The organism is Sphingobacterium sp. JUb20 (genome assembly GCF_004342035.1).
GTDB classification, from domain to species: Bacteria; Bacteroidota; Bacteroidia; order Sphingobacteriales; family Sphingobacteriaceae; genus Sphingobacterium; species Sphingobacterium anhuiense.
Window position 1 is genome coordinate 529,135 of the sequence record NZ_SLYV01000002.1, and the last position, 57,671, is coordinate 586,805.

General features: G+C 35.9%; 42 protein-coding genes and 1 tRNA gene (1 of these 43 running past the window's edge). 29 read left to right on the top strand and 14 right to left on the bottom strand.

The window, feature by feature from the left end; genetic code table 11:
* The first annotated feature begins 111 nt into the window (after positions 1-111).
* The 9 genes from EDF66_RS05405 (at position 112) to EDF66_RS05445 (ending at position 16,776) form a co-directional block, all read left to right on the top strand.
* Positions 112-184, top strand: a tRNA-Met gene (locus EDF66_RS05405).
* A 376-nt stretch (positions 185-560) separates the two neighbouring features.
* Positions 561-3,662 (top strand): SusC/RagA family TonB-linked outer membrane protein, encoded by a 3,102-nt coding sequence (locus tag EDF66_RS05410; RefSeq protein WP_132841108.1) that lies wholly within the window; start codon positions 561-563, stop codon positions 3,660-3,662.
* 17 nt (positions 3,663-3,679) lie between these two features.
* Entirely contained in the window at positions 3,680-5,314 is a 1,635-nt protein-coding gene (locus tag EDF66_RS05415) for a RagB/SusD family nutrient uptake outer membrane protein (RefSeq protein WP_132841109.1), read from the top strand.
* Positions 5,315-5,604: 290 nt separating this feature from the next.
* A complete protein-coding gene (locus EDF66_RS05420) occupies positions 5,605-8,679 on the top strand; it encodes a SusC/RagA family TonB-linked outer membrane protein (protein WP_132841111.1) in 3,075 nt (1,024 codons plus the stop codon).
* Between the two features lie 20 nt (positions 8,680-8,699).
* Positions 8,700-10,433, top strand: a complete 1,734-nt coding sequence (locus tag EDF66_RS05425) for a RagB/SusD family nutrient uptake outer membrane protein (RefSeq protein ID WP_132841112.1) — start codon at positions 8,700-8,702, stop codon at positions 10,431-10,433.
* Positions 10,434-10,670: 237 nt separating this feature from the next.
* Entirely contained in the window at positions 10,671-12,758 is a 2,088-nt protein-coding gene (locus EDF66_RS05430) for a beta-N-acetylhexosaminidase family protein (protein WP_165902373.1), read from the top strand.
* 313 nt (positions 12,759-13,071) lie between these two features.
* Positions 13,072-14,373 carry a ribosome biogenesis GTPase Der gene (gene der / locus EDF66_RS05435; RefSeq protein WP_132841116.1) on the top strand — a complete coding sequence of 434 codons (1,302 nt, stop codon included), beginning with the start codon at positions 13,072-13,074 and terminating at the stop codon, positions 14,371-14,373.
* A gap of 19 nt (positions 14,374-14,392) precedes the next feature.
* Positions 14,393-15,859: a cysteine--tRNA ligase gene (gene cysS / locus EDF66_RS05440; RefSeq protein ID WP_132841117.1), complete on the top strand. Its 1,467-nt coding sequence runs from the start codon at positions 14,393-14,395 to the stop codon at positions 15,857-15,859.
* A gap of 32 nt (positions 15,860-15,891) precedes the next feature.
* A complete protein-coding gene (locus EDF66_RS05445; RefSeq protein WP_132841119.1) occupies positions 15,892-16,776 on the top strand; it encodes a DUF4440 domain-containing protein in 885 nt (294 codons plus the stop codon).
* 81 nt (positions 16,777-16,857) lie between these two features.
* Here the strand turns inward: EDF66_RS05445 and EDF66_RS05450 are convergent, their stop codons facing one another.
* Positions 16,858-18,207 carry a peptidylprolyl isomerase gene (locus EDF66_RS05450; RefSeq protein WP_132841121.1) on the bottom strand — a complete coding sequence of 450 codons (1,350 nt, stop codon included), beginning with the start codon at positions 18,205-18,207 and terminating at the stop codon, positions 16,858-16,860.
* A 360-nt stretch (positions 18,208-18,567) separates the two neighbouring features.
* Here EDF66_RS05450 and EDF66_RS05455 point away from each other — a divergent pair, with 360 nt between their 5' ends.
* The gene (locus EDF66_RS05455) at positions 18,568-19,662 is read left to right on the top strand and encodes a lactonase family protein (RefSeq protein WP_132841123.1); all 1,095 of its coding nucleotides are present in this window, start codon (positions 18,568-18,570) and stop codon (positions 19,660-19,662) included.
* Here EDF66_RS05455 and mnhG read toward each other — a convergent pair.
* From mnhG to mbhE, 7 genes are read right to left on the bottom strand one after another with little or no spacing between them, the layout of a single operon-like run.
* The gene (gene mnhG / locus EDF66_RS05460; RefSeq protein WP_132841125.1) at positions 19,652-20,044 is read right to left on the bottom strand and encodes a monovalent cation/H(+) antiporter subunit G; all 393 of its coding nucleotides are present in this window, start codon (positions 20,042-20,044) and stop codon (positions 19,652-19,654) included. The two genes, EDF66_RS05455 and mnhG, sit on opposite strands and share 11 nt — an antisense overlap.
* Positions 20,037-20,312, bottom strand: coding sequence for a cation:proton antiporter (locus tag EDF66_RS05465; protein WP_021191305.1), 276 nt, complete (start codon positions 20,310-20,312; stop codon positions 20,037-20,039). Before EDF66_RS05465 ends, mnhG begins: the two co-directional genes overlap by 8 nt.
* Entirely contained in the window at positions 20,309-20,785 is a 477-nt protein-coding gene (locus EDF66_RS05470; RefSeq protein ID WP_021191306.1) for a Na+/H+ antiporter subunit E, read from the bottom strand. Before EDF66_RS05470 ends, EDF66_RS05465 begins: the two co-directional genes overlap by 4 nt.
* 8 nt (positions 20,786-20,793) lie before the next feature.
* A complete protein-coding gene (locus EDF66_RS05475; protein ID WP_132841127.1) occupies positions 20,794-22,296 on the bottom strand; it encodes a proton-conducting transporter membrane subunit in 1,503 nt (500 codons plus the stop codon).
* Complete coding sequence (locus EDF66_RS05480) at positions 22,293-22,649, bottom strand: Na+/H+ antiporter subunit C (protein WP_021190426.1); 357 nt, start codon at positions 22,647-22,649, stop codon at positions 22,293-22,295. The genes EDF66_RS05475 and EDF66_RS05480 overlap by 4 nt, the downstream gene beginning before the upstream one ends.
* Before the next feature lies 1 nt (position 22,650).
* Positions 22,651-23,064, bottom strand: coding sequence for a Na+/H+ antiporter subunit B (locus tag EDF66_RS05485; protein WP_021190427.1), 414 nt, complete (start codon positions 23,062-23,064; stop codon positions 22,651-22,653).
* 1 nt (position 23,065) lies between these two features.
* On the bottom strand, positions 23,066-25,375 hold the full coding sequence (gene mbhE, locus EDF66_RS05490) for a hydrogen gas-evolving membrane-bound hydrogenase subunit E (protein ID WP_132841129.1): 2,310 nt from the start codon (positions 25,373-25,375) through the stop codon (positions 23,066-23,068).
* 213 nt (positions 25,376-25,588) lie between these two features.
* Between mbhE and EDF66_RS05495 the strand changes: the two genes are divergently transcribed.
* The 12 genes from EDF66_RS05495 (at position 25,589) to EDF66_RS05550 (ending at position 39,636) form a co-directional block, all read left to right on the top strand.
* A complete protein-coding gene (locus tag EDF66_RS05495; RefSeq protein ID WP_132841131.1) occupies positions 25,589-26,122 on the top strand; it encodes an RNA polymerase sigma factor in 534 nt (177 codons plus the stop codon).
* A 232-nt stretch (positions 26,123-26,354) separates the two neighbouring features.
* Entirely contained in the window at positions 26,355-27,521 is a 1,167-nt protein-coding gene (locus EDF66_RS05500) for a FecR family protein (RefSeq protein WP_132841132.1), read from the top strand.
* Between the two features lie 130 nt (positions 27,522-27,651).
* On the top strand, positions 27,652-31,335 hold the full coding sequence (locus EDF66_RS05505) for a SusC/RagA family TonB-linked outer membrane protein (RefSeq protein ID WP_207898475.1): 3,684 nt from the start codon (positions 27,652-27,654) through the stop codon (positions 31,333-31,335).
* Positions 31,336-31,359: 24 nt separating this feature from the next.
* Positions 31,360-32,955, top strand: coding sequence for a RagB/SusD family nutrient uptake outer membrane protein (locus EDF66_RS05510; protein WP_243655997.1), 1,596 nt, complete (start codon positions 31,360-31,362; stop codon positions 32,953-32,955).
* A 2-nt stretch (positions 32,956-32,957) separates the two neighbouring features.
* Complete coding sequence (locus tag EDF66_RS05515) at positions 32,958-33,845, top strand: putative zinc-binding metallopeptidase (protein WP_132841135.1); 888 nt, start codon at positions 32,958-32,960, stop codon at positions 33,843-33,845.
* Between the two features lie 6 nt (positions 33,846-33,851).
* On the top strand, positions 33,852-35,159 hold the full coding sequence (locus EDF66_RS05520; RefSeq protein ID WP_132841137.1) for a DUF4302 domain-containing protein: 1,308 nt from the start codon (positions 33,852-33,854) through the stop codon (positions 35,157-35,159).
* Positions 35,160-35,420: 261 nt separating this feature from the next.
* On the top strand, positions 35,421-36,266 hold the full coding sequence (locus EDF66_RS05525) for a hypothetical protein (protein WP_132841138.1): 846 nt from the start codon (positions 35,421-35,423) through the stop codon (positions 36,264-36,266).
* A complete protein-coding gene (locus tag EDF66_RS05530; RefSeq protein ID WP_132841140.1) occupies positions 36,256-36,789 on the top strand; it encodes an SdpA family antimicrobial peptide system protein in 534 nt (177 codons plus the stop codon). The genes EDF66_RS05525 and EDF66_RS05530 overlap by 11 nt, the downstream gene beginning before the upstream one ends.
* Entirely contained in the window at positions 36,779-37,675 is an 897-nt protein-coding gene (locus EDF66_RS05535) for a sporulation-delaying protein SdpB family protein (protein ID WP_132841142.1), read from the top strand. The genes EDF66_RS05530 and EDF66_RS05535 overlap by 11 nt, the downstream gene beginning before the upstream one ends.
* Positions 37,672-38,127, top strand: coding sequence for a hypothetical protein (locus tag EDF66_RS05540; protein ID WP_132841143.1), 456 nt, complete (start codon positions 37,672-37,674; stop codon positions 38,125-38,127). The genes EDF66_RS05535 and EDF66_RS05540 overlap by 4 nt, the downstream gene beginning before the upstream one ends.
* 282 nt (positions 38,128-38,409) lie before the next feature.
* Positions 38,410-38,715: a hypothetical protein gene (locus EDF66_RS05545; RefSeq protein WP_132841145.1), complete on the top strand. Its 306-nt coding sequence runs from the start codon at positions 38,410-38,412 to the stop codon at positions 38,713-38,715.
* 51 nt (positions 38,716-38,766) lie between these two features.
* On the top strand, positions 38,767-39,636 hold the full coding sequence (locus tag EDF66_RS05550) for a nucleotidyltransferase domain-containing protein (RefSeq protein WP_132841147.1): 870 nt from the start codon (positions 38,767-38,769) through the stop codon (positions 39,634-39,636).
* Here the strand turns inward: EDF66_RS05550 and EDF66_RS05555 are convergent, their stop codons facing one another.
* Complete coding sequence (locus EDF66_RS05555) at positions 39,637-39,882, bottom strand: helix-turn-helix domain-containing protein (protein WP_132841148.1); 246 nt, start codon at positions 39,880-39,882, stop codon at positions 39,637-39,639.
* A gap of 764 nt (positions 39,883-40,646) precedes the next feature.
* Here EDF66_RS05555 and EDF66_RS05560 point away from each other — a divergent pair.
* The 3 genes from EDF66_RS05560 to EDF66_RS05570 are packed head-to-tail and all read left to right on the top strand — an operon-like array spanning position 40,647 to position 46,968.
* A complete protein-coding gene (locus tag EDF66_RS05560) occupies positions 40,647-42,347 on the top strand; it encodes a peroxiredoxin family protein (protein WP_132841150.1) in 1,701 nt (566 codons plus the stop codon).
* Positions 42,347-45,532: a SusC/RagA family TonB-linked outer membrane protein gene (locus EDF66_RS05565; RefSeq protein WP_132841151.1), complete on the top strand. Its 3,186-nt coding sequence runs from the start codon at positions 42,347-42,349 to the stop codon at positions 45,530-45,532. The genes EDF66_RS05560 and EDF66_RS05565 overlap by 1 nt, the downstream gene beginning before the upstream one ends.
* A 17-nt stretch (positions 45,533-45,549) precedes the next feature.
* Positions 45,550-46,968, top strand: a complete 1,419-nt coding sequence (locus EDF66_RS05570; RefSeq protein ID WP_132841153.1) for a RagB/SusD family nutrient uptake outer membrane protein — start codon at positions 45,550-45,552, stop codon at positions 46,966-46,968.
* A gap of 67 nt (positions 46,969-47,035) precedes the next feature.
* Here EDF66_RS05570 and EDF66_RS05575 read toward each other — a convergent pair whose 3' ends face one another.
* Positions 47,036-47,404: a hypothetical protein gene (locus EDF66_RS05575; RefSeq protein WP_132841154.1), complete on the bottom strand. Its 369-nt coding sequence runs from the start codon at positions 47,402-47,404 to the stop codon at positions 47,036-47,038.
* Between the two features lie 847 nt (positions 47,405-48,251).
* Between EDF66_RS05575 and EDF66_RS05580 the strand changes: the two genes are divergently transcribed.
* Positions 48,252-49,184 carry a hypothetical protein gene (locus tag EDF66_RS05580; protein WP_132841156.1) on the top strand — a complete coding sequence of 311 codons (933 nt, stop codon included), beginning with the start codon at positions 48,252-48,254 and terminating at the stop codon, positions 49,182-49,184.
* 54 nt (positions 49,185-49,238) lie between these two features.
* Here the strand turns inward: EDF66_RS05580 and acs are convergent, their stop codons facing one another.
* A complete protein-coding gene (gene acs, locus EDF66_RS05585) occupies positions 49,239-51,155 on the bottom strand; it encodes an acetate--CoA ligase (RefSeq protein WP_132769128.1) in 1,917 nt (638 codons plus the stop codon).
* A 198-nt stretch (positions 51,156-51,353) separates the two neighbouring features.
* Here acs and EDF66_RS05590 point away from each other — a divergent pair, with 198 nt between their 5' ends.
* Positions 51,354-52,205, top strand: a complete 852-nt coding sequence (locus EDF66_RS05590) for a hypothetical protein (RefSeq protein WP_243655998.1) — start codon at positions 51,354-51,356, stop codon at positions 52,203-52,205.
* Between the two features lie 16 nt (positions 52,206-52,221).
* Here EDF66_RS05590 and EDF66_RS05595 read toward each other — a convergent pair whose 3' ends face one another.
* The 3 genes from EDF66_RS05595 to rsmA all read right to left on the bottom strand — a co-directional run bounded on the left by EDF66_RS05595 (position 52,222) and on the right by rsmA (position 55,190).
* Entirely contained in the window at positions 52,222-53,154 is a 933-nt protein-coding gene (locus tag EDF66_RS05595; RefSeq protein ID WP_132841159.1) for an NAD(P)-dependent oxidoreductase, read from the bottom strand.
* A gap of 99 nt (positions 53,155-53,253) precedes the next feature.
* Positions 53,254-54,402: an FAD-dependent monooxygenase gene (locus EDF66_RS05600; protein WP_132841160.1), complete on the bottom strand. Its 1,149-nt coding sequence runs from the start codon at positions 54,400-54,402 to the stop codon at positions 53,254-53,256.
* Positions 54,403-54,413: 11 nt separating this feature from the next.
* Complete coding sequence (gene rsmA, locus EDF66_RS05605; RefSeq protein WP_132841162.1) at positions 54,414-55,190, bottom strand: 16S rRNA (adenine(1518)-N(6)/adenine(1519)-N(6))-dimethyltransferase RsmA; 777 nt, start codon at positions 55,188-55,190, stop codon at positions 54,414-54,416.
* 183 nt (positions 55,191-55,373) lie between these two features.
* Between rsmA and pdxA the strand changes: the two genes are divergently transcribed.
* Together pdxA and EDF66_RS05615 are read left to right on the top strand one after the other, a co-directional pair.
* Positions 55,374-56,429, top strand: coding sequence for a 4-hydroxythreonine-4-phosphate dehydrogenase PdxA (pdxA, locus tag EDF66_RS05610; RefSeq protein ID WP_132841163.1), 1,056 nt, complete (start codon positions 55,374-55,376; stop codon positions 56,427-56,429).
* Positions 56,430-56,546: 117 nt separating this feature from the next.
* Positions 56,547-57,671, top strand: partial view of a CCA tRNA nucleotidyltransferase gene (locus EDF66_RS05615; RefSeq protein ID WP_132841165.1) — the 5' portion only. It continues 309 nt past the right edge of the window; the window shows 1,125 of its 1,434 coding nt (coding positions 1-1,125); its start codon is at positions 56,547-56,549; the stop codon falls past the right edge of the window.

Consider the following 57,671-nt stretch of genomic DNA (forward strand, 5'->3'; position numbering starts at 1 on the left):
GCAGTTGGTAGCTCGTCGGGCTCATAACCCGAAGGTCATCAGTTCGAGTCTGATTCCCGCTACTAAAAGAGTCTGTTGAAAGACACAGACTCCAAGACATTAAAAATACATTGCGGGATGGAGCAGTTGGTAGCTCGTCGGGCTCATAACCCGAAGGTCATCAGTTCGAGTCTGATTCCCGCTACTTGGTAACCCTTTAGTCAAAAGCTAAAGGGTTTATTTTTGTCTTTTATTTTTTCCACCTCCTTCCCGATCCCATTCATTTAATCCTCTAATTGTTACAAAGATTCTTTTTTTAATGAAAGGGATTCATTTTTCTTTATTTGAATATTATATTCAACCTAAAGAGTTTGATAATTAGTGTTTTACTGATTATTAATCAATTTATATGTAGTATTTATTGTTTTTTTAATAAAGTTGTCTAGGCAATATATGCAATCGATTGTTCGGTTTTTGCTCTTTTTTTTTCGATAATATAGATTTAATATTGTGTTTACAAATAGTAAACAACTGACTTAAATACAATATAAAATCATTATTTACAATTATTAAATTAACCTATGAAAAGAAGAGCTACCATACTTTCTTGTGCTTTGTCTTTAGTTATGAGTGCAACTTTTGCACAAAAAATTAAAGTTAAGGGTAATGTTACAGATGATAAGGGAAATCAGTTGTCGGGTGTAACTATTACTGAGAAAGGTACAAGTAATGCTACGGCAACTAATGCTGCGGGAGGATTTGAATTAAATGCAGAAACAGGTAAAATACTTATTTTTAATATTGTGGGATACGAACCCAAGGAGGTGGTTTATACCGGTGGAAATCTGAATATTTCATTAACATCTTCAAATACGGCATTAGATGAAGTTGTTATCGTAGCTTTTGGTACCCAAAAGAAAGCAAATTTAACAGGTTCTGTAGCAACAATTACCCCTAAGCAATTGGCAGATAGACCTGTAACTTCATTGCAGAATGCTTTACAAGGTATATCACCAGGCGTGACAGTCTTGAGTAGACCAGGTGAGGTAGGAAAATCTTCTAGTACGGGCGCGTCAAGTAATTCTGGAGGAATAACTGTACGTGGTAGAACTAATTTAGGTTCACCTTCCCCGATGTTTATTATTGATGGAATTCCAGCAACTAGTGCAGAATTTTCCGCATTGAGTCCAAATGATATCAATAGTATGTCCGTTTTGAAAGATGCTGCTTCAGCATCACTATATGGCTCTCGGGCAGCTAATGGTGTTATTTTAGTAACGACTAAGCGTGGTGGCGGTGACCGAGCTGTCGTCGGTTTTAATGCAAACTACGGGTTTCAAAGTGCAACTTATTTACCAGAATATGCTGATGCTGTAGGTTATGCCGAACTGCATAATAAGGCTATGGTAAATGCGGGAAAAGCTCCTACATTTAAGCAAGAGGTGATCGATAAATTTAAAAATCAAACCGATCCTGATTATTATCCTAATAATGATTGGTATAAAGAGGTTTTGAGAGGTTCTGCTCCTCAGCGTGATTTTGGATTGAATGTAAATGCTCCTGGAAAAATTACAAACTACTATCTTGGCTTAAACTATTTTGATCAAGAATCTTTAGTACCTGGCCGAAAACAGGATCGTATTAACATGAAATTGAATACCAATACGACCGTTATCAAGGATTTGTTAACATTTAACACAAATGTTTCTTTTTTAAAGCAAGATTATGATCGTAATGGTAGTGCTATAAGCTGGGTTGAGATGGGTAGAGCGCTGCCTTTTACCTCAATACGTCAATCAGATGGTTCTTGGGGGTCAATCTCAAATGGAGCTGCTAACGCGACAATCGCAAAAAACAATCAATTGCGCGCCATTACTGAAGGTGGAAGGGGTAATAATAGAGATAATTATTTACAAATGGCTGCCAACGCATCTTTAACTCCGCTTAAAGGTTTGTCAATTGATGGTGCTATATCTTTGAAATATACCAATACAAATTCTTTTGATTTTATAAATCGTACAGATCCTGTTATAAATTTCATTACGAAACAACCCATGGCCTCTACTGTAAATGCAATCAATGAGCTAAAGGAATTTTGGGGTAAACGTCAGGAGTTGATGTTGCAAGGAACAATTAATTATGAGCGTCGATTTGGAGATCATTATGCGAAAGCGACTGTTGGTGCTTCTGAGGAGTCAAATGTATACAGGGAAGCATTTTTAGGTAGACAAAATTTTGTTAACAACGATGCATCAACGATTATTAACGGTAGTTCAGGCGAAATTAGTAAAGATGATAAAGGTCTTGCTAACCGCACAACTCAAGATGAGTGGGCATTGCGTTCTTTTTTTGGCCGATTTAATTATTCGTACCAAGATAAGTATCTCTTTGAAGCAAACATGAGAATGGATTACTCCTCTCGATTTGCTCCGGAAGTTCGTAGAGCAATTTTCCCATCTTTCTCTGCCGGTTGGAATATCAATAAGGAATCTTTTATGCAGGATGTGGAGTGGATTGATTTATTAAAGTTAAGAGGATCTTATGGGACATTGGGCAATCAAGATGCAGTTGCGATAGGTAATTATTATAATCTTTTGGATCGTTATTCTGCTTACAGCTTTGATGGATTAGCAGTTGATGGATTAGAGCAGCAATATGGAGCTAATAGACTTGCGCTCTGGGAAAAAGTTACGATGTCGAATATTGGATTGGACGCTACTTTTTTAGGGGGTAAGTTTAATTTAGTAGCTGATTATTTTGTTAAAAAATCGGAGGATGTACTATTACGACCCGCAACTTTGTCTACATCGGGCTTTGATAAAGATCACACACCATATTATAATCAAGGGACTACGCAAAATAAAGGAATTGAGATTGCATTGACTTACAATGGTAAAGTAGGTGATGAATTTACATATTCGGTATCGGGAAATATCTCGAAGATTAAAAATACCATACTTTCTTTAGGTGATGTAAATGAAATCACCGACGGTTACTACATCAATCGTGTAGGCGGATCTGTTGGTGACTATTATGGTTATAAATCTGATGGATTGTTTACCAATGCGGAAGAGCTAAAGAATGTCAATTATGAAGCAATGGGAGGTACACCAAAATTAGGAGATATCCGATATGTAGATATCAATGGTGATCATAAAATTGATGCAGAGGATCGTACAATCTTAGGTAATGATGTTCCTTGGTTCAATTATGGGTTTAATTTCAGAGCTGCCTATAAAAATTTCGATATTGATGTGTTGACTTATGGAGTTGGTGGAGTTAAAACTTATTTGGATAATGAGGCTTCCTTTCCTTTCTTCAATGGTGCTAACATTAAGAAGAGCTGGTCAAACGGTTGGTCTGAAGAAAATAATGTATCAGATGCTCCATTTCCGAGAATCACATTGACAGGTGATGCTCCTCATAATTATAAAACATCAGATTTTTGGTTGTTTAGTGGTAACTATTTCAGAATTCGTGCGATTACGGTCGGATATACATTTCCTAAAGAAATGTTGAGTAATATCAAGATGTCGCAATTACGCTTCTTTGCTTCATCTAATAACCCATTCACTATTATGGCGGATAAACGTCTTGGTGATTTTGATCCGGAAACTGGTTCGGGAAGAGCAAGTTATCCGGGTGTGAAAACAATTTCTGTTGGTTTAACCGCTAAATTTTAATTTTTAATAGAAAAGCAATGAAAAGACATATATTATATCCCTTATTAGCAACTACACTGTTATTTGGAGCCTGTTCAAAAGATTTTTTAGACCGTACGCCTGTTAACAAGGTTCCTGAGGAAGAATTTTGGCGCACCGAAAATGATGTGAAATTAGCGGTAAACGCTATTTATGGAAAACTATCTGATGGTATGTATGATGATGGAGCTTCAGATTTGGTTCATGCTCAATACCCATGGGAGAGTGCTTCAACAGCAATATCATCAGGTTCACTAGGTGCAGACATCGATGCAGGTTGGAGTTATATTCCAATCCGAACATGTAATTATTTTTTAGAAAATGTAGATAAAGCTGTCATGGATGAAACGCTTAAAGAGCGTTATAAAGCTGAAGTTCGTTTTATTCGTGCTTATCTATATATCCCTATGGTAGAGAAATTTGGTGACATTCCTTTGGTGACTAAGGTTTTGACTAAAGAAGAATCTAATGTTCCTCGCGTTGCGAAGAAGGAAGTACTTGATTTCTTGTTTAAGGAATTACAAGAAGTTTCAGCAAAATTGCCTGCATCATACTCTTCTGAAAAGGGAAGGATTACGAAAGGTGCTGCTTTAGCTTTACAATCGCGATTATATTTGATGGAGAATAATTGGGAGCAGGCAGCACGTACAGCCAAGGAAGTAATGGGCTTAGGGTATGCATTGTTTCAGGCTGGTGCTGAATCAGAATTAAATAAAAAAGATAATTATGCGCAATTTGTTGATTTTGAAAATGCTGATGATGAGAAAAAGTTTCGATTAGGGCTTAGAAGTTATGAAGGTATCTTTCAGGTTGAAAATGAAGGTAACAGTGAAGTGATTTTGGATAGACAATATATTCGTGTCGCTCAATCTCAATTGAATAATACCTTACTAGGAGAAGGTGCTGTAGGTGGCTGGAGTTCTTTAACACCAACACAGAATTTAGTTGATCTTTATGTTAATTTTAAGACGGGAGAATCCATCAAGCCTGTGAGTGCTGAAGTGAGAGCTGCTAATTATGCAAAAGCGGATAAGGCTGATTTTGTAAAGGAGTTTAAAAATCGTGATCCACGTTTTTATGCCTCTATATTATTTGAGACAGCGCCTTGGAATGCTTTAACAAAAGAAGGAGGATATAAGTTTACTTGGAGCAGTGGTAAATCTAATATGTCAATAACAGGATATAATTTTAGAAAATTAGTAGATCCAACATCTAATAGAGATCAGATTGATTCTTATGCTAATGTTATTTTAATTCGTTATGCTGAAGTTTTACTTAACTACGCAGAAGCTCAAAATGAAAAATCTGGACCAGATGCAACAGTTTTTGATGCTTTGGACCAACTTCGTGTTCGTGCAGGTTTGCCTAAAGTCGATCGCGGAGCATATGGAAGTCAAAGTAAGTTAAGGGAATTAATTCGTAATGAGAGAGCTGTTGAATTGGTGTTAGAAGGTGTGCGCTATTATGATATCCGTCGTTGGAAAACCGCTCCTGATGTCATGAAAAATATTTACGATGTAAAAAATGGGCTAGCTCAAGAGCGAATTTGGAATGATAGATTATATCTAATGCCTGTTCCGCAAAGCCAAATTGATTTATCTTATGGAGTTCTGAAACAGAACACAGGTTATTAATTTATTTTAACCCGATTAATAAAAGCAGGTATCTCCACAGGTACCTGCTTTTATTGTTTATTGTGAGACAATAACCGAGCTGTTATTTCATTATGAAGAAGTTTGTATAAGTAGTTTATTTCGGTAGTTTCTGAGGTAACTATATTTTAGTTTTCATAACAATCGTTTGCGTGAATTTATGCAATCGATTTCGTTACGTATTAAATTTATATTAAGTAATCTTTACGCTATTTTGCACTGTATAAATTATGATAATTAACTAATATACTGATTATCTTGAAATTAAGTTTATGAATAAAAGATTTACAAAACCTTTTTTTACGACTAAATTTTACCCGATTACATCTGCCTTAATGTTTGCTCTTGTAGCTCCAAATATGGTGATGGCCAATGATTATGGTAATTTGATTAGCGTAACAAGTAATAGTATGCAGCAGAAAGTTTCTGGTACTGTTACATCAAGTACAGGCCCATTAAGTGGAGTGACTATTTCTGTGAAAGAAAAACCTACTCTTGCGACTTCAACTGATGCCAATGGACGCTATTCTCTTCAAGTTGAAGTTGGTCAAACTTTGATTTTTTCAGCCATTGGATTTAACAAAACTGAAAAACTGGTGGAAGGTGCATTTTTAAATGTGCAGTTACAAGAGTCCAATCAAGCACTTGAAGAAGTTGTAGTTGTAGGTTATGGCACTCAAAAGAAAGAGAGTCTAACAGGAGCGCTACAAGTTGTAAAGGGTGATCAATTGAGAGGTACAACTTCTCCGAATGTGGAGAATATGTTAAATGGAAAAGCTGCTGGTGTTTATGTTGCCCCCGGATCGGGTCAGCCAGGTGCAAAAGGAGGAGTCGTGATTCGTGGTCAAGCTACTTTAAGTGGCACAACTAGTCCGCTCTGGGTCGTAGATGGTGTGATTCTTGGATCTAGTGCTGGAGATTTAAATCCAGATGATATCGCAACATTAACAATTTTGAAAGATGCAGCTTCCACTGCTATTTACGGTTCCCAAGGCGCAAATGGTGTCGTTGTAGTAACGACTAAGAATCCATCTGCAAGCGGCACTTCAATCAATTTTTCTACAAAAATTGGATTCAATCAGCTTACCAATGGTAATATGAAAATGATGAACGGTGCAGAATTGTATGATTATTATGCTTCTTTTGCAAACCAAAGTGCAATCAAATTTCCGCGTTGGAATGCAGATTTAAGAGATAGCAATTTTGACTGGTGGAAAGTAGCTACTCAGCAAGGATTTACGCAAAATCATAATGTTTCGATTCAAAGTGGTACGGAGAAGTTGCAGTCTTACTTGTCATTAGGTTATTATAATGAAGTAGGTGCTGTAAAAGGTTATGAATACGATCGTTATAACTTCCGTATGAATACAGTTTATAAACCTACCACATGGTTGACTGTTAAGCCAACTTTGGTAGGGGCACGTCGTGGAGTGGAAGATAGACAGTATTCTACAACTGCTATGTATTCAAACTTCCCATGGGATAATCCATATGATGCTAATGGTAATTTGGTTGGTCATCGTTCAAGTAGCTGGGTGAATAATGCGACTACCAATTATTTATATGACCTACAATGGGATCATAGTGCCAACACAAATTATGAGTTCAGTGGTAATATGGACTTCGATATCAAATTCACGAATTGGCTAACATTTTCATCCGTTAATAACTATCGTTATAATACGTATAGTGCTGCTGGCTATACTGATCCACGCTCTAATGGTGGAGAAAGTGTAAAAGGTCGTTTAACCGATTATCGTTCGGAATATGCCCGTCGTTATACCAGTCAAATATTAAGATTCAATAAATCATGGGGTAAGCATGCTGTAAATGCTTTAGCTGCCTATGAATTTAATGACTATTGGGATAAAACATTAGATGTGTATGGAACAGGTTTCATTCCTGGTTTTGAAGTTTTAAACGTAGTTTCTAAACCAGAGAGAACTAAAGGAGCAATCAATGAATGGGCGGTTCAATCCATGCTATCGAATGCAAATTATGCTTACGATGGAAAGTATTTAGGACAGCTTTCGTTCCGTCGTGACGGCGCCTCTAATTTTGGTGACAATGCGAAATACGGAAACTTCTTCTCTGTTAGTGGAGGCTGGAACATGAATCGCGAGAGTTGGTTCAATGCATCATGGGTTGATAATTTAAAACTCCGTGCATCTTATGGTTCTGTGGGTAACCGTCCAAGTGAATTATATCCGCAATACAGCTTATATTCTGTATCCTCATCATCGGGCTATAATGAAAACTCTGGAGCTTTAATTTATCGTATTGGAAATAAGAATTTGACTTGGGAGCGGACGTTTACAACAGGTGTTGGATTTGATGCTACGATGTTCAATAATCGAGCTCGTGTAAGTTTTGATTACTACGATAAAAAGACCGATAATATCTTATACAATGTGCCAATTAGTGGATTAACTGGTGTTACTTCTGTGTATAAGAATATTGGAAAGATGCAGAATAGAGGGGTGGAGCTTACTTTAGGAGGTGATATCATTCGTAAAAACGACTTGACATGGAGTTTAGATATTAATATTGGTCACAATAAAAATAAACTGACGCAATTGATCAAGAGTAAAGATGCTAGTGGAAACTATGTCGTTAGACCGCTTATCATTGGTGATGGTTTAGGAATTGCTGGTTCTGCAAGTCGAGTTTTAGAGCCTGGATTACCAGTTGACACTTATTATATGCCGATATGGGCAGGAGTCAATGTAGAAACCGGCGCACCTGAATGGTACAAAGTTGAAACCGATCAAAATGGTAATCAGACACAGGTAAAAACGTCTAAATATGCGGAAGCTACTCTGCAAAAGGCAGGGAAAGCATCTCCAGATCTATTTGGAGGATTCAATACTTCAATAACTTACAAACAATTTGATTTGAATGCTTCGTTTGGCTATTCAATTGGTGGTAAAATCTATAATTATTCTCGTCAAGAATACGATTCTGATGGAACATATACGGATAGAAATCAAATGAAGTTGCAAGATGGTTGGTCTCGTTGGGAAAAACCTGGCGATATAGCAACACATCCGATAGCGAAATATAATAATAACGACAAAGGAAATTCTACTTCTACTCGTTATTTAGAAGATAGTGATTTTTTAAGGTTACGTTCTTTAACCTTGGGATATAATTTGAAATTGCAACAATATCACTTGAAAAATGTACGTGTATTCTTTACGGGTGAAAACTTGTTCACCATTACAAATTATTCAGGTGTAGACCCTGAAATGTCTGTGAATGATTCAGGTGCTGTTTTGGGTTCTGCAGGTCCTGCAATTTATCCCGCAACGCGTAAATTTATGTTTGGTCTTAATGTGACATTTTAGTTAAAAAGTAAGAAAATTTTATGAAAAAGATACTATTTGTTCTCTTGACGGCAGTTACTGTAACTTCATGTAATATCGACCGCTTCCCTTATAGTTCGATGGATTCGGATGTTATTGCAAATAATCCAGATGCGATGATCAATGGTGCTTATGCACAACTGAAAGCATGGTCAGACCCTATGCATCGTGCAGGGGAATATGCAGGAGATAATATGATGATTAGGGGTGCATCAACGGATGCATTTTATGAGTTTATTTCTTATGCGCGTACTCCTAATAATGGACGTTTGTCTAGTTTTTGGGATGCAGGTTATAAAGCGATTGCGCAGACTTCTAATGTGATGAAAATTATTAAAGAGGGAGAAAGTGCTGAAAAAGACAATCAATTGGGAGAGTGTTACTATATCCGTGGGATGATGTATTTCTATTTGGTTCGTGCATATGGACGTCCTTATTATCAAAATCCGGAAACAAATTTAGGCTTGCCCATTGTAAATGGGACACCGGATGACGTATTTGATAATTTACATTTACCAGACCGTTCAACAGTTAAAGAAACTTATGCGCAAGCGATAAGTGATCTGAAGAAAGCGGAGTCTTTGTTGACAATTAATAAAGGTAATATTTATGCATCTAAGGGATCAGCACAAGCGATGTTATCACGTGTGTATTTATATATGAGTGGAACATATCAATCACCTAATGCAGAATATGCAAGATTGTCTGTCGAGTATGCGGATAAGGTAATCAATTCTGGATCTTATTCATTGTTGGAAAGAGAGCGCTTTATGAAATATAATACGTTTACTCCAGAGAATAATAATGAAACTATTTTTGCAATTAAAAGAGTTGCTTCTGAATTCTCAGGTGATGATCATTATTATGGTATAGGTGGAATGTATTCCAATATTGGTGGAATGGGCTGGGGTGAAATGTATGCAAGTGCAAAGTATATCGATTTATTGAATGAAACCGGTCGTAACGATTGGCGTCCAGATAATTACCGGATTGTTGATGCTCGTGCTTCTTTTATAGAGCCTACTTATGCAAAAGATGAAAAAACAGGTAAGTATTCTGAAGTATTTCGTTTTGTAAAAGAAGATGGAGTGAGTACTTTAAACTATGCTCAATTTGTTATTGAGCGAGTTGGAAATACAATCAATGCTGTAGAAGTAATCCCAGAAACAAAAACGGAAAAGGAGAAAAGAACATCTTATGCATTAACTGTAATTGATGTAAGTCAGGGAATTTATAGCTTGACATATAAAGATGGTAAAACCTATAAAGGCGTGCTGGATTACTATATTTCATTAAACCGTGTATATCCACAATTTTATATCACGAAATGTTCTAAAGAGGGCGAAAACTCTCAATTGCATTCTCCTGTAATCAGCCGTTTGGGTGAGATCTATTTAAATAGAGCAGAAGCGCAAGCAAAACTTGGTAATTACAGTGCAGCTTTAGCGGATTTAAATAAAATAAGAACGCGTTCAATTGCGAATGGAGCTTATTCTTCTTTGAATGCATCAAATGCAAATAAATTAATCGATAAAGAGCGTGAATTGGAATTAGCCTTTCAAGCAGAACGCAGTTATGATGTATTCCGTAATGGTGAGGCCTTGACACGTCAATATCCAGGACCGCACAATCAGTCCGAGGTTATTGCTCCGACAGACTTTCGCGTAGTATATTATATTCCACAAAGTGCGATCAATTCTTACCCTGGAGTTTTAACACAAAATCCAACTCAATAGTTTAAGTTTTGATGAATAAAGTAATGGCTTTGCAGTTTTGCAAAGCCATTTTTGTATGCATCTTAGATTATTCCATAATGTTTTCACGCAAACGATTTCATATCGATGCTATTTGCGACATTCGTTTGATAGCGTTATACTTGTTATTACTTTAACCTGATCTCAATTTCTAGAATAACTATGATCTCAAGATTTTTAATTTTATTCGGTATAATGCTTACATTTTGTACAAATGGTATGGCACAGCAAATTTATCCCTTACCACAACAAATAGTCTTGAAAGAAGGGAAATTGCCTTATAACGGTATCCGTTTGCAAGGGAAATTGATTAAACATATTTCATCTCAACTCATTCCATATGTTGATAAGTCTGGTATTCCTGTACGATTTAATAGGTCAAAAAAAGTTGGTTTGGAAGGATATGAACTGTCTATCGATTCAAAAGGAATTCAAGTAAACTATTTGAGCGATCGAGGTGCTTTTTATGCAACACAAACTTTGAGACAGCTTTTGGACCAAGCTAAAAAAACCTCTTTACTGCAGAAGCAGATAATTTATGATTTTCCTGATGTGGCATTTCGTGGTACAGTGGAAGGATTTTATGGTGAGCCATGGAGTTTTCAAGATCGGGTTTCACAGTTGGAATTTTATGGGAAATGGAAAATGAATACCTATCTATATGGCCCCAAAGATGATCCTTATCATTCCTCTCCTAATTGGCGTGAACCTTATCCGCAGGATGAAGCGAAGCGTTTAAGAGATTTAGTGCGCATTGCAAATGAAAATGAAGTTGATTTTTACTGGGCCATTCATCCAGGGAAGGATATTAAATGGAATAAAGAGGATAGCTTGGCTGTCTTGCGTAAGTTCGATTTAATGTATGAGATGGGAGTGCGTCATTTTGCTGTATTTTTTGATGATATCTCCGGTGAAGGAACAAAGGCTGAAAAGCAAGCCGGATTATTGAATTATCTTCAAAAAGAGTTTGTAGAAAAAAAACACGATGTAGGTGCATTGATCATGTGTCCGACAGAGTATAATAAATTATGGTCAAATCTTGAACCGAATTCCTATTTGGATATTCTGGGTGATCAACTGAACAAAAAAGTGGAGATCATGTGGACTGGTAATTCAGTTATTCATGATATTACAAAAGAAGGTCAGGTCTGGGTCAATAATCGTATTAAACGGTCATCATTCGTTTGGTGGAATTTTCCAGTAAGCGATTATGTTCGTAATCATTTATTATTAGGGCCGGTTTATGGATTAGATAAAGATATTAAAAGTGATATGTCGGGTTTTGTTACTAATCCGATGGATAAAGCTGAGACTTCTAAAGTCGCTATTTTTTCAGTTGCTGATTATTCTTGGAATATCCGTTCCTTTGACTCAAATACTTCTTGGATACGTGCTATACATGAAATATTACCTGAAATAGAAATGTCATACGCATTGTTTTCAAAGCATAATACAGATCCAGGACCGAGTTATCATCAATATCGACGTATTGAATCTGACGGTATAAGTGGGGCGATTGATAGTTTATTAGTTGTAACGCCACAATTAACTGCTTTCCCAATAGTTTCATCGGGGGTGGATATCGCATTATTAAAAGCTGAGTTTTCTAAATTTGCGCCTGCTGTAAAGGAGATTTTGGATAATTCCAGCAATCAAAAATTAGTGACAGAAATAAAACCTTGGTTATTACATTTTTCAAGCTTAGGCAAAGCAAGTTTATCATTATTAGATATACTAAATTCGAAGGATGATCAGGAGGCTTACACGCATTTTCTGAAATTGCAAATAGAGCGTAATAATATGGTCGATATTGACAGAAATAATAATCGGAATCCGTATCAACCAGGTATTGTTACAGGAAGTCGACATATTTTACCTTGGGTGGAGAAATCATATTTTCATTTTGCACAATTATTCCGAAATAAAGGTTTTTCAGTACCGCAAGCTGTTGATCAAGCTAGTGGTAAAGTAATTGCAAGTTTAGCTCCCTTAAAAGCTTTACCTGTATTGAATGATGTGATCACAGGTAATAAGCCACAACAGTTACTGAAATTAAGTCCAATCTTGGAGGTTATTAAATTGAATCCTAAGGATGTTATAGGAATGGAGATTGTTTCTTCACAATTTATAAAAGAGGTACATTATGAAGTAATCCCGAAACAAGAATTTCTGAAATTAGAATTTAGTGAAGACGGAGAGAATTGGTCAATATCTAAATCGGCTAAATCTAAATTAGCACGACTTATTAACTTGACAGATCATGTTATTGACATTAAGATTCAAAAATTTGAATTGGTATTGCAGTAATTTCATTTAAAAGAAGTTTTGATACAGACCTCTGTTATTTAGCTGGGGCTTTTCTGTTGAAACCCTATGCCAGATATAGTATAATAACGCTAGAGGATAAACGGAATTTCTACTCTAAAATTTTGTAATGGATCACAAGTCTGTTTAACCATAATACCGGATCGTTGTTGTTAGTTTGAAAAAATAGTAGAGATTACGATAAGATTAGATTGATTTTCAAAAATACCAGGTATATTGTGTAACTTTGCCCACTGAGTTAAATTGTATTTAAATAAGTTGCCGTGAGGTAACGAGAATAATATATAGTAAAAATATGGCAAATATTGTTGCAATTGTAGGTCGTCCAAATGTTGGGAAATCCACGCTTTTTAATCGTCTGACGGAGAGTAGAAAAGCTATTGTTGATGACTTTAGTGGAGTGACGCGCGACCGTCACTATGAAACGGCAGAATGGATTGGGAAAAAGTTTACAGTAATTGATACTGGTGGGTTTGTACATGGATCGGATGATGTTTTTGAAGAAGCAATTCGTGACCAGGTTCATATCGCAATAGAAGAAGCATCCGCGATCATTTTTATGGTTGATGTAACAACAGGTATTACGGATTTAGATGATGAGATCGCAGATCTTTTGAGAAGAAGCTCTAAACCGGTATATGTTGCTGCAAACAAAGTTGACCACGCTAAATTACACCATGACTCTGTCGAGTTTTATGCTTTTGGTTTAGGTGAAATTTATAATATTTCTTCTGCTACGGGGTCTGGAACAGGAGAATTATTGGATGCTGTAGTTTCAACTTTTGAAGACGAAGAGGAAGATGATACCACATTACCGAAATATACAATCGTAGGTCGTCCGAACGTAGGTAAATCTTCTTTAACAAATGCTTTGTTAGGTGTTGATCGTAATATTGTAACACCTGTTGCAGGTACGACACGCGATTCGATTCGTATTCATTATAAGCAATTTGGACATGAATTCTTATTGATTGATACAGCAGGTTTGAGACGTAAATCTAAGGTAAACGAAGATATTGAGTTTTACTCTGTGATGCGTACAATTAAAGCATTAGAGGATTCGGATGTTGTCCTTTTAATGTTAGATGCAAATGATGGAATTGAAGCACAGGATATCAATATTTTCCATTTGGCAGAAAAAAATAGAAAAGGTATTGTGATCATTGTCAATAAATGGGATACCATTGATAAAGACAATAAAACGATGAAAGAGTTTGAAGCTCGAATCAAAGAAAAAATTGCTCCTTTTACAGATATACCTATTGTCTTTACTTCGGTTACTGAAAAACAACGTATTTTCAAGGCGCTAGAAGTAGCAGCAAAAGTTTATGAGAATAAAACGAAAAAAATACCTACTTCAAAATTAAACGAAGTGATGCTGCAGGTGATTGAAAATTATCCGCCACCAGCTTTAAAGGGTAAATATATCAAGGTAAAATACGTAACGCAATTACCAGGACGTACACCTATGTTTGCATTCTTCTGTAACTTACCACAGTATGTAAAAGATCCGTACAAACGTTATATCGAAAATAAATTACGTGAGCACTTCGATTTTGAAGGTGTTCCAATTCAAATATATTTTAGACAAAAATAGAAACAGCTATTTTCTAGACATGGAAAACAATCTTCATTTATACAATACGTTAACACGTAAGAAAGAAAAATTCCAACCATTACATCCCTCTTTAGTAGGGATGTATGTTTGTGGGCCTACCGTATACAGTGATGTTCACTTAGGAAATTGTCGGACTTTTGTGTCATTTGATTTGATATTTCGTTATTTAAAACATCTCGGATTTAAAGTCCGTTATGTCCGTAATATTACCGATGCAGGCCATTTGGAAGGGGATAATGATGAAGGTGATGATAAGTTTGCTAAAAAGGCAAAATTGGAGCAATTGGAACCGATGGAGATTGTTCAAAAATATACTCTTGGTTTCCACGATGTGCTTCGTCTTTTTAATACTTTACCTCCAAGTATAGAACCGACCGCTACAGGACATATTTCTGAGCAGATTGAAATGGTCCAAAAGATCATTGCTAATGGCTATGCTTATGAGGTAGATGGGACTGTATATTTTGATGTAGAGAAATATGTGAAAGATTATGATTATACTATTCTGACTAATCGTAAGCTGGAAGATATGTTGAATAATACACGTGAGCTTGGTGGCCAAGATGAAAAACATGGCCGTCTGGATTTTGCATTATGGATCAAAGCTAAGCCGGAACATATTATGCGCTGGCCTTCACCTTGGAGTGTGGGATTTCCAGGTTGGCATATTGAATGTTCGGCGATGAGCCGTAAATATTTAGGCGATCAGTTTGATATTCATGGTGGAGGTATGGATTTAGCCGCAACACATCATACCAACGAAATAGCCCAGTCTGAAGCATGTAATCATACTGCACCTGCCAAATACTGGATGCATACAAATATGTTGACGGTAAATGGAGCACGTATGTCTAAATCTTCAGGAAATGGCTTTTTACCTCATCAGCTGTTTACCGGTGATCACCCTCTGTTAGAACGTGGATATTCACCTATGGCTGTTCGTTTCTTTATGTTACAAGCACATTATAGAAGCACATTGGATTTCTCGAATGAGGCACTTGATGCTGCAGATAAAGGGTTCAAACGTCTTATGACAGCCGTTAATCTATTGGATAAGCTGAAACCTTCAAAAGGTAAGTCTGCTGTTGATGTAGCTGATTTACGGGCGAAATGTTATGCTGCTATGGATGATGATTTCAATAGCCCTATCTTAATTGCAGAATTGTTTGAAGTCGTTCGTTCGATAAATTCTATTTACGATGGAAAAGCCACTATCAGCACTGCTGATCTAGAAGAGTTAAGAGCATTTGTACAACATTTTGTTTTTGATATTCTAGGCTTACAAGATGATCAATTATCGAGCAATGATAATGTGGATGAAATTATGGCTATTGTGATCAAATTACGTGACGGAGCTAAGCAAAATAAAGATTTTGCTACATCTGATCGTATTCGTGAGGAACTTAATGCTATCGGTATTCAACTAAAAGATAGCAAAGATGGAACGCTTTGGAATAAGATTTGATAGTTAGTGTCCAATTAAAATAAAGACATTACATGAATATATGGAATAAAATGTCGGCAATAGTTTTCATGAGTGCCTTTTCAGCACAAGTGTATGCACAGATTCCCGATAAAGTAGGTAGTTTAATCAATGCCGACAAAGAGGCTGCATTGATTTCTAAGACAACTACTCCGCATCAGGCTTTTCTGTCGATTGTCGATAAAGAGTCTAAATTTTTTGTTCCTTCCGAGGTCAATGCTTTAGATTATCTTAATAACAGGCCGAATATACCCGATGTACTAACTTGGGAACCAGCGCTAGCTATGGTTTCGAAAAGTCAAGAATTTGGCGTTACTACTGGTCCTATGGAATTTCAGAAAGTAGGAGCGAGAAAGCGTTTTGGACAGTACTTAACGGTTTGGAAAAGAAATAAAAAAGGTAAGTGGCTGGTGGATATTCGTGCTGAAGTCGAAAATTTTGGCAATAAGGAAAATTCTGAACTGGAGTTTTATGAACCTAGTGAAGCTTGGTATTTGAAGCACCGTTCTCAGGTACGTTTAGATCAACGTAAAGAGATTGTTTTTGAAACCGATAAGCTTTTGTCAACGGTTCTTAAGGCTGATAATCAGGCGGGTTATAAAGAGTTTTTGAATGAAGATGCAAGATTTCTTTTTCCTTGGATACAACCGATAGAGGGTAAAAAAGAAATATTAGCATATTTAAAGAAATCCCGTATTAATATTCTAACTACTCCTGAAAAAGTAGGTAGAGCATATAGCGGTGAATATGCATATTCATTCGGTACTGCAACTGTCAATATTAAGGATAAGGTCGTTAAATACAATTATATCCGTATTTGGAAGTTGAGTGAACTCGCTAAGGATGATGTATCGAAAGCAAATTGGAATATACTTGTAGAAATGATGTTTGAAAGATAATATTTTTTCACATTATTTATAAAATAGAAAGGGCTTCAAAATTAATTTTGAAGCCCTTTCTATTTTATCTTATCCGATCAACTATTTTTTAGAGATCCAAACTTTAAGTTCATTACAGTCTTTAAAGTCATCGGCAATATTGATATATGTGTTCTCTCTCTTAGATTCAAACCAGGTATTCAATTTGCGGTTTACTTTATCTTGACGTGCAGCTTCTTTGATTTTTACAAAATCCTCATCTAAGTTTGCTTTATGAGGAGCAATACGTGATTTTAAATAATTGAATCGTAGACCAATTTCACCTGTACGATCTGTAAATTGTGCCGGTTTAGAATATTCTCCAGGTTTTAATGGATCTATAGCTTGAAATACAGAAGCTTCTAATTTATCTACAGGTATTAATGTTGAACGGCTTTCCCCTTCTTGGTTAAGGACCATTCCCCCATTGAATTTAGATTCTTCACTGTCAGAGTTAGTTGTTGCTGCATGATAAAAATCCAATTTCCCTGTTGTCACTAAGTTGTAAATGCTATCCATCTTTGCTTGGGTACGCTCAATACTAGCAGCTGTTGGTTTAAATTTAATCAAAATATGCCTAACATGCACTTCTTCTCCACGTCTTTCTAATACTTGTAAAAAGTGGAAGCCATACTTTGTTTCAAAAACAGGAGAAACATCACCCGCTTTTAATTTAAAAGCCATTGCAGCAAATTCCTTAACCCAGTTATCTCGTGTATTAAAACCTAAATCACCACCGTAAGGAGCAGATCCATCTTCAGAATATAAACGTGCAACTGTACCAAAATCAGAACCATCTGTAACCTGTTTGCGAAGTCCCTCTGCTTTTGCTTTAAACTCAGCTTTCTCGTCAACAGTTAGTTTGGGGAACATAACAATTTCACCAATTTCTACTTCTGTATTAAAATAAGGTAGACTATCGGTATTTAATCCTTCAAAATAGCGTTTTACCTCTATAGGTGTAACGTCCACTTTTTGAACAATATTCTGACGCATTTTATTTGCTTTCAATTGCTCATATATACTAGGACGCATATCTTCTTTGTATTGCAACAGAGATCTGTTTAAGAATTTTTCTAATCTTTCTTGACCACCTGCTTGTTGAGACATATAGCGTAGTCGGCTGTTTAGGTTATCATCAACTTCAGTTTCGCCCACTTCGATGGAGTCAATTACCGCTTGTTGAGAAAGTAATTTCTGTGTTAACAACTGTTGCAGCATTTCACATTTGAAATCTGCATTTGGTTTATTACCCCCTGAAAGATATTGTGCATACTGCATATCAACATCTGATTGTAAAATAATACCAGATCCTACTGTCGCAACTACTCGATCGATTACTTGTTTTTGAGCAAATACTGTTTGTGCTGTCACAAATACCAATAATAGCAACGTATATAAGTTTTTTTTCATTAGAATAATATGTCTTTTAATGGTGATGAAGCTATCATGAGCTGGTTACTACTCGCGGTTTGTAAGCTATTGTAAGCCCATGATGGTTTCATTCGTGGAATGTAATTTAAATGCTTTTTAAAAATATAACTGTTCAAACTTAAAGTTCTGAAAGCTTGCACAAAATTATTAGAATATATTAATTATTCTTAATTTTATTTGAATATTATTTCCGAGGTCTTATCCCGTTTATATGCTTATTATGAATAATAACATATTGAACGGCTCTGGAACAGCTAAAATAAGTATTTACAAGGTAGTAAAAGTAGTTTTAACCAAATTTAACACTACATTTTCCCACAAAATTTTAATTTTGAAATCATGAAAAAAATTATACTTTTTATTTTGACCTGTTTTCCTTTTTTTGGTTGGTCGCAAAACATTTCCATGTTTGTAGGTACTTATACCTCTAACACCGAAAGTAAAGGAATCTATGCATTTGATTTTAATGTAAAAACGGGTGAAATAGCGCTAGTATCGACCACTCCATTAGTGGATCCCTCTTTTCTAGCTCGAAAGGATAATATTTTATATGCCGTTAGTGAGCAGGGAAATAATAAAGGAAGTTTAACTGCCTATTCTTATAACAAAGGTAAATTTACAATCTTAAATACAGTTCCTACAAAAGGAGATGCACCATGTCATGTTTCTGTAAGTCCTTATAAAAACCTGATCACAGCTTCTAATTATAGTGGTGGCTCTTTTGTACTTTACGGATTAGAACCCAATGGTGTTATCGGTAATCTAAAAGATTTTGTTCAACATGAAGGTAAAGGCGTTGACAAAGCTAGACAAGAAGGTCCTCATGTACATTCTGCGTTCTTCTCAAAAAAAGGCAATGAACTTTTTGTACAAGATTTAGGTCTAGATCAAATTTCGATCTATAAATTAATTGATCCAAAATCAAAGGATGTTAAATTAGGTACAGATCCTGCAGAAGTATTCTCTTCAGCAGGTGGTGGTCCTCGACATATTGCCTTTGATAAGAAAGAAAAGCATATGTATGTCGTACTCGAAATGACAGCAGACATTGCTGTATACAAACGGGATGGACAAGATTGGTTATTTGATCAATCTGTTAATATTAATCCTGATGGGTTTACAGGGAAAAATGGTGCCGCTGATATCAAAGTCTCTCCGGACGGAAAATTTCTGTATGCATCAAACAGAGGTGATGCTAATACCATTGGAATTTTCGCTATTGCTAAAGACGGAAAATTGACTAAAATAGCAAATCAGGGTACATCCGGAAAAGGACCGCGCAATTTTAATTTTAGCCCTGACGGTAAATTCCTATTAGTAGCCAATCAAACAAGTAACCAAATTATAACTTTTAGCAGGGATGAAAAAACAGGACTTCTAAAAGAGACTGGAAAACCACTTCGTGTTCCTGCTCCAGTTTGTATTATTTTTTAGTGGTATCATCTGTTGATGAAGAGTCGTCAGGATTACTTTTTAATTCATGTGTCTCTTCATCATACATACCTTCCAACTCATCTGTAATTGTTCCTTTCCACAATTTAATACCCGTTATATAGGCAACCCTTCCAATCATATGTGCCGCAACTGGAGCTGTTAGTACTAAAAAGAACGCGATCGCTATCGTTTTAGTTGTTACAGAAACGTCTGGAAAGACAATTGCGGCACAAAGCAAAAGCAAACCAACACCAAGAGTTGCAGCTTTAACCGTAACAGAAAGTCGTAAATAAAAGTCAGGCATTCTTAGGATGCCAATGGAAGCAAAAAGAATCGCTAAGGCGCCGATGGTACTCAGCACTGCAATAATAATATCAGTCATTATAGTCTTGTTTTTCTAAATAATAGGCAAAAGCAATTGTTCCTAAAAAGGCAATCAGGGCAAGTATCATGGCCACGTCAAGAAAAATTTCTTGAGATGTGGTGATACTATAGACCGTAATAATCCCAATACCTGTGGTAATGATTAGATCTAGAGCAATAACCCTATCGGCCACATCGGGTCCTTTGAAAAGACGTATAAATGTAATTACTGTAGACAAAATTAATATGGGCAGAATCACATAATCTAAATATTCAGTTAAGCTCATCTCAAAATTTCTAAAAGTTTGCGTTCAACATTGTTTTTCAACTCTGTCATGAATTTTTGTTTATCATGTAGGTACATGACATGGATATATAAAATCTTTTTGTCTTCGCTGATATCCAGGATTAATGTTCCCGGTGTTAGTGAAATAAAGGTAGAAAGTAAGTTAATCTCAAAATCAGACTTAGCATCCATCTTGTATTTTACAATTCCAGGTTTAAAAAAATACTTAGGTGTGATCACGTCGTAAGCCACTTGCAGATTAGCTATAATCATTTGATACAAAAAGAAAAATAGAAAGCTAATCGTTTTTGGGACACGATAAAAATAACGCTGATCAACTTCATTTCGGTTCATGACCCATAGAATGAAGAAACCAAGTAAGAAGCCAAAAAGAAAATTCGTATAATACATCGAACCTGTTAATGCTACCCAGATAAAAGAAAGCAGCAGGTTCATTAAAAACTGTTTGATCATATTTTACTTTATTTACCTAATACTGCTTGAATATAAGGTTTGGTGTTTAACATTTCTGATGATATGCGGTCCGCTACCTGAATAATACTTTCTGCATTGAGTCCGATATATAAGGAGCTAGCTGCAAGTATACAGATAGGTAAAATCAATGCGACCTTTCGAATACCTATCAGGTCTTTAAATTTGTCCTCAATTGCATCGGGGTCTTGTGGTTTTTTCCAAAACACTTCCGACCAAAATTTTGCGAGTACAAATAAAGTCATGAAGCTACCTAGTATAAGGGCTCCTGCATAAAAGTAATGTTCTGTTTGAAAAGCGCCCTGCAATAGATATATTTTCGGCCAAAATCCGGACAAGGGTGGTATACCTGCCAGTGAAAACAGTACTATGGCAATCAGCAATGAAATTTTTGGATATTCAGCGTACAATCCACCCAATTTTTTCATATCCATAGATCCTCTCATTTGACGGATCAATCCGGCGATTAAGAAGATGTTTGTTTTAACCATGATATCATGAATTAAATAAAATACAGCCCCGAGAATTGCCAACTTGCTATAAATACCTAATCCCCCTATCATAAATCCGATATGACATACGATGAGGTAAGAAAATAGCCGTCTTATATTGGTCTTGATCAATACACCGAATGCACCTGTTAAAATGGTCAAAATTGCCAATACTACCAACAGATTCCGAATAAATTCATTCGGAATAAAAATTAAGGTAAAGACACGGAATAAGGCATATATACCTACCTTAGTGAGTAGCCCACCAAATATAGCTGCTACAGCAGAAGGAGGTGTGTGATAGGATGATGGCAACCAGAAGTAAAGCGGGAAAATCGCAGACTTGATGCCAAATCCAATTAAAAAGAAAGTAGCAGTAATATCAACTATTGCACGGTTTTCAATCTTGGGAACTATAAGTGCTAGATCGGCCATATTTAAAGATCCCGATATACCATAAAGAATACCGATTCCAGTTAAGAAGAAAGTAGAAGCGAGTATATTCATCGCCATATACTTTACAGCGCCCTCTAATTGTGCTTTCCGACCTCCCAGGGTCATTAATACAAAGGATGAAATAATAATAACTTCAAAAAATACGTAAAGATTGAAAATATCTCCGGTTAAAAATGCGCCATTTAATCCCATCACTAAAAAGTGGAAGATAGGGAAGTAACCGTAGAGTATGCGTTGCCGGCCGATACCTGTTGCAGAGAAAATAGATACTGCTAAAGTCGCTATCGCTGTGAGCAGAACTAAAGTGGAGCTTAATAAATCTGCTACAAATACAATTCCGAAAGGAGCCTCCCAATTGGCCGCATGCATAATGAGTATGTCTCCATTAAATACTTTAGCAAATAATTTGATGGCAAAAATTAAACTTATGAAACTGCCGCCAATGCTGAGGATACGTTGTGGACCTGTTTTTCTCCAAAAACCTAACTGTATGATTGCAGTAAATAAATGTACAAGTACTGTTGCTATAATTTGATTATCAATCATATATCTTCGTCTTCGGGTGTGTTTAAGTTGTCTAGATCGTCCGTGTTAATTAGTGCATATACACGTTTTAAGAGTACAATAGCAAAGGAAGTTAAGCCGAAGCTAATGACAATGGCGGTTAAAATTAATGCCTGAGGTATTGGATCTGCATATATATCTTGAAAGACTTTCAATCCATCTCTAATGATCGGCGGTTTTCCTTTGGTGATATTACCCAAGAGAAATATCAAAATATTGGTGCCGTTTCCAAGTAGCATGATTCCTAGAAGTAGCTTAACCATACTTCTTCTTAAAATAAGATATATGCCTGTCGCATATAATACGCCTATGAGTAAAATAAGTAGTATTTCCATGCTAATCTGAACTGAGTGAAATGGTGAATAAAATGGTTAAAACAACGCCGATGACCACAAGGTAAATACCAAGGTCGAAGAGTAGTGCTGTACCAATCATACCAATAACTGGGATTGGATGTTCCAGCCATAATCCAGTCATTACAGGCAGTCCGAAAAGTGCTGGCATAAACATACTGAATGCAGATATTCCTAATCCGATAGGAAGTAAGGATAAGGGTTTATAACGCAATATCTTCATTGTTTCTTCAGTACCATGAGCGAAACTGTGTAAGACAAAAGCGATGGATGCAACCAAACCTCCGACAAAACCACCTCCAGGGTAATAATGTCCTCTTAATAAAAGAAAGAAGGAAAATAAAAGAAGTATGGGCAACAAATATTTTGAAGCTGTTTGTAAAATAGTACTTTTCATATTATTCTTTCTCCGATGATTTTAAACGTAATTTTAATAAGCTGTACACACCTAATGCAGCGATCGACAATACAACAACTTCAAACATGGTATCAAAACCCCTGAAGTCAACAAGCAGTACATTTACGACATTTCTACCTTTCGCTAATAGATATGCATTTTTACCATAGAAGTCACTGATAGCAATATTCGTCGGAACATGTAGTACGCGAATGGCGACCATAGCTAAGATTATCCCAAATATGATGGCAACCACCGCATCCCTTATCAGTACTCTTTTATTGGCAAGATTTAGAAATGGAGGTAATTTAAAGAGGACAAGAACAAATAGAACTACTGTTAGCGTGTCTATTGTAAATTGTGTCATAGCCAAATCCGGAGCACTGTAGAATACGAAAAGTAAACAGATTCCGTATCCAATGACACTAGTTGAAACTACGGCGGTTAGTCTTGAAGAAGTGCTCAAGGTGAGAGCGACAGCTCCAAATACGATCAGAATAGTAACCACTTCGTATACGCTTACTGCTGATAGTAGTTCCCAGTTGATATGTAGTGGACCACCAAGGTAAAGTTGATAAGCTAAAAGAACCTCTGCAAATATGATGATCTTCAATAGGTAAGAGCGAAGATATCCGTTATGGAAATAATGCGAATAACTCGTCGAGAAATTGTAGATGGTCTGATAGCATTTTTGAAAAATGGTAATCGGTGCTATGAAATTTAATTGTTCTATCCATTTTAATTTACGTTCACTAGGTTTATTGATAAAATAGATAACTGTGCCCAGTACTATAGTTATGGCACTTAATAGTAAAATAGTATTAAATCCATGCCATATCTTGAGTTGAAAATCACTTTTAACGGACATGATACTATTTACGGTGGGTTGTGCGATCAGGTCGCCAATAAAAGTTGGGAAACAACCAAATACGACTCCTAAGAGTGCAAGTATAAATGGAGGTACCCAGAGCGATTTTGCAGGAAGTTTTATTTTCTCAAAATTTTCAGGAAGTTTCCCGAAAAACGGTTTGATACCGGCCATGAAACCTGCTGAGACTAATAAAATATTTGTTATCACTGCCGCAGCAGTCAGGTAAATAGCTAAATGTTTTTCACTGTGTAATGTTGCTTCATATATTAAATCTTTCCCAATAAATCCAAATGTTAAAGGTATTCCGGCACTGGATATTGCGGCTAAAAACCCAGCAATTGCCACAGGTAATAAAACCTTTCTCAAGCCTTGCAGTACAGATAGGTCCCTTGTATGTGTGGCGTGATCAATAATGCCTGTAATTAAAAATAATGTTGCTTTATATAGTGCATGCACAACAATAAAAACAGAAGCGGCGATTATGGCATCTTGGGTGCCAAGACCTAATAAAAAAACTAAAATACCCAATGCCGATATAGTTGAATAAGCGAGTACGCCCTTCATATCAGTTCTAAAAAGAGAATGAAAAGCTCCATATAGCATTGTGATTCCACCAATAATCATGAGACTATACGTCCACGCGGTATTATTGCCTAAAATGGGATAAAAACGTGCAAGTAGGTAGATGCCCGCTTTTACCATAGTTGCTGAGTGCAGGTAGGCAGATACTGGTGTAGGCGCTTTCATAGCACCAGGTAACCAAAAATGAAATGGAAATTGTGCAGATTTGGTCATAGCACCTAAGATGATCAAACCTAAGATATAAGGAAATAGCTGATGCTGCTGAATAAGTTGAGCCTTACTTACGAGCTCGGAGATGGAATAGGTATTGGCAATATTGCCGATTAAAACAAGACCTGCCAATAAAAAGAAGCCTCCTAGTCCAGTTACGCTTAATGCTGTCAGGGCACTTTTTCTTGATTCTATTTTTTCATTATTAAAACCAATCAAGAAGAACGAGCTGATGCTGGTCAGTTCCCAGAAGGTAAATAATAGAAAAATATTGTCAGACAGTACAAGGCCGAGCATAGCTGACATGAACATACATAAGTATCCAAAAAAACGATCGATATATGGATCATCTTTTAAATATGATTTAGCATAAAAAAATATACAGGTTCCGATTCCTGTTATTAATAAAGAAAAAAGGAGTGATAATCCATCTAGTCTAAAATCAAAATTTATACCTAGTGAGGGTATCCAGTCAATATGCTGTACATATGATTTATCCCAATTTATTAATGGTAGATATTGGAGATAATAAAGAAATAAAAGTAGCGGTATGAATGCGAGAATAATTCCCCATTTAGTTTTTACGAATTTGCCAAATGGAACAATAAGGCTCGATGTTATTAGTCCTATTAGAACAGTAAATAGCATTTAGTCTTTGTTTTTAATATTTGTGAAAGGCTACAATATAAGAAAAATTGACGATTTTTTAGTCTTGAAATCTAAACTTTGACAAAAAATAATTTAAAAAGACTCTAGTATTTAACAAAATTTAACATTAACTTCGTTTTATAGTAACATGCTAATCCGTTTGCCGACAACTTAAATATTACTTTCTTACTTCACTAGATTTTGTGTTTTTAAATGAACAGTAACGTCCATAAACAATTATTTGAAGAACATTATAGAAGCCTATGCCATTTTGCATGGAAGCTATGTGGGGACGCTACAGAAGCTGAAGATCTGGCACAGGATGCATTCATTTCTTATTATAACCATGAAGATCATATTTCTACACATCAGGGTGCTATAAAGAATTATCTTTATACTTCTGTACGGTATGCATTTTTAAATAGCAAGCGGAAAGAAAGGGTTGTTGAGAAGTATTGGTTAAATTCTCCATTTAACGAGTGCAGTCACGATTCTTTAGAATTAAGTATTATTCATTCGGAAGTTATTGCAGAAGTGTATAAAATAGTGGAAAGCATGCCGGTTGGTTGTCAGGTCGTATTTAAGATGGGTTATTTCGAAGGATTAAGCAATCAGGAGATATCTAAAGAATTAAATATAAGTATCAACACGGTAAAAACGCAGAAACAACGTGGGTTAAAAACAATTATGAAGAAAATGAATCCTGAATTGTTACCGTTAGCATTGATTTTCTATAGCATGCTCTGATAAATGGTTCTCGGTCTTTTATACAGATCCTCCTCAAATTGATTTTTTCATCCCGGTATTTTATTAGTAAAAAGCAAGTTATTTTGCTGATATCATATCTTTTATGAATCACCAATATACATTTATATTAATGGTGCTATAATCCTATTTTATTTTATTATTTCAAGAAATTTATTTTTTTTTCAAATTGTTGTCACCCATTAGGGCGGGCAAAGTTTCTTTATTATATATTATGAAGAGTAAACCTTTTATTATTGCTGAAATCATCAAAAAGTCTTTAGTCGGGGAACTGTCTAATGAAGAAAAAACTGTGCTTGAAAATTGGATAAACTTAACGGATGAAAACAAAAAATTGTACAATAGTTTTAAGCAATCCCATAAAGTTAAAGATGATTTAGAGTTTTTAAGATCAATTGATGTTAATCAAGCTTGGAATAATTTAGAAAAAAAGCAAAATAGCACGCAAAAAGTTGGAAATAATTTTAATCTTAAAATTTGGATCCCACTTATTGCCTCATGTTTTATTTTATGTTTTTATATTTTTTATTTTAAAGAGAGTTCAATACAGCCTGATACCAAGATTATAGCCATTCAATCAAACATTCATAAGAATGATGTAAATCCTGCATCCAACGAAGCGGTTTTAGTTCTAGACGATGGAAATACACTAGATTTAACGACCGTTCATACGGATTCCATTGGAACAAATATCAAACTTAAAAATGATCAGTTGGAATATGTAAAAGGAATGACTTCGGAAGTGGCCTTGAAGTATAATACCCTCATTGTACCCAAAGGAGGATACTATAAAATTGAACTTTCAGATGGTAGTAAAGTTTGGCTAAATGCAATGTCAAAATTAAAATTTCCAGAATTGTTTTCTAGTGGAGAGCGACGTGTTGACTTAGAAGGAGAAGCTTATTTTGAAATTTCAAAAGATGCCAATCGTCCTTTTATAGTGCATACTGAAGGAACTGATGTAAAAGTTTTAGGAACTCATTTTAATGTCGATGCATATGGAAGTGTCGTGAGAACAACCTTGAAAGAAGGAAGAGTAGAAGTTGCAAGTGCAAGTAGAACGATGATATTAAAGCCTGGAGAATTTTGCGAATCCTCGGATGGTTATCTGAAAAAAGGTTTTGCTGATCTTGATCGGGACTTAGCCTGGTATAATAACGAATTTTATTTCAAGAAGGATAATCTCCAGTCTATCCTCAACCAATTATCTAATTGGTATAATGTGGAAGTGCAATTTAATAAGGCCGTTAACAAGAATAAAATGATAACAGGCTCTATAAGCCGTGATGTAAAACTCTCTCAGGTATTGGAGATGATAGAATATGTAAGTGATATTAAGTTTAAAATAGACGGGAATAAATTAATCGTAAACAATAAATAATGAATATGGAGAACTGATACTAGAATCAAAAAGTCAATAAAAGAGTACAGAGATGTTGCAGCATCCCTGTACCTATTCTTAATTAAGAAGCTAACCAGATAAAATTAACTCTTTAACCAAATGTAAATGTATGAATAACTTACCATTTGGCAAAAAACGACCTTGGGATTCTCAAGACTCGTTATTTTGCAAACCTATACGTATTATGAAAATTAGTACCTTTTTAATGTTTGCTTTTGTTACCGGTGTTCAGGCTAATGGTATCGCACAAAAGGTCAATCTTAACCTTAAAAATGTTAAGATTGAGGATGCGTTGTCTGCTATCGGCAAACAAACAAAGCATCGCTTCCTTTACAGCAATGATGTCACAAAAGGGGCAAAACTTATTAATTTAAACTTGAAAAATGTGAGTCTAGAAGACGCACTTGAGCAAGTTTTAAATGAAAACAATTACTCGTATAAGATTATTGCCAATACGATTTCTGTAAATACTGCGAGTATAAAGAATAGTGGTAATAATGAACTTCAACAATCTGTATCGGGTACCGTTCGTGATCAAGATGGAAAAGCTTTGGCAGGTGCTACTGTATCAGTAAAAGGAAGTAATATCAATACGCAAACAGCAAATGATGGTAGTTTTAGAATAAATGCATCGGCCGATGCTACTTTACTCATTCGCTATGTTGGATATGAAACTATTGAAATAGGTATTAAAGGTCGAAGTGTTGTTCCTGTTGTTTTGGCTTCAAATGAGAAACAAATCGAAGAGGTTGTTGTGACGGGTATGGGACAACGTGTTGACAAACGCTTATTTACCGGTGCTACTTCTCAGATATCTGGAGAAGCCGCGCAAATTGGTGGACAGATTGATCCAAGCCGTGGACTCGAAGGTCGGGTTGCTGGGGTATCAGTGCAAAATGTGACAGGAACATTTGGTACCGCACCAAAAATTCGCGTTCGTGGGGCAACATCAATCTATGGTAGTTCAAAACCGCTTTGGGTTGTCGATGGTGTAATTATTGAAGATGTTGCCGATGTAAATTCAGATGAGCTATCATCTGGTGATGCGTTGACGCTGATTAGCTCCGCTGTTGCTGGTTTGAATGCACATGATATTGAATCGTTTCAAATTTTGAAAGATGGTTCGGCTACATCTATTTATGGTGCTCGTGCCATGGCTGGTGTGATTGTTATTACAACGAAAAAAGGTACGGCAGGTCGTAGTTCACTCAACTATACAGGAGAATACACCATGCGTGCTACGCCGCTATATTCAGAATTTAATATCATGAATTCTCAGGAACAGATGTCTGTTTATGATGACATGTATAATAAAGGATATCTCGGTTTTGGAGCCGTTCCTGTAGCTAGTAATAGTGGTGTGTATGGAGATTTATATAAACGTATACAGACAGGAGAAATTCCGAACGATCTATTTACCAATAGGCATAATGTAAATGAATTTCTGCGTACTGCAGAGTATCGCAATACGGATTGGTTTGGCGAGTTATTTCAACCTAGCTTACAACAGAATCACTCTGTGAGTATGTCATCTGGAACAGAAAAATCACAGTATTATTCCTCTATCAGTGCTTTAGTTGATCCAGGATGGACAAAACGTAGTAAGGTAAATAGATATACTGGAAATCTGAATGCGAACTATAATATTTCTGATCGACTTAAACTCAATATTATAACCAATGGATCTTATCGTAAGCAGCAGGCACCTGGTACATTGGGACAATCTAAAGATGAAGTATTTGGTCAAGTAAAGCGCGATTTTGATATCAACCCTTATGCTTATGCAATGAATTCATCGCGTACTTTGGATCCAAATGCATTTTATACGCGTAACTATGCCCCATTCAATATTCTACATGAATTGGAGAATAATTACATGGATATCGATGTAGCAGATTTACGTTTTCAAGGTGACTTGAAATGGAAAGTAATTCCAGGTCTGGAATTAGGGGCCTTTGGTTCTGTGCGATATCAATCTACGTCACAGCACCATTACATTAAGGATCGTTCAAACCAGGCAATGGCATATCGAGCTGGAATTTCGGAACCTGAAAATACTACAATTAGGGACAAGAATCCATTTCTATACAAAGATCCAGATAATCCATATGCTCGACCAATTTCTGTATTGCCAGAAGGTGGAATTTATAATCGAACAGATTATACGATGTTCGAACAGTTATTCCGTTTTACTGCTCAATATAATAAAACCTTTAATCAAAATAATATCCTGAATGTCTTTGCTGGTTCAGAACTTACATCATCGACACGTAATAATACGTGGTTTAGAGGATGGGGGCTTCAATATGACTTAGGAGAGAGTCCTTTTACGGATTATAGGGTTTTTAAACGTGGACAGGAAGAAAACTCTCCATATTTCTCAGTTAATCGGAATAGTAAAAATGATCCTACAAATACACGGTATAGACAAGCTGCCTTTTTTAGTAATGTAACATACTCTTATGCTGGTAAATATACAGTGAATGGTACAGTTAGATATGAAGGCGCAAATAAATTAGGAGAAGCGACCTCTGCAAGATGGATGCCTAGCTGGAATCTTTCTGGAGCTTGGAATGCGCATGAAGAAGATTTCTTTGAAAATTTAAGACCTGCTTTTTCACATTTTACCTTAAAGGGATCCTATAGTTTAACAGGAGATCGCGGTCCTTCAAATGTAACAAATTCATATGCAGTTTATCGTTCTTATACACCCTGGAGACCTACGGCTGGAGATGGTGAGTCTGGACTTGAAATAGCTGACTTAGCTAACAATGGATTGACTTATGAGAAAAAACATGAGCTAAATATTGGGACGTCCATGGGATTTCTAGATAATAGAATCAACTTAGAATTTGACTGGTTTAAAAGGAATAATTTTGATTTGATCGGAGTCGTCAACACACAAGGTTTAGGTGGACAAATTTCGAAATTCGGAAATGTGGCAGATATGAAATCGCATGGAGCCGAATTAAGTTTGACCGGTCATATCTTACGAGATGGAAATTTTAAATGGACATCGAATTTTATCTATTCCAATGTGAAAACTAAAGTGACACGCTTGGATACGCGAAGTAAAGTGATGGATTTGATTACAGGAACTGGTTTTGCTCTTGAGGGAGGTCCTGTACGAGGATTGTATTCTATTCCTTTTATTCGTTTGAATGACGAGGGTTTACCAGTATTTTTAAATGAAAAAAATCAGGAAACGGTTACAGCTATTAATTTTCAAGAGCGCGATAAAGTTTCTTACTTAAAATATGAAGGACCAACTGACCCAATTCATACCGGTAGTTTTGGTAATATGTTTAATTATAAAAATTTTGGGTTGAACGTATTTATGACTTATTCTTTCGGAAATGTTGTACGCCTGAATCCAGTATTCTCTAATGAATACTCTGATCTTACCGCGTCGACAAAAGAATTTGCTGACCGTTGGATGGTGAGCGGTGATGAGGATTTTACAGATGTTCCGATTATTGCCACTACTGGACAAAACCGAGCTTATGGGAATGATTTAAAATATGGGTATAGTGCTTATAACTATTCATCTATACGTACAGCGAAAGGTGATTTTATCCGTATGAAAGATGTTTCTTTAACCTATGATTTACCTAAAAGTTGGGTTCAAGCATGGAAAATAAACTCTTTAGGATTGCGATTTAATGCAACCAATCTGTTCTTGATTTATGCTGATAAAAAATTGAATGGACAAGATCCTGAGTTTGTCAATGCTGGAGGTGTGGCTGCACCGATCGCTAGACAATATACGTTGACTTTACGCTTGGGGCTCTAATCGAAAATTTAATATTATAGCAAAATGAAAAAAATTAACAAAAAATATATAACGATTGCGCTGATATGTGGAGTAAGTCTATCTTCTTGTAATAAGTTTTTGGATGAAATGCCCGATAATCGTGCAAAACTCGATAATGAAGCAAAAATTGATAAGCTTTTGGTTTCTGCTTACCCTGAAGTTGCTTATTTAGTCACTGCAGAGCTTTCTTCTGATAATGTCGATAATTATGGGCCGACTAATCCTAACAGTGAACGTTTTATGGAGGAATTATTTAACTGGAAGGATGTGACGGATAATCAGGATGAGGGTCCTAAAGATGTTTGGGAAGCTTCTTATAAAGCGATTGCAAGTGCGAATGCCTCTTTAGAAGCCATTGAGGAAATGGGAAATCCAGCAAGTTTGAATCCGCAGAGAGGAGAAGCTTTAGCGGTAAGAGCATATAATCATTTTATTTTGGTTAACCTATTTGGTCAGCACTACAATAAAAGTCAGGCAAACACTGATCTTGGTGTTACCTATATGATGAAACCTGAGATTGAGCTAAATGTCAAATATCAGCGTAATACTGTACAGGAAGTCTATGACTATATCGTTAGTGATTTAGAAGAGGCAATTCCTTTGATTGATGATTCATCTTATGGCTCTACTCCAAAATATCATATGAATTCTCGAGCCGCTAACGCATTCAGAGCAAGGGTTGCCTTATATATGCAAGACTGGGAGAAAGCTGTTAGTTTTGCCAATGCGTCAATCGGTGCAAATCCGACAAGTCTTTTAAGGAATTACGTGAGAATTGCTAATGATGCAGTTGGCTCTAGTGGTTTTGGTAATGGCGCAATCTCATACAATAAGAGTGAGGAAAAAGCCAATTTGATGGTTGCGACAGCGGCGACACAGCACGGCGTTATCTTTGGTCCCTATAGTTTTGGGTCGAGATATTCTCATGGCGCTATGTTAAGTAATAATGAAACCTCCTTAGCGGCCGGTCCGTATGGAAAATTAGCTTCCAATGGTTATAAGCTCCGTGCCTTTGTCTATGCAGGTACAAATTTAGATAAGGTGTTGTTTCCTCGTGTTTCTTACATGTTTGAATATACGGATCCTGTTGCAGGTATTGGATATGCTCGGGGAGCATATGCACCATTTACGACTGAGGAGACTATGTTGGTACGTGCTGAAGCTCTTATTCACTTAAAACGCTATGATGAGGCCTTAGTTGATATGAAGCGATGGATTGGTAATACCTTGGTACGACAACCAGCAACTTTTACAGTTGAAAGTATTAATAATTGGGCTAATGGAATAGCATATTCTACTGCTTTACAATCAACGACTAAGAAAAAGCTTGACCCAAAGATGATCCCTTTTGAGATAGGTACACAAGAGAATATGCTCCAAGCTTTACTTTATATCCGTCGTGTCGAGACTTTACAAATGGGCTTACGTTGGTTCGATGTCAAGCGATATGGCATTGAGATCGAAAGACGAGTGCTGAGTTCAGGAACTACAGTAGCTTCCGTAGAAACAGCAACAAAATTAATTGCACGTGATAAGAGAGCAGCCCTACAACTGCCTGCTGAAGTTATTAGTGCTGGTTTAACTCCTAATCCAAGATAATTATGAAAATATTTAATAAGATTAGTCTACTACTATTTTTTCCGGTTTTATTGTTTTCTTGTTCTGAAGATAAACTGGACCAAGAAAGTATCTTTGTTGATAAAAAAGTAGAACAAAATGAATTAGATAAGTATATCGAGAAAACTTATACCAACGATTACAATATTGCGATCCTATATAAATTTGTAGAAAAAGAGTCTGATTTGGATTATAATTTGAGTCCTGCAAGTTATGAGAGTTCAGTTCGAATGACCAAATTATTGTTTCATCTTGGTATTGATCCCTACAATAAAATTACAGGAAGCAAAAAATTTATAAAGTCCTATTTTCCAAAGTTATTAAATTATATTGGATCACCTGCTTATCGTAATAATGGAACATTTGTGTTAGGTACCGCAGAGGGTGGAGTGAAGATTACATTATACTTGTTGAATAAACTTGATGAAAGTACAGGTAAAGATGTCGAATTTTTAAACTTTTACTATTTCCATACTATGCATCATGAGTTTGCACATATTTTGCACCAAACCAAGGGATATCCCGCTTCTTTTGAGCAGATTACTGGGGCAGGTTATGTTGGGGATTCATGGAATGATATTTATGAAGAAGAAAGCGCAGCTGAAGCTGGATTTATTTCTCCATACGCATCCAAAGAACCCAATGAAGATTTTGTAGAAACATATTCATATTATATTACGTTGTCTCCAACACAATGGAATCAACGTATAAGTAGTGGTGGGGTAGAGGGGAAAGCATTGATAGAAGCTAAGCTCGATATTGTACGTACTTACTTCCAAAATATTTGGAATATTGATTTAGATGAGTTGCGTGATGAAATATTAGCGAGACAAGCAGATTTAGCCAACTTTGATCAAACATCTTTAAATTAGGAAATCATGAAATTGAAATATTTATTGATCTTATTTTTACTTCCCATTTTGTTGATTAGTTCATGCAAACGGGAAGAGGATAGGATATTTGATACAAATGCAACAGTACGGATCACTGAAGCTGTACAAAATGCATATACCGTTTTACAAGGTAATAAAGCGGGCTGGATGATGAAATTTTATCCAAGTAAAAATCAGGAATTCGGTGGCTATACAATTTTTACTAAGTTTATATCGAATGAAAAGGTATCAATAGCTTCCGATCCAATAGCAGGAGTCGAGACCAGTTCCTATGCTGTTGTTGCAGAATCAGGACCCGTGCTCACATTTAATGGCTATAATAAGAGTATACATTGGTTTTCGGAACCAGGAATGGATAACGGAGGTGTAGTAGGTGATGGAGGAATTGGTCCAGATGACAGTGGCATGCAGGGTGATTTTGAGTTTATTGTGCTCAAGGCAACAGCCGATTCAGTTGTATTGAAGGGAAAGAAAACTGGTAGTCATTTGGTCATGCTTCCGTTAAAAAATGAGGAGTTTGAAAGCCTATCTAAAACTTATCAAGAAGCAACTAATAAATTTAATCAATTCTTAGTTTATAAATTAGAAACACCTGGTAGTGAAGTTGTTAATTTAGATTTTGATCCTAGATACCGTGTATTTAGTAACCCTAATGATCAAGCTACAGGAACGATGTCTTTCCGCGTAATTCCTGGAGCATTGGAATTTTATAAAGAATATATAATAGAAGGTAAGTCTTTTGATCGTTTGAATTATGTACAACCTACAAGTGCTTATCCAAATGGTTACTATACTGATAAGAGCAATGCTATTAAGATTGTACCAGCTACTGCTCCGCTTAATATTTGGTTTAGAAATAATCTATGGTCCATGTCTTATAGCAATACAGGACCTACAGGTAAAATATATTGGGATAGAGCAAAAACAGCACTAAAGACAAACGGGATTGTTGTTAATAATGCTTTTATAGGCAAATTAACAAGTAATGTTGGATTGATTTATGTTCTACAAAATGGAGCTGTTGTAGGTGGTGTTAGTCATTTTATTGATCCTGTAAAAGGGACTGAGGATCAAATTTATATTGAATTAGAAGGATATGTAATAGGAAACTTTCCTATTGCTTACTGGACAGGGGGTATAAATAACATAACTACACCTTTTAACGGACGGACGTTTAAAATTACTTCTGATGGTACTCCAAATCCTACTGCTTTAACTTTAACAGATATTGGAATCCCAACAAATACTTACAAGGTATTTTTAAAAGATATAAATGATCCTTTTAATAATTAAGGGTGAATTTAAATATTTAAAAAGGAGTTTCCTACAAATAAAGGAAACACCTTTTTAAATATTTTCCAGATTAAGATAGCTTAAATATACTTTCGGTAAAACAATTGTTTTCTAGAAGTAAATTTATACAATCTAGATAACACAATATACTTTACATTTCTCTCATTTTTTTGATTGGTTTATCTTGTGGTGTTATAATGTCTTGAAAAGTATGTCTAATGTTTAAATATTTAATTTAATAAAAACTAAACTAATTATATTATGATCTGTTATTTCAAAAAAATAGCTTCAAATTCAATCTTTTCTTTTTCGTTAATTATTTGCTTTTTATTTTTTAGTTGTGCTAAGGAAGGAGTGATTTCTGAATCTAAAAATAAAAAGGAATCGAAGTATTCGGGCGTAGATATTTTCAAAGGATTGTTTTTCTTTCAGAATGGGATTTCGACGAGTATTTCCTTTTTAAAAGAATACAACGAAAAGATTGATGGTTTGAGATCTAGTTCGGAGGTCCGAGCAGAACTTAAAAATATTTCTGATATTACTGCAAAATACATAGATGAAAAATATCCTACATTTTTTTCTGATTTACAAGAGAAAATTTATTCAGGCGATTTGTTCGCAATTAATAAACAGCTTAATTTATCCGCTCAGCTTATTGAACAGGCATTATTGAGTAATGATAACTATGCTAATTCCGTTCGTGTAGGTTTAGCTATTGGTCAGGACAAAGTTCTTCTTAAAAAAGCACAATCTCTTGATCTATCAACTTTAGATGGTCAGAAGGAATTTAAACTTATAGCAGGATCTAATCCTAATAAAACTATGAATACAAAAAAGGCAGTGTTTTTTGCGGCTGCACTTGCAGTAGCTTATTTAGGAGCTGCAGTTGTATCCATTGCTGTTGCGGCATACAGTGTCGTAACAAAGGTAGCTTACTGGGATCCTACTGCAGAGATCGGTCCTCCTCCTGTTACTGTTGAGCCACTCCCAGATGAACCTGAACCTGTAATAGAGAATCCTGATCCACTTGGCAACGGTGCTGAGGTTTCAATAACTAAGGGACAGGCTATAGTGGAAATAAATTCTTATTTTCAAAATGTTGATTAGCTTTTGTAAAAAAATAATTTTGTTATTTTGGTTTGTTATGGTTTTTCTAATTTTCTTCTCTTCGCTGAAGGAACAACTTGTTTTATCCAAAAAAACACAAAAAATTATTTCTACATTTTTTCCTGAGGGTTGGAGTTTTTTTACTAAAAACCCTCAGACTCAATCATTAGCTGTATATCAGATTATTGATGGAAATTTAGTCTTAAAAACTGTGAATAATCATAATTCCCAAAATATGTATGGGTTATCTAGATATTCTCGAATCATTGGCTTTGAAGCATCAATGCTCGCAAATGAAGCGATGAAGCTAGTTTGGAAACAAGATGTCATGGGGCATTTGAGAAAATTAGACCTTAATAAACTATATAAAATAGAAGTTATGAATAATAGACATTTGACCAATGGTACTTTTCTTCTTGTATTATATAAACCAGTACCTTATGCTTGGGCTAAAGCAGAACAATTTAATAATATACCAATAAAATATATTACTGTACACATAAATTCGCCAAATGATAGATAAAATTGTTCAACAAAATACTTTAACTTTAGTACGCTCATTGCTTGCCCTCAATTTTTTTATTACATTATTGTTTACGGATGTAAATGATCTGATTCCTAAATATCATTTGGATAAGATTTCAGAAAGTGATTTTTGGTTGATGAAGTTGAATTATTTTACTTGGTTTGACAATGCTCTTTTACCTTATATCTTTTCAATCATAGTTTTAATAATTGTTATAGCGGGTTTTTATCCTAGAGTTCTCTGTTTTTTCCAAGTTTGGATAGCATATTCTATTTTTTATTCAACACTTATTGTTGAGGGGGGCGATCAAATAAATGTAATCCTGTCTTTGCTACTTGTTCCAATTACAATACTAGATAATAGACAAAATGGTTGGATATCCACCATTGGTCGAGAAAGTAGCGTTAAAGAACGAAAAAAAAGATTAATACATGATCTATTAAAATATAATGCTCAAATTGCACTTTATTTTATTAAAATTCAAATTGCCGTTCTTTATCTTAATGCAGGTGTTTCAAAAATATTTGCTTCAGACTGGATGAACGGTACTGCTGTATACTATTGGTTTTTTGACCCCATGTTTGGTGCATCAGAAAGTACACAACAGGTGTTCGGCTTTTTGTTTAAAAATGATTTAACTGTGTCTTTATTGAATTGGAGTGTTATTTTATTGGAAATTTTGCTTGCATTCAGCTTATTTTTTAAACAAAGGGAAAAATATGTTTTTTTTTGTTTAGGTGTAATCTTCCATTTCACTATCATAGTATTTCATGGGTTAGTCACTTTTTTTGTCGCAATGTTAGGATGTTTAATTATATATCTTTGTCGTATGGATTTGAGTATTAAGCAAAATTTAATAAAAATAAAGAATTCTTTTTTATGATCATTTTTAAGGAAAAACATAAACTTCCTAAATTTATTCTGATTATATATATGATTCAATATGTGGTATTAACACTATATTATTTAAAAATGGATGTGATGCCAGTGTACTATCATTTTCCAGCGATAATCATAGGTGTTTTGTTGTTTATTTGCAGATGTAAGTTAATCTTGAACGATAATGGTATTCTAACAAATTCATTTTTTTATCTTTTTAAGAGAAAGTATGATTTAAAAAATACTGACAGTTGCAAATTTGATAGCATATCTGCTTTAGGAGATTTTGGTGGCTGGGGAATAAGATATAGCAAGAAGTATGGTTGGTCTTACATTTTTAGTTCAGATGATATTGTTACTTTCTGTTTTGAGAATAAGAAGAAAGTCACTTTTTCAATACAGAATATAGCTAAACTAAAAACAGCGTTAACTAATTTGGATATTTATTTTGAATAATAATGAAAGATTTGTTTAGGACTAAATTCCCTCCTAAACAAACCTTCCATTACCATCCTTGGTACTTATCAATTTTGGATTTCCTTTTGTTCTGTTATATGCTTTTAATGCATTTGCAACAAATAGTGGGCGTACAGGATTTTACTAGTTCTTTCTCACAATCTTTTAGAATTTGTAAAGCATCTTTAAAATATTCATTGGCAAATTTATCAATTACCCAATCTTTAGCAGATTTTACAGAGATCGTACTTAAAGATTCAAGTAATAAATCTTTAGTTTATTATGAAAGAAAAGCAACAAGCCAAATTAGTCTATTACGCTTCCATAATTACATTCGTTTATTTTACGTGGGTAATTATTTCTTTTACATCTTATTCAGGATTTCCACAATGGCTTTCAGTTACATCCGGAGTATTGGGTAATTTAATGATGATTCCGGCAGTTTTAGCAGTCGTCGTATTATTAGGGATAGCTCTTTTTCAAATTTTTATTAGAAGATCATATCATTATCGATGGATAATGAGTGGTTTGTTTAATTTAATGAGTGTTGGAATTATGATTTTTGGAGATTACGTAATCACCCTTTAAATTGTAATTAGATTTATTGTCTTTCGACTTACTTATCCGTATCTTTAAAGTATGAATACTCAATTGCCCACAACATTACCCGAGCATAAGCTTAAGGAGATTGAAGCCATTAAACAAGTGATAAGTGACTTTGTGTCGCCAGATCTGATTATCCTGTATGGTAGTTATGCAAGAGGGAATTATAAAGATCAGGTTTATGTAAAGGATGGCATTCGTTATTTTTACATTAGCGATTATGATCTAATAGTTATTACCAATAAAACCAATATAAAGGAATATCAACTGGCAGAAGAGTTGGAGCGGAGGATTAAATCACGGCCTGATATTAACTTCTTCATGTATGATATTGATTATTTCAACCGTGAGTTATCAACTGGTAATTTCTTTTTTGTACCGGTGTATTATGAAGGAATTCTACTACATGATAATGCTAATAGTAAATTAGTCGAACCAACCCCCTTAAGTATTGAACAAATCAGAATCAATATTGAAAGTAACTATAAATTTTGGATAGGTAACGCCAACACTTTCTATGCTCATTTTCATTTTGATTATGATTTAATGCTACAAGGAAAATCTAGATCTGGTATGAATGCTTGGTTTTTGTTTCAAACTGTTGAATCAATTTATAGTGCATTATTATTGGTGTTTATGGGAATCAAACCAAAACTTCATAATCTATATAAATATCGAAACGCTGTAAATTCGATTTCTTCAGATTTGAATTTAATATTTCCCGAAGTAAAGGATAGTAATGAGCGTCGATTATTTGATCTATTGAATAGAGCTTATATTAGTGGTAAGTATAAACTTGATTTTGAAGTCGATTTGCAAGATATTCAGGAAATTAGTCATAGGTTGGAAAAGATGCTAGCTATTACGGATAGATTATGCAAAGAGCGAATTGAGAGCTTAAAATAATTAGTCTTCAAAACGTACTAAATCGGCCATGCTAATTTCTAAAGCAAGGGCTAAGGTCTTCAAGGTTAATAGGGAAGGAGAGCTCGTTCCCTTTTCTATTTTATGAATGTGGCTGTGATCTATGCCTGATAATTGATCTAATTTTCTTAAACTGATCTTTTTTCCAATTCTTATTTTTTTACCCTCACGGATATCCTGTAAGTGTCGTCCAAAATCAATTGAAAATTTTTCTTCATCAAACTCCATCTATCAAATGACAATAAAAATTAAAAATATTTTGTAGTGGTATTTGAATACGATTGTTTTATTTCTTATATTTGAATATACAATTATAAAACACATACTCATTCCTCGTTCTGAAGCCTGAAAAACATAACGAATAGAGGAAACAATGAAAAGGATATTTCTAAATAACATAAGCTCCTGTAATTTTAACTTCAAATCTGATGTCGGTTTTTCAGTGCTCAGAATTGAGTTAAAGGATGCCCAATATTTGAAGGGCGACTTTTTGTCAATCCAGTCCTTTATGGATTGGATTGGCATTTTTTGTCTTCTTAAATCCCCTCCAGAATAATTTCTTTTTTAAACCTCAATCTTTTATTCAATTTTAAATAAACAGTGTAATTTACGTATTTGGTCCTGGAAATTATTATAATTTTCTACTACTGGGCTATTCACTTCTTTTTGAATTAATTAAAATATGGAGTTAAACAAACTATTTATACCGTCAAATAAAATACCCCCTTAATCTTAAGGTTTATAAGTCATTCCGATGACTTAATCGATGAAAGCGTCACGAACACTAATATATTACCTTTTTATGATGACCATTTAACGCTTTTCGATCCCTTTTTTTATAGTCTGAGCGCGAGCTAGCGGATAGCTGATTAGTTTCATTTTGAAGCTAAGATGGATGTCTATTGCCCTCAGAAAACGCCAAAATTATAACCTTAAATACTTAGCGAAGCGATTTCTTTCGTGCCATTAAGTATAAATTAACTAACGATAAAATGATAAATTTTATTAGGGATGGGAGAGTACATGCCTATTTGGAGGGTATTTTCCAGTCCATTTTTACCATAAAGACCATATGCAGTAGAACGGAAATTTTATCTAAATATCCTACTACTAAAAATGCTTTAAAAAATAATATTGCACAAGCAACTCATGTTGATTTAAAGCTTCGATTGTACTACGGTGAAAGTTCCGTTATCCTTTGGGGAAGCATTGTACCTGACTCGGGAATGGATTGCCATTCCCTTGGTTATTTATTGCTAAATAACCAAATAATAAGCAAGGAGATAGCAATAAAACAGCAGAGAATAAGCAAGCAAAGTGCAATGCAGACCTTATGGAGAAGCCTAGGAATACAAACCAAAGCGCCTAGAAATGGCAATGAATCGGTAATGAAACACCAATTAAACAGTAACGAATCGGTAACAAATAACCAAAAAGATAGCAGAGAAACAGCAATCAATAGGCTGACAAAGACCATAGCAAACAGATCAAGAATAAATTCTGGTTTTTTCTTAACCAAGTTAACACCAACTTCTAATTTTCTTCGAGTCCGCTTCGACCTGGCTTCGGGATTTCATCGACCACAGTGCATGAAAAGTCGAAGCCAGGTCGAAGAAAAGTCGAGTAAAGGCAGAAGTTGGTTAGGAAAGGGTATTAATTTGATATTTCAATTATTCACTATTGCGACACTGTTAATTTACCGAAGAGGTACCGTTAAGCTACCGAGAGTGTACCAAAATGGTACCGGGAATGTACTGGAGAGCTACCAAAGAGCTACTAAGAGCAGTAGTTTGACAGCGGATATTCAAACAGCAAATAGTAAAGATTCGGAATTTAATCGCTACAGTAAGAAGGTCGTATCTCAAAAGAGAGCATTTAAGATGTTTAAATTCTTAAGATGGGTTAAGGTGTGGTTTTACAACATTAATGTATCTAGTAGCTTAAAATACTTCTTGAGTCAAATGCAAAGAGATGTTATGGATGTTGTTAATATGAGTGCTATGTATAAGGAATTGAAAACTGCAAGGGCAATACTTTTATTGACACTTACAGTTTTTCAAAATTTTAATTTTTCTTTAACGGTATTGAAGAACATAAGGACTTATTCTTTACTAGTCCTTATGTTTCATATGTTTAGTTTATCAGCTCAGACGCCCCGCAAGGACAGCGGGGCTGATGGGCCTATTAAGATCCAACCATTAAAGATTGGAGATTCTATACCCGAAGCGGTCTGGAGCATGCCTTTGCAGATTGTGAATCATCCTGAAGGAAACGATACTATTACGTTGAATGATTATAGAGATAAGAAACTTATTGTATTGGATTTTTGGGCTATCTGGTGCGCTCCATGCATCAAATCGATCATATATATTGACAGTCTTATCACTGAGATTGATTCTGACCAGATAGCTTTACTGCCAATAAATAGATATGACAACAAAGCTCGAATGCAATCCTTCATTAACAAAGTTGACTGGCCATTTCCTTCTGTTATCAACAATAAGATGCTAGATGAAATTTTGATGTCTTCCTATAGAGATTATCTGGGTGTTGTATGGATCTTAGATCAAAAACTTTTTGCAGTGCCACGTAAGGAATCCATTACCATTGAGAATTTGGAGTCTTTACTTTGTGACCAATATGATAATCTAAACTTGGTCAACTATCCTCCCATAATAAGAACTAAACAATAATGAAACACATACAATATATTATTCTGTTATTTCTGATCGTACCATTAAAGGGAATTTCCCAACAATATTTATCAGGCATTGTCAAAGATTCTTTGTCTCATGAACCTCTGGAAAAGGTGACCGTCCAGCTTGGGACAGAAGTAACGATGACAAATGCTGAAGGTCGATTTAGGTTACTAAAGAAGACCAATAGTAAGCTGCTAACAGCTAAGCGACTTGGTTATCGGCCAGCAACATTACCGGTTGAATCTGAAGACTCAAATCTTCAAATTATGATGCAGACCATACAGACCAAAATTGAAGAGGTTGTGATCAATACAGGGTATTTTAAGATTCCTCAGGAGCGTTCCACTGGATCTTATTCTTACATCGGTAATAAGCAACTCGATGCTATCGTGGCGACAAATATCCAAGATAAAATTGAGGGCCTCGCTACGGGGCTTGACTTTGACCGCAGTAAAACATATACTACACCGATGAATGTACGTGGCCTGTCTACGATTGAATCGGATGCATCTCCACTTATTGTTCTGGACAATTTTCCTTATGACGGCGAGCTTTCAACTATCAACCCAAATGATATTGAAAGTATTACGATACTAAAAGATGCAGCGGCTGCATCCATATGGGGCGCAAGGGCAGGTAATGGTGTAATTGTGATCACCACAAAAGCTGGATCCTATAATCGGCAGCATGTTGTTTCATTTACGGGAAACCTGTCTATAGGCAGTAGGCCAGATTTATTCTATAACAAAAAGCGAATCTCGTCCTACACCCAGTTGAACATCGAGGAGCAAATCTTTAAGAACGGTGGATACGCTATTAGAGACCAAACCGCTATACCGCTATATGCGGAGCTTTTAATTGCAGCCCGGGATGGACTAATCAGTGATTCGGAGTTTGAGCAGCAGAAGGATCAGCTGTTAAGAAACGATATCAGGAGAGAGGCAAAAAACCTTTTGTACCAAAATAGTATCAATCAGCAGTATGCGCTGAACTTTCGGGGTGGTACTGAAAAGCATAATTACTACGCATCGGTAAATTATGATGGAAACAGTGCCCAGCTTGTCGGTGACAGGTACAAAAGAATGAATGCGCTTTTTCAGAACGGGTTTAGATTGGTAGACAACCTTGATCTAAATACCAGCCTGCGGTACACACAGGTTCGATCTGCTTCCAATGGTATATCGTTAAGTGTAGCTGACTTTCCTACTTATGCAAGGTTGAAGGATGATGACGGTAATAGCATGGCTTTTCCCAAAACCTATCGGTTTGCCTACCAGCAACGAGCTGAAACTATCGGTCTTCTGGACTGGATGTACAGACCTCTGGATGAAAGGAAGCTTATTGATAATAGAAAGGAAGGGGCCGAAATACAGGTGCAAGGGACCTTAAAGTATAGATTAAGGAAAATATTGAATTTTAGTCTGATGTATCAATATACTGCGGACGAGGATAAAAATTGGACGCATTATACTAAAGAGAGTTTTTACGTACGTAACCTTGTCAACCGGTTTACACAAGAGGATGGTAAGCGCATCATTCCCTATGGAGATATCCTCAGCGATAATACAAGTTCTAAAAGCGAAGTGCATAACGCACGTCTGCAGGTAGATTACCAGCAAAAATTCGGAAAAGTGGATATATCGGCCTTATCAGGTGCTGAGATAAGACAGGGTATTACCGAAGGAATACCTAGGTATCTTCTTTACAATTATGATCCCAACGTAATGACTGCTACAAATAAATTTGATTACAATACACGATATGCAACAAGGCCAACTTCGACCGCATCGATTCCGACTTCACCGATAGGGATTTCAAAAATTGTGGACAGGTTTATATCTTATTATGCAAATGCTGGGATCAACTGGGATGGTGCTTTTGATTTGACTGGTAGTTTGCGGTGGGATGCATCTAATCTGTTTGGGGTAAAGACAAATCAAAAGGGGATTCCACTTTGGTCGACAGGTATCGGTTGGAATCTGGTAAAAAGTAAGGTGATAAAAGGGGCGTTATTTGACAATCTTAGAATCACGACTTCTTATGGCAGCAGTGGTAATGTCAATCGATCGGTTTCTGTGTACAACATTTTAAGCTATAACACAGATCAGCAGACAAACCTTCCCATGGGTACCTTGGAAAGTGTTGGAAACCCCGGCTTAAAATGGGAGAGTGTACGGACGTGGAATATTGCTTTGGATTTTGCTACATGGAAGAATCGACTGTCGGGAAAGATCGAATATTACCGAAAATCTGCCAGCGATCTTATAGGTGAGGATATCCTAGATCCGACAACAGGAATCGTGACCACCATATTGCCCCGGGTAGACAATATGGTCAATTATGCAAGCCTATCGACAAGTGGGCTGGACATGCAGTTAAATATGATGGTTTTACGAGACAAAGCTCTCAAATGGAATATGACCTTCATGTTTAGTAAAAATACCAACAAGGTAACTTCCTATAACATGTCACAGCAAAATGATGTGAATATCATGTTCACCAAGAGTCCACCCCGTGAAGGAGAATCGCTAAACACGCTATATACGTTGCCCTGGTATGGATTGAATGGTGAAACAGGACGTGTAAACTTGCCTGATGATGCAGAGGGTAAAAACTATCGGGCCTATTATGAAAAATATCCTTTGGAACAGATGCAGGTTGCCGGAGTAACCCGAGCACCTTATTTCGGTTCATGGCTCCATCAGATGCGGTATAAAAATTTTTCGTTGGGTTTTCATTTCCTCTGGAAAGCTGGCCATATCTGGCGAAGGGAGTCGATGTTGCCGGGGTATGAATATCTAAGTTCTGGTTACTATCATCAGGATATCGAGCGCAGGTGGAAAGCAACGGGAGATGAACTTAAAACAAATGTACCTGCTGGAGTGGGTTATACGAGCAGTACTGCGAGTGATTCGTATTATGAAGGGCAGGTCTACAAATATTCGGATGCGCTGATTGTAAAGGGCGACTATATTCGTTTACAGAATGTACAATTGGGATATGAATGGAAAGGAAATTCAAAAATTAAGACAACATTCTCCAATTTGCGAATGCTGTTGAATCTTCGGAATGTGGGCCTTTTATGGAAAGCAAATAAGCATGGCATTGATCCAGAATATCAGGGCGGTGATTTTCCAAATTCCCGTATGACCTCAATTTCATTGCAGGCATCATTTTAAATTATACTCATAAACTTATGAAAAAATCGATATTAATGAAATGTAAGGGATTGTGTATTGGATCGGTATTGTTGACCATGATGCTACCATCTTGTATGAAAAATTTTCTGGAAGAAAGATATGACTATAGTCAGGTTATACCCCAAACGTTGGAAGATTACCAGGCAATAATGGATAATAGTCAAGTTATTAACAACAATATGGCATTTGGACTTGGAATATTGGGTGGGGATGAAATCTATGTTCGTGATGTCATTTTTAACGGAAACCGACCAACATTTGAAAAGAATGCCTATAAATGGCAAAAAGATATTTTTGGGACAGAAGAAGTTGGCGAGTGGAACCATGCGTATAAAAGGGTGCTACATATGAATATTGTGATCGACGGAGTGTCGGCTATGAAGGTCGATGCTTTAGATGAATCCGATAAAAACGCTATTCTTGGTTCTGCATTGTTTGTAAGAGCATTTACTTTTTTTCAATTGAGTCAGCTATTCTGCAAGCAATATGAACAGGGCAAAGCCAAAGAGGATCCCGGAATTCCACATCGTCTGGAAGCTGATGTTAACATCGTACAGAAAAGAGCGTCGCTGGAAGAAACCTTTGGACAGATTATCCTTGATCTGGAGAAATCAGTTTCACTGTTGCCACATAAAACTCTGATACGGGAAAGACCAAATAAAGGTGCTGCTCTAGCTTTATTAGCACGAGTCTATCTACAGCAGTCTAACTTTGAAAAAGCCTTTGAGTATGCGGAACTTGCGTTAAATGAAGGTGGGACATTGATGGATTTCAATGATATCAAGAATCTTGGGCTACCGAATGCGAACGGATCTTATTTTACATTTGATGGTATGCGTGATTCCAATCCTGAAATATTGTTTATGGGCAGTTCGGCAACACTGTCAATGATTACTTCGTTTATGGGAGGGAGCTTGACAGTCGATTCGATATTGTTAAGAAGCTATGCTGAAAACGATCTAAGAAAAAAGGCATATTTTGGAGGTAGGAACGGTACCGATGCATTTATAGGTACATACACGGGTGTTCCTTTATGGTTTACAGGTCTGGCAGTAGATGAGGTTTTCTTGATTAAAGCCGAATCCGCCTGTCGTTTGAATAGATTGGAAGTTGCGGCAGATGCCCTGAATTCTTTATTGAAAAATCGTTACGATAGATCATTTAAAACAGTGCTAGGGAAAGATAAACAAATCTTGCTTAAACGGATTATTGAAGAAAGAAGAAAAGAGTTGTTTTTCAGAGGGCTTCGTTGGTCTGATCTAAAAAGATTGAACCTGGAGACAGAATATGCAACTGTATTGAAAAGAAGAGTGAATGGTGAGACGTATGAATTAATTCCTAATAGCAACTTATATGTACTACCAATTCCTTATTCATCTATTTTGCAGTCTGGTTTAGAGAACAATCCAAGATAATAAGATTAGAAAGAACTTCTCAGAAAAGATATTCTTTTCTGAGAAGTTCTCCTTTATTGATCAAAATTTAATTAGTGGATTCATGCTTTGCAGCACCTCTTTCCTGTATAGCTGTGATATTGGTCTCAATATCGCTTATCGAATTACCTTCCAATTGTGTTGGATTGACATTTTCGTCAAATTCCAATAATTTAGCACAGAAATCCCCATTATTCATCTGATCACACCCCTCACCACCAACATTTGGAGGTGGTGTTGTTAGGAGCGCAACAATATTTTGTCCAGAAGCATCTGTACTATACCACTGCTGTTGCGTAGTGGTTTTCTTAACCACTTCTTTCTTGTCCATCGCCTTTACAACGAAAAATGTACCGATTAATAATAAGAAAGATAATATGATACCGGTACGTAACCGGTTTATTTTTAAAGTGCTCATGAGCAGTTCTTTTAAGTTTAAATATAATATTTGTTATTGGTTGCACATCGGTTTTGCCTCACAGCTATGCGATCGAGGGTTCCGTATGCGGTCATGCATTTCTCCCCGTAATGCGGTTGACCATTGACTGAAATCTTCGGCTGTTCAGGCCGGAATAGTGCGAATTTACGGGGATACAATATTCTGTCAGTGACTCTCTTTAGGGCCAAGGATAGACAGATAGGGGGACTGTATTGTTCTTTGAACAAAAGAACTTGACGGCACCTGAACTGAAGCATAAACCGCCAAGATAGCTTCGTCCAGAGGGACAAGAATACTGACCATATTGATTGGCCAAGTGATTTGATTGTTTTGTTTGCTGTTCTTAGACTTTTCATCTTGATTCATTTTTACCTATCCATAACCTGTTGCGCAGCGGCACATCCTTGGTGCGGCCTGCCCTGTGTTTCTTTTTGCACTTTATCACTGTACCCGCGTCCCTTTTTTAATTTGCTCTAAATACCCCAACCGATCCTCTTCGAACATACCGAAGATATCTAGAGCGCTCCGTCGGGAAAACGGAGTGCATTTAGCATCGGTACGTTCGCCATTTTTTTAATAGCATATCATCATTTTTTTATTCAGACCATTACTGATCCTAGTTTCTATTATTTTACATTGCTTGAAAACAAAAGAACAGCAAGCTTCATCTTTTTCCATATTTTTTGGTATTTATTCATTTTGGTGATAGAAAAACATGGAAAAACTTGAAGAATATTGAAAATATTTGCTTTTTTAACTTATTTTTAATAAAATAGAGGTTAATATCAGTGTTAATTAACTAGCCAGTTAAACAAACAGACCTATTATGGAAGTAATAAAGAATAATGAAAATACGGACGAACTTTGTGATCTCTCGGATGATCACTGGAAATCGAGAACAATATGGGTTTTGATTTTTTCTTTTTTTAATGCTTATATAGGGCATCAAATAGGTGAAGGATGGAATGTTTTAAAATATTCTCTGGCCAGCCCTCATTTCTATATCGATTTTTTTTGGACTTTTATTTTTCTGTCGTTGATGGTTTATTGGACAGTACAGGTAACAGCATATTTTGATAAAAAGCAATCTTGGAAAAATGAATTTCTGTTACGGTTACTCGTCCAGATTTTATTTGCATTCTTACCCTCAATCCTTTTCTTGCAAGTGATGGATCATCTTTATTTACAAATGACGGAGAGAAGTTTATTTCGGATTACACAGAATATAATGCAATTTCCCTTCTTTTTATGGCTATCGTTAATTTATACGTTGTTCTATAGCCTAATATCATTATATACTGAATATATGCTAACGATTAAAAGTTCTTTAAAATTTCAAGTTGAAAAGGATTTAAGTGATAGGGTTGTTTTCCAAGAGAATGAATCTAAAGACCTTACGCATGATATTTATGATGAAAATCCAGTTATTACCATTCGTGAGGGAAAAGATATTCGGCTATTGGATCTGGATATCGTGCTGATATGTAATAATAATGGTATGAATACGATCTATGAGCGCAATCCTAATACCACTCCAATTCTTGATAGTCATACTTTAAAATATCTGATTGAAAGGCTTGATGTTAACGAATATTATCAAATATCGAGATGGGAGCTAGTGGCTCGAAGCATAGTAAAAGGGTATGAATTGCGAGCAGATAAAAACTTTAAACTAGACCTAGATTATCCGCTGGAGCAACAATTAATTATCAATAAGGACAAGATTGATGATTTTGCCAAATGGTTTCTTAGCAAATAGAAAGCAAAGAAGCCTGCGCAGGCGCAGGCTTCTTCAGTTAGAAATATAATATAATTACTTATTCATCTTTTCTGCACCTTCAATGATCGCTTCAACGACAGCTGGATCTTGAAGGGTGGAAGTGTCTCCCAAATTGGATCTTTCACCTTCAGCAATTTTTCTAAGAATGCGACGCATGATTTTTCCAGAACGTGTCTTAGGAAGATCAGATACAAATTGGATGATATCTGGTTTAGCGATAGCACCAATTAATCTTGTAATCGTCTGCATGATATCTTTACGTGTACTTTCTTCATCAATATGATGATTGGCAATAACGTAAGCATAGATACCTTGTCCTTTTACGGGGTGCGGATAACCAACAATAGCTGATTCTACAACATCAGAGTGCATATTGATTGCATTTTCTACTTCAGCAGTTCCGATGCGGTGTCCAGATACGTTTAATACATCATCCACACGACCTGTGATTTTGTAATAACCCTCAGGGTTTCTATAACAGCCATCACCTGTGAAATACATATTTTCATAAGTTGCAAAATAGGTCTGACGGCAACGCTCATGATCTCCCCAAGTGGTGCGTAACATACCTGGCCATGGGAATTTGATACATAAATTTCCGGAAACATCATTTCCTTCAATTTCTTTTCCATTCTCGTCCATAAGTGCAGGCTGAACCCCTGGTAATGGTAACATCGCATATCCTGGTATAGTTGGTGAAATACCAGCCATAGGAGCGATTAAGATACCGCCATTTTCAGTTTGCCACCAGGTATCAACAATTGGAGCTTTTCCTTTACCTACTTTGTTGTTATACCAGTGCCATGCTTCCTCATTAATAGGCTCACCAACTGATCCCAGTTTGCGGATACTGCTCAAGTCTTTTCCATCAATAAATGAGTCTCCAAAAGCCATCAGTGAACGGATAGCTGTTGGTGCTGTATATAAAATATTGACTTTATATTTATCAACGATATCCCATAAACGGCCAGCGTCAGGATAGGTTGGTGTACCTTCAAACATTAATGAAGTAGCTCCCTGCGAAAGAGGTCCATAAACAATGTAGGAGTGACCTGTAATCCAACCAATATCTGCAGTACAGAAGTATACTTCACCTTGCTGATATTGAAATACGTTTGCAAAAGTATAACCAGTATAGACCATATAGCCACCAGTGGTATGGACAACACCCTTTGGTTTGCCTGTAGAACCAGAAGTATACAAGATAAATAATGTGTCTTCTGAATCCATTTCTTCTGCGGGACAAGCAGGATTTCCTTGTGTTTCTACTTTCTTAATTTCATCTTCCCACCATACATCACGACCTTTAATCATGGAGACTGGTGTACGTGTTCTTGTTAATACAATAACTTTTTCAACAGAATCACATTGCATTAATGCATCATCAACAATGCTCTTTAATTCTAATACTTTTGGACCACGGTAGCTACCATCAGAAGTCACTACTACTTTACAGGCCGCATCATTGATACGGTCAGCGATAGATTGTGCGGAAAAACCTCCGAAGACTACGTTGTGAATAGCACCGATACGTGCACAGGCTAAAGTCGCAATAACCAATTCGGGAACCATTGGTAAATAAATACATACACGATCTCCTTTGCGGATATTGTTATTTTTTAGAACGTTGGCAAATTGCTCAACTTTCTGTAAAAGTTGTTTGTAAGATAAAATACGATGCGATTCATTTGGATCATTTGGTTCCCAAATAATCGCAGGTTTATCCCCTAAATTATAGATATGGCGGTCAAGGCAATTTTCTGTAATATTTAATTTTCCACCTTCGAACCATTTTACATTAGGCTCTGTAAAATTCCAATTCAGAACATTTGTCCATTTTCTTTTCCAAAAAAAGTTTTCCGCTATCTCTCCCCAGAAAGTTTCCGGACTTTCTACACTTTTTTTATAAACGTCTTGATATTCTTCAAATGATTTGATTTGTAGACTCATATTTTGGTTTTATTAAATTCAATCCCTTAAAACTTATTTGGTTGATTAAACAAGTTCATTTGGAATCAGCTAATTTAGTTTTTTTTGAGACAATTGCCAATTTATAAAATTTATAATTTGAAATTTAACTTTTTTATAACACTATTGTTATATTGCTCATGATATAATAGATTGATCTATATGGATGTATTAAAAAAAATGTACTATTTTTTAATTTTTAGCAATATATTAATTGCATTGGCGGCAGCTTCGCAGTGTGTGTTGACGTACATTATACTTGATCAGGAGATTAATGGTTATATCGCATTAATTGAGGGAGCGGCTACACTTGCGCTTTACAATTTTAGCTTGATTTTATCTAAACCACAATATCCGGAACAATCAATTTATGCCCGTACCAGGTGGGTTTTTAAATATGAAAGTATTTTATGGATCAACACATTTATAGCAACAGGTATTTGCCTATGGTGTCTTTTTCATATCCACGTTTACTCTATCTTTTTCTTAGGTGTTATTGGATTGGTCAGCGTATTGTATAGTCTTCCTATTATTCCTTTAAAAGATCGATGGGGGGGATTAAGACAGATTCCGGCAATGAAAATTTTTCATATTGCATTGGTATGGGTATTAAGCAGTGTTTTTCTTCCCTATATAGAGCTTTACAGTAATGCTATTCCGGTAAACTTGCATTTATTGTATTACCTCGCTGGTTTAAAGTTCGTTTTCTTGATTATCTGTACGTTGCCATTTGACATTCGTGATATCAAGCAGGATTCTTATTATCATCTCCGAACATTGCCCAATATGCTTGGAGAGGGGAGAGCAAAGAGCCTATGCTACATATTACTGTGCATACATAGTCTCTTGATTTTATGTGCTCCTTATTTACTGATCATAAAAATTGGTCTTCTTTTTACGAACACGATTATTTACCTCATTTTAAGATTTATTGTTTTCAGAACAAATGAACACTATCATTATGCTTATTTACTTGATGTAAGTCTCGTGCTCCAATTTTTAATCGTTGTGTTTATTAAAAATTTTGTGTGATTTTATTTTAAGATGATTACTTGTTCAAAAAAGAGATGATCTTATCCGCAACTACATCAGATAATTTATAATAACTTTCAAATGTCCATCCTGCAACATGAGGACTTAAAATAACATTGTCTCTACTTGTTAGATCTGAAAACCAAGATTGCTCTTTAAGGGCAGGAAAATTCTCTACGGGAAGGACATCAAAAGCAGCTCCTATGATTTTTCCTTCATCCATTGCCTTTAATACAGCAGGAATTTGAACAATACCACCACGAGCTCCTAAAAGGAAAAATATGGGTTTGCGAAAATGATATAAATATTCTTCGTTGATCAGTCCTTTTGTCTCTTTGGTTAGCGGAATGTGAAAACTAAGTACATCTGCATGTTTGACAACTTCTTCCATGGAGACTTCCTTTGCGAATTGATCTGAAAAGCTAGTTTTGTACTTGTCATATGCAATAACTTTTACACCGAAGCCAGAGAGTTTCTTTGCCATAGCCTGTCCATTGTGACCATAACCAATAATGGCAACAGTTCGACCTTGTAACTCAAAGCCACGGTTGGCCTCACGACGCCATAAACCGGTCTTAATTTCCTGATTGGCTCTGTTAAGGTGATTCATAAGAGAAAGCAACATACCGATCATATGTTCACCAACGGCATCACAGTTTCCTTCATTTGCACTTATGAGTTCAATTCCTTTTGATTGTGCATAAGCCTCATCAATATTATCCATACCGGCTCCGCAACGTGCTATAAATTGGAGATTATTTGCTAAATCTATAAAGTGCTGATCGACTTGAAATTTAGATCTGATGATTAATCCCGTATAATCAGAAATGTATTTTTCAGTATCTGCGCGATCGAACTCAGGTTTGTAATCGTAGGCAATTCCAGCTTGATCCAATTTTTGAGTAAGCACTGCATGCGCGTCATCAACGATTAATACTTTTGTTTTCATATTGATTATTTATTTTTAACATTAAAATAAATTATAGTTTAGTAGCAATGAAGTGATCATAAACCGGAGATCCATACTGGTTTATGCGATTCAATATAATTACAATTTCATGAAATCAATACTTAGCAGTTTTTTCAGCTTGTACTGCTTAACTTCTTCAGGTAATATGCGCATCAATGTATCTCGGATGATAATACTAATCGGATTCTCCCATTGTGCGACCTTTCCGATAGACCATGATGTTTCGGTAATATAACGTGTTCTTTTTAACCTCCTTTTTTCAAATATTTGAAAAGCAAGAGCAACATCTGTCGTTTTCTTTAATTCGTCTATCAATACGGCTACATCTTCAATTGCCTGACATGCACCCTGACCCATATTGGGGGTTGTTGCATGTCCTGCATCGCCAATAAACAAGATATTACCAAAAGCTAGATTTTTTAAAGGCTTAATATCAATGATATCATTCCAGATCAATTGCTGGTCTTTTGTTTCAGCAAGAACGCTTGTAATCGGATCATGATAAGACGCAAAGTTTTGTTGCAGATCCTTGATTGTGTAACGACTGTATATTTTGTTATGAGCGGGAGAATTTATACAAGCATACCAATAGATCTTGTTCCCAACAAGAGGAGTCATGCCAAAGCGTCCTTTATTTCCCCATGTTTCCGAACCGGTGCTGAGGTTTATATGAGCATTATCAATGGTTGCGCGCCAACAGGTATAACCTGCATAGCGTGGTGCTGACCCTGGAATCAATTGTTGTCTTAATCGAGAATTAACACCATCGGCAATAATCAGATAGTCAGTTTGATGTATAGTTCCATCTTCAAAAATGATGTCAATTCCTCCATCTTGGTATTCTATTTTAAGAGCTCTTTTTCCAAGGTGTAAGTTTTCATGTTCAATTTGTGCGAGTAGAAATTGATGTAAATCTGCACGGTGTATAGCAAAATTATCCTGTTCATACTTGTCACTAATAGTTTTGGTTTCGGGAGCTGCAAGAATCCTTCCTTGCTTATCCAGAATATTATAGTTTTCTAAATAATGTCCTAGGGGGATGACACCTGCTTTAAGTTCCAAGTATTCTAATGCCTGAATGGCATTGGCAGCTAAACCAAAACCAGCTCCAATTCCTTTTAATGCCTTAGCACTTTCAAAGATAGTGGCCTGTATACCAATTTTGTTGAGGCCGATTGCTGCAGTCAAACCAGCAACACCACCTCCGATAATGCTAAAGCGTTTCATGTAGCTAGATCTTAGGCATTCGCAATTTCGTTTGTTAGAACGATGAAGTCATTAACCGTTAATCGCTCAGCGCGTAATTCATATAATGGATTGTCCGACATTTTATCTTTTGTAACTACCGCCGACAGCGAGTTTCTTAAGGTCTTGCGTCTTTGGTTAAAAGCAGATTTTACAACTCTCCAGAATAATTTCTCATCACATGCCAGCTCAGTGCGATCATTTCTGGTCATCCGAATGACACCTGAAAGTACCTTTGGTGGGGGATTAAATGCACCAGCCTTTACGGTAAATAAATATTCTACATGATAGTAAGCCTGTAAGAACACACTTAAAATACCATATTCTTTACTACCTGCCTTTGCTGTACAGCGTTCTGCAACTTCCTTTTGAAACATACCGGTCATCTGTACAACCCGGTTGCGTTCATCCAATATTTTAAATAAAATCTGAGAAGAAATATTATAAGGGAAATTGCCGATAACGGCCATCTTTTCGCCAAAATGTTGTGAAAAATCCAAGTTTAAAAAGTCGCCATGAATCAGACGGTGTTCCAGCTGTGGATATTTATCTGCTAAAAATTCAATAGATTCATCATCCACATCGATCATCCATGTTTCGTAAGCATCATTTTGTAGAAGAAAATCGGAAAGAACACCCATTCCAGGACCGACTTCAAGCACCTGCGTGAATCCTAATTTTGGATCCAAAGCATCAACTATTTTTTTTGCCGCATTTTTATCATTCAAAAAATGTTGTCCTAAATGTTTCTTGGCTCTTACTGTACTCATATATGCTCGAATTTGGTACAAATATAGTTAACTTGTGGAGGATAATAAACAGGTAAGGTAAATGAGTGGCAATTTATCATCTGTTTCTCTTGAAGGTGGTTTATATGAATTGGAAATTAAAGTGATGCTTGACTATTTCATATAATTTTAATTACTTTTGAGTCAATAATTTCATTTTTTACTATGGCTGACAAATTAAAAATAGGTATTACAGTAGGCGATATCAATGGTATCGGATTGGAAGTAATTATAAAATCATTATTGGACAATCGTGTTTTAGAATTTTTCACTCCGATTGTTTACGGTAATACAAAAGTTGCGTCATTTCATAGAAAAGCATTAGGTGTCAGTGATTTTAGTTTTAATGTCATCAATGATCCTGAACAGGCAAATCCTAAACGCGCTAACATGATTAATTGCTGGCAGGAGGATGTCAAGATAACTTTAGGCGAAGAAAATGAGATCGGTGGTAAATATGCTTTTATTTCATTAGAAAAAGCGGTTGAAGATCTAAATGCAGGAAAGATAGATGCTTTAGTCACTGCCCCTATAAATAAACATAATATCCAGCAGGAAGGATTTCATTTTCCAGGACATACGGAGTATTTGCAGGAAAAAACAAATGCGGATGATGTGTTGATGTTTATGATCTGTGATGAGTTGCGGGTGGGTGTTGTTACAGGCCATATACCTGTAAAAGATGTTTCCGATCATATTACAGAAGCAGCAATTTTAAATAAATTGGAGCTAATGAATGAGAGTCTTAAAAAAGACTTCTGGATTCAGAAACCTAAAATTGCTGTACTCGGATTAAATCCACATGCAGGGGATAATGGTGTTATTGGTGTTGAAGATGATGTGATTATCCGACCAACGATAGAAAAAGCAAAAGAAAAAGGAATATTGTGTTTTGGGCCATATCCTGCAGATGGTTTTTTTGCTAATCATGCTTACGAAAAATTTGATGCGGTATTAGCCATGTACCATGATCAAGGATTGATTCCTTTTAAACATATTGCAAATCGTAATGGTGTGAATTTTACTGCTGGTTTGCCGATTGTTCGTACTTCTCCAGATCATGGAACGGGTTATGATATTGCTGGGCAAAATATTGCCGCTCATGAGTCTTTCATGGAAGCTATATTTCAGGCAGTTCACATTGTAAAACGTCGTCGTGAACAAGCAGAGCTATCTCAAAACCCACTAGCTTTCCGCAAGCTTTCTCGCGATCGCGATTAAATATAAAGAAGTAATATTATTAGTCTTGTGCGCTTATATCGCAAGACTAATATCTATTTTATAATAAATTCCTTACTTTTGCATCCTAGTGTTTTTTTAAGGACCTAGATTCATGCTATGAGTGATAATTTACAACATCCTATTTTCCCAATCATTAAAGAGTTAGCCGAAACAACAAATACGGAGTGCTACGTCATTGGCGGTTATGTACGCGATCATATTATGGGCCGGCCTTTTAAAAATGATGTGGATATTGTTGTTGTTGGAAGTGGAATTGAGTTTGCTACAGCTTTAGGAAATAAATTGAAAACTAAAGTTGCTGTTTACAAAAGTTTTGGAACAGCAATGTTAGTTTTTGAAGGATTAAATGTGGAATTTGTAGGAGCTCGTAAAGAATCTTACCGTGCTAATTCCCGAAAACCAATTGTTGAAGACGGAACTTTAGTTGATGATCAAAATCGACGTGATTTTACCATCAATGCTATGGCATATTCACTGAATAAGGATAATTATGGTGAGTTGCTTGATCCATTTGATGGGGTAGGGGATATTGAGTTACGTACTATACGTACACCATTAGATCCAATCGTGACATTTTCCGACGATCCTTTGCGTATGATGCGTGCTATTCGTTTTGCTACACAATTGAACTTTAAGATTGATACAAAGGCGATTCAAGCGATTACAGATACCAAAGATCGTATTCGTATTATATCAAAAGAGCGCATCACTGACGAAATTAATAAGATTATCTTGTCAGAAAAACCCTCTATTGGATTTAAGTACTTATTTGATACAGGGTTATTGGCTTTGGTTTTTCCTGCAATGCAAAACTTACACGGTGTAGAAATCATAGATGGAAAAGGACATAAAGATAATTTTTACCATACGCTGGAAGTTTTGGATAATGTCTGTGAAACAACAGATGATCTGTGGTTAAGATGGGCTGCTATTATGCACGATATTGCAAAACCTCCCACAAAAAGATTTGATAAAAAACTAGGATGGACCTTTCATGGTCATGAAGATAAAGGGGCACGAATGGTTCCTAAATTATTTGCTGAGTTAAAACTTCCATTGAATGAAAAGATGAAGTTTGTTCAGAAACTAGTTTTATTACATCTAAGACCAATTGTACTGGCTCAAGATATTGTTACTGATTCTGCTGTACGTCGTTTGTTATTTGAGGCCGGTGATGATATTGATGCTTTGATGCAATTATGCCATGCCGATGTAACAACA

What these genes read in the sequence shown, in the direction of transcription:
- EDF66_RS05410 (WP_132841108.1), top strand. Translation starts at nt 561, where the DNA reads ATGAAAAGAAGAGCTACCATACTTTCTTGTGCTTTGTCTTTAGTTATG.
- EDF66_RS05415 (WP_132841109.1), top strand. Translation starts at nt 3,680, where the DNA reads ATGAAAAGACATATATTATATCCCTTATTAGCAACTACACTGTTATTT.
- EDF66_RS05420 (WP_132841111.1), top strand. Translation starts at nt 5,605, where the DNA reads ATGAATAAAAGATTTACAAAACCTTTTTTTACGACTAAATTTTACCCG.
- EDF66_RS05425 (WP_132841112.1), top strand. Translation starts at nt 8,700, where the DNA reads ATGAAAAAGATACTATTTGTTCTCTTGACGGCAGTTACTGTAACTTCA.
- EDF66_RS05430 (WP_165902373.1), top strand. Translation starts at nt 10,671, where the DNA reads ATGGCACAGCAAATTTATCCCTTACCACAACAAATAGTCTTGAAAGAA.
- der (WP_132841116.1), top strand. Translation starts at nt 13,072, where the DNA reads ATGGCAAATATTGTTGCAATTGTAGGTCGTCCAAATGTTGGGAAATCC.
- cysS (WP_132841117.1), top strand. Translation starts at nt 14,393, where the DNA reads ATGGAAAACAATCTTCATTTATACAATACGTTAACACGTAAGAAAGAA.
- EDF66_RS05445 (WP_132841119.1), top strand. Translation starts at nt 15,892, where the DNA reads ATGAATATATGGAATAAAATGTCGGCAATAGTTTTCATGAGTGCCTTT.
- EDF66_RS05450 (WP_132841121.1), bottom strand. Translation starts at nt 18,207, where the DNA reads ATGAAAAAAAACTTATATACGTTGCTATTATTGGTATTTGTGACAGCA.
- EDF66_RS05455 (WP_132841123.1), top strand. Translation starts at nt 18,568, where the DNA reads ATGAAAAAAATTATACTTTTTATTTTGACCTGTTTTCCTTTTTTTGGT.
- mnhG (WP_132841125.1), bottom strand. Translation starts at nt 20,044, where the DNA reads ATGACTGATATTATTATTGCAGTGCTGAGTACCATCGGCGCCTTAGCG.
- EDF66_RS05465 (WP_021191305.1), bottom strand. Translation starts at nt 20,312, where the DNA reads ATGAGCTTAACTGAATATTTAGATTATGTGATTCTGCCCATATTAATT.
- EDF66_RS05470 (WP_021191306.1), bottom strand. Translation starts at nt 20,785, where the DNA reads ATGATCAAACAGTTTTTAATGAACCTGCTGCTTTCTTTTATCTGGGTA.
- EDF66_RS05475 (WP_132841127.1), bottom strand. Translation starts at nt 22,296, where the DNA reads ATGATTGATAATCAAATTATAGCAACAGTACTTGTACATTTATTTACT.
- EDF66_RS05480 (WP_021190426.1), bottom strand. Translation starts at nt 22,649, where the DNA reads ATGGAAATACTACTTATTTTACTCATAGGCGTATTATATGCGACAGGC.
- EDF66_RS05485 (WP_021190427.1), bottom strand. Translation starts at nt 23,064, where the DNA reads ATGAAAAGTACTATTTTACAAACAGCTTCAAAATATTTGTTGCCCATA.
- mbhE (WP_132841129.1), bottom strand. Translation starts at nt 25,375, where the DNA reads ATGCTATTTACTGTTCTAATAGGACTAATAACATCGAGCCTTATTGTT.
- EDF66_RS05495 (WP_132841131.1), top strand. Translation starts at nt 25,589, where the DNA reads ATGAACAGTAACGTCCATAAACAATTATTTGAAGAACATTATAGAAGC.
- EDF66_RS05500 (WP_132841132.1), top strand. Translation starts at nt 26,355, where the DNA reads ATGAAGAGTAAACCTTTTATTATTGCTGAAATCATCAAAAAGTCTTTA.
- EDF66_RS05505 (WP_207898475.1), top strand. Translation starts at nt 27,652, where the DNA reads ATGAATAACTTACCATTTGGCAAAAAACGACCTTGGGATTCTCAAGAC.
- EDF66_RS05510 (WP_243655997.1), top strand. Translation starts at nt 31,360, where the DNA reads ATGAAAAAAATTAACAAAAAATATATAACGATTGCGCTGATATGTGGA.
- EDF66_RS05515 (WP_132841135.1), top strand. Translation starts at nt 32,958, where the DNA reads ATGAAAATATTTAATAAGATTAGTCTACTACTATTTTTTCCGGTTTTA.
- EDF66_RS05520 (WP_132841137.1), top strand. Translation starts at nt 33,852, where the DNA reads ATGAAATTGAAATATTTATTGATCTTATTTTTACTTCCCATTTTGTTG.
- EDF66_RS05525 (WP_132841138.1), top strand. Translation starts at nt 35,421, where the DNA reads ATGATCTGTTATTTCAAAAAAATAGCTTCAAATTCAATCTTTTCTTTT.
- EDF66_RS05530 (WP_132841140.1), top strand. Translation starts at nt 36,256, where the DNA reads ATGTTGATTAGCTTTTGTAAAAAAATAATTTTGTTATTTTGGTTTGTT.
- EDF66_RS05535 (WP_132841142.1), top strand. Translation starts at nt 36,779, where the DNA reads ATGATAGATAAAATTGTTCAACAAAATACTTTAACTTTAGTACGCTCA.
- EDF66_RS05540 (WP_132841143.1), top strand. Translation starts at nt 37,672, where the DNA reads ATGATCATTTTTAAGGAAAAACATAAACTTCCTAAATTTATTCTGATT.
- EDF66_RS05545 (WP_132841145.1), top strand. Translation starts at nt 38,410, where the DNA reads ATGAAAGAAAAGCAACAAGCCAAATTAGTCTATTACGCTTCCATAATT.
- EDF66_RS05550 (WP_132841147.1), top strand. Translation starts at nt 38,767, where the DNA reads ATGAATACTCAATTGCCCACAACATTACCCGAGCATAAGCTTAAGGAG.
- EDF66_RS05555 (WP_132841148.1), bottom strand. Translation starts at nt 39,882, where the DNA reads ATGGAGTTTGATGAAGAAAAATTTTCAATTGATTTTGGACGACACTTA.
- EDF66_RS05560 (WP_132841150.1), top strand. Translation starts at nt 40,647, where the DNA reads ATGATAAATTTTATTAGGGATGGGAGAGTACATGCCTATTTGGAGGGT.
- EDF66_RS05565 (WP_132841151.1), top strand. Translation starts at nt 42,347, where the DNA reads ATGAAACACATACAATATATTATTCTGTTATTTCTGATCGTACCATTA.
- EDF66_RS05570 (WP_132841153.1), top strand. Translation starts at nt 45,550, where the DNA reads ATGAAAAAATCGATATTAATGAAATGTAAGGGATTGTGTATTGGATCG.
- EDF66_RS05575 (WP_132841154.1), bottom strand. Translation starts at nt 47,404, where the DNA reads ATGAGCACTTTAAAAATAAACCGGTTACGTACCGGTATCATATTATCT.
- EDF66_RS05580 (WP_132841156.1), top strand. Translation starts at nt 48,252, where the DNA reads ATGGAAGTAATAAAGAATAATGAAAATACGGACGAACTTTGTGATCTC.
- acs (WP_132769128.1), bottom strand. Translation starts at nt 51,155, where the DNA reads ATGAGTCTACAAATCAAATCATTTGAAGAATATCAAGACGTTTATAAA.
- EDF66_RS05590 (WP_243655998.1), top strand. Translation starts at nt 51,354, where the DNA reads ATGTACTATTTTTTAATTTTTAGCAATATATTAATTGCATTGGCGGCA.
- EDF66_RS05595 (WP_132841159.1), bottom strand. Translation starts at nt 53,154, where the DNA reads ATGAAAACAAAAGTATTAATCGTTGATGACGCGCATGCAGTGCTTACT.
- EDF66_RS05600 (WP_132841160.1), bottom strand. Translation starts at nt 54,402, where the DNA reads ATGAAACGCTTTAGCATTATCGGAGGTGGTGTTGCTGGTTTGACTGCA.
- rsmA (WP_132841162.1), bottom strand. Translation starts at nt 55,190, where the DNA reads ATGAGTACAGTAAGAGCCAAGAAACATTTAGGACAACATTTTTTGAAT.
- pdxA (WP_132841163.1), top strand. Translation starts at nt 55,374, where the DNA reads ATGGCTGACAAATTAAAAATAGGTATTACAGTAGGCGATATCAATGGT.